This is a genomic window from Chryseobacterium sp. BIGb0232, from assembly GCF_024810195.1.
In the GTDB taxonomy this organism is placed as follows: domain Bacteria; phylum Bacteroidota; class Bacteroidia; order Flavobacteriales; family Weeksellaceae; genus Chryseobacterium; species Chryseobacterium pennae.
On record NZ_JANUEH010000001.1, the window covers coordinates 519,043 to 576,713 of the forward strand.

The following is a 57,671-nucleotide window of genomic DNA, read 5'->3' on the forward strand; positions in this document are numbered from 1 at the left end:
ACCTGTTTCTTTAAATAATATTGATAGCAAGAACATCTTTCAGGAAGATTATGAGCTTATATTGGATCAGTCTGCCAAAGACCTGTCAATCAAATACAATAGTCTCAATACTTCTGATTCGCACGTTTTTAAGATTAAAAAAATTAAAAATAATGTTGTTATTACCGGGGTAAGCAAAGTGAGTTCCGCTGTTAATCATCATAAAATAGCCAAAGATGACTATGTGGATTATCCTGCTACTTCAATATGTGAAAAAGATACCCACCATGTATTGCGGCAAAGCCAGGAAATTAATCTGAATTCTTATTTTATAAACTCAGATAAGAATTGCTTTCTGTGTCCTTCGAAATACAGTATACAGGAGTGTTTAGAAAAGAAGAAAACAAATACCAAGTTCAATTGGCAATAGCAAGAGTGAAAAATAATGGAAGCAGTGTTTCCCATACATGTTAAATTAAACCTTCAGGAAGGAAAGAAATTTTACCGCTACACCTATAATGAATATACCACTGCCCATGGGGAAACTCATAGAAGTGAACTCAACAAAGTTTTTCATGTTACGCTGAAGCGTTTAGAAACAGAAGGATTTGAATATCATATTGAAATTTTCGACAGAGTTCACCGGGATAAAGAACTCTCGTCATCAGAAAAGGATTTTTTAGACAGAATAGCAGAGATCAATAATGATGTAAAGCTCATAACAGACGAATATGGCAGATTAAAAAGCATACAGAATCTACCTATTCTCCAGAATAAAGTGGAAAAAACAGTAGAAAAGCTTTCCCGATCTTATGTTGGCAAAAAGGCAGACGATTTTTATCAGTTTTTAAAAACTTTGTACCGGAATGAAGATCTGGTGGCTAAAGATTTTTTAAAGTATAATCATTTCGGAATAATCCTCCATCAGTTTTATGGAAGATACAATGAGAAGGAAGATCAGGTAAGACATAGCATACGCTACCGTAATTTTATGGATAATACCATAATAGATATAGACGAAAGCGTACAGACTGAAGCTATTCGTTATGATAATGAATTATTACTGTTACAGTATACCGGTAATATTCCTTCGGATAAAAACTGGGAAATGTTTTATGGAGAAATGCAGCGAAAGGAAATTGTTTATCACAGTGAAACAGATTTTCCGAAACTGGACAAATATAAAGGGCAGATCTTATTAGATTTTATTACCAAAGAAGTATTGGAACATAAGCTTACTATAGAATTTTCTCTGGGTGAAAACTACCAAAAGAAAATCATCTATCATATAAAAGAAATAAGCCATGAGGAATTATAAAAAAACAGGATGGGTTGAAGAGATAGAAAGCCGGCTGGATGAAAAATCCAGCAAAGGGCTATACTATACCGGTTGTGTATTTTTATTATTTGGATGTCTGAGTCTTACCTCTTTTAAAGAACATAAAACTGCGGATAATCCCCGTGAAGAAATATCAAAAACTCCCGTATTAAAAAAAGAAATATTTTAAAATGGCGACACGTATTACAATAACAGATTCCGGGCAGACGCAGGTTTTAAATGGTCCATTGGCTCCGGATACTCCTGATAACTCGTTACAGCGTATCACTGATGTTTATTTTGCCAAGAAAGTGGTAACAGACGATGGAACAAGAGTCAGTTTTACAAAGATTGATTCTGCCCATGTACAACAAGACCAACAAAACCAAGCGATTCCTTATGATTCTATCTTAGGGAAAACGGTCTATCTGGTCATAGAGACCAGTAATATGACAGACCTGAGTATTGATGCAGTGATAAGACCTTCTGCCAATACTTTGACAAATAATACAGATACATTACAGCTCATGCGTTTCGTATCTCCTGACCGGTATGAAGCACAGAGATTGTTTACAGTACAGGTAGGCAATTTTGATGCGCTTAAAAACAATCAGGGCAGCCATACTCATTACGGTAATTTACAAAGTGATCATATCAATAAAGCCATTATTAAGCTGCAACTCAGACCGGATGGAAGAGCTATTTTTGATGAGTGGACTGAAAGGCTGGCGGAGGGCGTCATCAATCTGGAAGTGGCCGTAGAGAGAACAGACAATAATCCCTGTGCCTATAAAGATGGACAGGAAGAAATCAACGGAGCAGGTATTTTCCTGAATGATGATACCGGAAGATTCAGAGTGGTTAATAAAAATATATATACCATTCACCATGGTAGTAATACGTACAATACTTTAACAGTAATTAATCCAGACCCTGAAAAAAGGAGAAGGATCCAGAAAGTTGTGAATAACCATTCTACTGATATTATTTATTTTTATTACGATCAAAATGATAATGAACACAGAATCTGTTCAAGGCCTAAGGTAAGTGTAACCAGAAAAAGAAGAGTGAATGCTGTTCCACCGTTAGCCCAAAGAGGAGATCTTTCGCAGACCATAGATTTCACGGCAAACAGAGCTGCTGGTGAACAGATTGATGCCCATCAGTTATTGGTGTATACTAATGGAACTCTTGGTGATGGAGCCACCGATAAATGGTACGCCAATCAACCTGGAAATGTAGATTTGGTGGATATGGATATTTTAGCAAATGATGGCGTAGGTCCACAGATTTTTGAAGCATTTAATTATAATCAGAATGGAGTTATTATCCGATATGGATTCCAGCATACCAGAAGGAGGAGTATTCAGCCGGATTCATTTGCAGGTTTCTTAGGGTCATTAGCACAATTCAGACAGGAGGGACACACGCATTATATCGTATCTCAAGGGTTTTCTTACTCAGATGCATCATGTTATCCCAGTGCAGAACACGTGAACGGAGAAGCAGGAGATCTGAATTTATTAACGACTCAGGAAAATGGAGTGAATACCATCCTTAGTGCTGCCAATTTTGATTATGAAAATCAGGTGATTCTTCGAAATATTCTTTATGATTTTGGATTTGAATCAGGCCGGTCAGAGAATTTCTCCAACACCTCCAATGCCAGTACTGATGATGATGTTACTACACGGTTACCACATACCACACATACCGCTACTCCAAGACATAATAACCACTTGCATGTTCACGGTTTCACCCCAATATCAGATATCTATGCCTAAAATTAATATCACTTATTTCACTGTTTTATTTTTCCTTTTTTCCTGTTATTCTAAGGCTCAAACGGAAAATAAGACTATCAGCACAGAAGCCCGTTCAACAGATAAAGGAACTACTATCTTTAATACCAATAAAGCAGATTGTATAAGCCTGCCCTTTGGATATTCAGATCTTTCAAAACAAACAACAGCTGATGTAGTTCTGTCTGTCATACAGAATGAGAATAACATAAAGGAAATTAAGGCATTACGATTTGAAACAGCAGTCCAAAAAGATTTTGTACAGCTTCCTGAAGAATATGATGTTTTCTTGCCATTCAATAAAAATGTCAATGAAAAGCATGACCGGATTAAGATTGCTTCTGATTTTCTGTGTTATGGAAATTATTCACTGTACTTTATGGCTGTTTATAATACTGTTCGTTATGCAGAACCTTTTATTGAAAAAATATATTTAGTTTCAACGAAGAACAACAAGCCGATTGATATGAAGAGGCTCTATCTTCATCATGAAGGAGAAATGGGATTTGCCAGCCATACCTTATTTAATATTGATAAAAATTATATTATTTCTCTACAGGATTATGAATTCAGTGAAAGTCCTTTTACCTTAAAACCTGCACAAAAATACCAGATCCTGCCTTCCGGAAAATTTGCCCGATACTTTGATAAAGATGGTTTATATAAAAATGAAGATGAACAGGGCATGGTGAAAAACCATACCAAAGAAGGAAAATGGATAGAATACAAATCAAACAGCTCTATAGATATACAAAAATATCCTGAATTTACAGATCCTTACACGTATCTGGAAGCGGAATATAAAAATGGGTTACCTTTCGGAACATGGAAGTTCTATAAATTATTGCAAAAATATAATGAAGAAACAGAACAACCCATCATCAATACAAGGAAAAAAGGACGATTAATCTATACTGAAGTGTATAAAAACGGGGCATTGGAAAAACAGGAATTTCAGTAACGTTATCTGAGGTACTGAATTTTGAAATTATATTTCAAAGATCTTTGCTGTAATCAATTCAATAAGACTGTTCACAATTTATCTGTGCCAATATAGACTAAGATGTAATATCTTTAACGTCCAAACTGTTATATAGACACATAATAAAACTACTCATGAAAAACCAATTGATATGCTTACTTCTTCTTGTTTCCGGTTATTTTTTTTCACAAACCATTCCTACTGAAAAATTGGATAATTACTTTAGTTATATTGAAAATAATAATCTGGGAGTTGGAAGCCTGTCGGTTTTTAAAAACGGGAAGGAAGTCTATGCTAAAAATTTTGGACAAAAAAACATTCCTGAACTAATTTATGATCAAAACACCAGATATCAGGTAGGTTCTGTAACCAAAATGATGACCGCTGTTTTAATTTTAAAATTGATTGAAGAAAACAAACTCCATTTAAACGATAAGCTTTCAGCATTCTATCCGGAAATCCCTAATTCCAATACAATAGTCATTAAAAATCTATTGGAGCATACCAGCGGATTGGGAAGTTATGTGGTAAAAGAAGGTGAAGTATGGGTGACCGGAAAAGCAAGTGACCGGGAGATTATGGACCTGATCATTCAACAGGGGAAAAGCTTTGAACCGGGTGAAAAGGTAGCGTATTCAAATTCTGCATACTATCTTCTGACAAAAATTCTTGAAAAAAAACATCAAAAACCGTTTCACGAAATACTTTATTCTGAAATCATAAAACCTCTGAACCTAAAAAATCTGGCGTCTTTCGTGCCTGATCAAAAAAATGTATTTCTGCCCTACCGGTTTGAAAAGGATTCCTGGAAGATTATTGATAAAGAAATAGACTTTCTCAATGTAATGGGTGTAGGTGATATCTCTGCAACGCCCTATGCTCTGAATATTTTCATCAATAACTTATTCCACAACAAGATTTTAAAAAAAGAATCTCTAAAGCTTATGGAACCTGTATTAGGCAAAGAAGATTGGGGAAGAGGGATCGCTATCTGGGATTTTGATCATCATATATTTTATGGACACGGCGGTGATACCTTAGGATCACATGCTCTTCTCATCTACAATAAAGAGGCAGATCTATCTGTTGCTTATGTGACTAACGGAGAACGGATAAAAAAGGAAGACTTCATAAAAAATGTAAGCGATCTGCTTTATAACAAAGAAATTAAACTTCCGGAGATTAAAGGTAAAGAGTAATAAATCTTTTCCAATTTAAATCACCAAAGATAACCCACAACCAATACTTATGAAAATCATCAATTACACAAAAATTTTCAGAGAAGACTGTATCAAAATTTTCAAAAGTAATTTACCTAAGTTTTTTGCTATTGAAGAATTACCTTTCTTTGAAGACTTTTTAGATCAATATACTGAAGAGAACTATTTCGTAGTTAAAATGGATGGTCAGGTAGTAGCATGTGGTGGATTTTTTTTAGATACAAAGAATAATGTGGCTGGATTATCTTGGGGAATGGTTCATGCCGACTATCATGGAAAAGGAATAGGAAAAGCCCTCACTCAATATCGGATTGATTTGTTAAAAAAGACTTACCCTTCCCTGCCTTACAAAATTGAAACCTCACAGCATACCGCTGAGTTTTATAAAAAGAACGGATTCAAAACGGTAGAGATTGTTCCGGATGGATTTAGTAAAGGAATTGATAAATACATCATGATCATGGAAGCGCTTGTTCCCTAGCACACTTACTTAATCATTCTGTCATTTCCACACCATAAACTTGATTTTTTGACTACAATATTTAATTATATTTGAAGACTAATCAATAAATCACTCAGAATGGATGATCATACCCATAAAATAGAACTTAGACCCACAACAGTTGCTGATTTGGATATTCTTTTCCAGTTTCAGCTTGATCAGGAAGCCAGGCACCTCGCTGCATTTACATCACAGGATTCTACCAATAAAGAAGCATATCTTGCTAAATATACACGGTTACTGAATGATCCCACTGTGAATAACCAAACTATTATGATAGATTCTGTTATCGCCGGAAGTATTGCAAAATTCATCATGGAGGGCGATACTGAACTCACCTATTGGATTGATAAAGAGTTCTGGGGAAAGGGCATTGCCACAACAGCATTGAAAAATTTTCTCACCATTGAAACAGCCAGACCAATTTTTGGACGTGTTGCTTTTGACAACCTTGGTTCACAAAAGGTTCTGGAAAACTGCGGATTCACCAAAATTGGTACTGATAAAGGCTTTGCCAATGCCAGACAAGCAGAGATTGAAGAATTTATTTTCAGGCTTGAGCATTAATTCAAAATGGAGATTCTGCAATTCTTTCCCCAACTTCCTTCTCTTCGTTTTCTAAAATTTTCTTATACTCTATTGGACCCGATATTTCATGGGTAATCTTTTTTGCTTATTTTTACATAAAATAAATAAAAATAACATATGAAAAGAATCGTATTAGCAGGGCTAATAACTATGGGAGGGCTTCTAACAGTAAAAGCACAGTGTAAAACAGAAACCGCAATCAACGAAAATTTTGATACATGGAAAGATATTAACAAGTGCTGGACTGCCCAATCAGGACAGGCAATGCTGTATGCCAGTGATAAAAAAATAATCTTTTATTCTATGAACAACCCGGGAGAAAACATGTATTTAGTGACTCCAAAAATTAAAGCTGGAAACTATACTCTTACCCTGGATCTTTCGGATAATGGAGGAGAAACTACACTGGAAATTTTCTCAGTAGACAATGCGTCCGACACAAAATCGTATGTTTCAATCGCTAAACCTTCAAAGATAACGGGAGATAAAAAAACATACAATATTTCTATAAAAAAAGATACACATTTAGGATTGAAGGTTTTACTGAACGGTATTCATCAGGCAGTTTATATGGATAATTTTTCATTGAAACAAAAATAATCAATGACCAAAAATCAGTCTTTACCCAAGTAAGCCTATACAGACTCTTACAAGTTCAATTATGCTCCGAAATCCCATGATTTCGGAGATTTCATTAGCACCAGTTCATAAGAAAAGTAGCGTATTTCAATAAAAATGATGATGACAGTTTTATAGATCAGCATTCTATGGTTTTTCCAGGTTATGCTGTCATTAAAAACTATTATTTGATATTCATTTTTTTCAAGCACAATATCTATGGATTTTAATTTTCATTAAAGTCCATTATAAATGATCTGGGATCTTTTTTCCCTTTCATCTTAGCTTGTAAGTATAAGTTTATCCAATCGTGTTACAGCCAGCTGATTATCAATCTGTACTATTTTTGATCCTTTAACCAGGGTTATATTTTTGATGGCAGGACGTTCAAAATTACGAGTGGTATTCAATTCTGCTGTTGCATCTTACCAGCTTCTTCCATATTGTATGTGATTCTGTTATCCTCACTTATTAAAGGACCAAAAACATCCACATATTCACTAAATGCATTTTGATTATAATGAACGATGACAGGAAATAACTGGCTGGCTTGATAGAACCTTTTATTTTGTAAGGCAGCTTGCATAGCCTGCTCTACTTCTTTTAAAAGAGGTCTGCAGTTTTTCTTCAACAGAAAATCCTTTAGATTGGATTCAAAGAACTTGTCTCCATAGTTATGTAAGAATTGTTTGATATAAGGATATAATTCCTGTTCGCTTTTTCCATTGAATGTCGCAATGTACAATGCATTGGTAATTACATCGTATACGTTATCTTCATGATAGAGTCTGTGGGGTTCAAAATTTTCTTTTTCATCCCATTTTTCATTGACGAACCGATCAAGTATTTCAAATCCTTCGGGTATAGACCATGCGAGTAAAATAAGCATGGCCTGATACACAATATATTGATTGTCATTATGAAGAAGCAGCTTCAATTTTTCTATCCTGCCAACATCCTTTTTTTCAAGCAGCTGTACTTCACTCAAGTCATATCCTTCGTATCCTTCCTCATTATAGTAATAAAGGAGTTCATGGAGTTCTTTATTCATTTTTATAAATCAACTGATTACGTTTTATGAAGCATTCTTGATAAGTTTCAGGATATATACATCCTCACCATCTTTTCGTTCACCTGTAAATTCGAAGCCTACAGAAGTATAAAGGGATATTGCCCGTTTATTGTCAGGATCTAGCCCAATGTAAATCCGCTCTATATTTCCATTTCTTTTTACCTGTTCTATAAAAGCAGTAAATCCTTTTTTTCCAAATCCATTTCCCTGATATTGATGATCTATCATATATCTCAGAACCCAAAAATTACCGTTATCCCTAAAATAAGGTCCGGACATCACAAATCCAATCAACGTTTGGTCGCTGTATATAGCCTGCGGGTTCAACAGCGGATAATATTTTGATTCAGCAATAGATACCGAATTGCTGCACAAAAATTCCTCATCTAACGTGGGCACTCCACTTTTATTAGTGGTCAGCAAACATACCTCATAATAATTGTCTGCGGTAATTTCTCTTAAAGTTATTGACATTACTTTTACTTTTCATTTCCGGTTTATACGAATAAAAATCTATATAAAATATACAAATGTGCTATATTGATCAAAGTGTATTGCTCAGCTCGCGGGCAAATGTAAAAACAGCGGGCAGCCCACCTGTATGCCAGAATAAAACATTAGACTGCGCCGGCAGTTTTTTATTTTTCAAAAAATCCAGCATTCCGTAGAATGCTCTTCCAGTGTAAACGGGATCTAAAAGAATTCCTTCATTTTTGGCAAGTTCATCAATAGCATATCTTTCATTAGCTGTTAACACACCATACCCCGCACTGTCATAATCCCTGTTGAGAACGATTTCTGATGACTCAGTCTTTTTGCTGATATTAAGTTTTGATGTTAATTCCTGAACGATTCCAAAAACAACCTCTTCCAGAGAAACTCCATTGGTTTCGTCTTTATCTATACTGATTGGGATCAGTTCTGCATTCAGATCATAAAGAGCTTTTCCGGCAGTAAGCCCAGCCTGCATTCCGCCAGAACTTGAAGCAAAAAAGATATAGTCTATTGTCATAGCTTTTTCGGCAAGCTGCTGTTTCAGTTCCTCCACAGCATGTACAAATCCTAATGCACCTATGGAATTTGAGCCACCATAGGGAATGATAAAGCATTTATTTCCCTGGCGTTCCAGTTTTTCTTTTAAAAGCTTTATGTCTTCTCCTTTCCTGTTTTTACCTGTAAAATGTATGGCTGCTCCAAGCAGTGAAGACAACAGCAGATTTCCATCATAGGTATCAGGCTGGTCACCGCCCAGAAGCAGATGACATTGCAGTCCCATTTTAGCACAGGCTGCCGCTGTCTGCCTGCAATGGTTGGATTGCTGTGCTCCCGCAGTGATTACGGTATCACAGCCTTCCTCCAATGCCTGTTGTATTAAGAACTCTAATTTTCTGGTTTTATTTCCACCTGAAGCCAATCCGGTATTATCATCTCTTTTTATATAAATACTGTAATCAGGATACAACTTTGACAGGTTCTCCAGCTTTTGAAATGGTGTTGGAAAAAAGCCTAAATCTATCTTATTTTTTTCCATATTTTTATTTTTCGGTGTTTTTAATATATGATTTCTTTTATCCTTTACTTTATCTGTAAATGTAACCAATCCGATACTTCTTTCAAAACAGTTGGTGAATAAGTCTGCTCAATACGTTGGTATTCCTGAGGTGCTCCCGTATCAGATTCCTGAAACAAATGGTTGAGTCCCGGTAATTCTTTTATCGTTACATGCTTGTTTTTAGCCTTTCCTAATGCTTTTTTTATGGCCTTTAAATTCTCCTTTGGAGTGATCTGCAGATCTTTTTCACCGTTAAGGGCTAAAACCGGAATTTTCACTTTCTTCAACGTGGACACAGGATTATATTTGATAAAATACTGCATCCATGGAGTCGCATAGGTATCAATCTGTAAGTTGATGAATTCATCATCCGTCGTATCACCAGCTCTTTTAAGATCCGGATTTTCAGTTAATATTTTTTTTAAGCTGCTTCTGAGGTCTTTTTTTAACTGTCCTATATCAGAGGATTTCTTAACAAGATTAAATATTTTTCTATTGATCATCTCTGTCCCCTTTATTTCTTCTTCGTTGGTTCCGGATGCTTCTGCAATCAGTCTTTGCTGGATTAAAAGTATTTCGTCTCCCGGAATTCCTGGGCCTCCAAGCATTACAATAAACGCAACATCTCTTGATTTTACAGCCACCTGAGGAGCAAGCAGACCTCCTTCACTATGTCCTATCAACCCGATTTTTGCAGGATTGATTTCCTTTCTTGTTTTTAAATAAGCAACTGCACTTTCCACATCAGTTGCTAAATCTACAGAGGTTGCCCTTTTGAAATCCCCTTGAGACAGAGCTGTTCCCCTGTCATCATACCGAAGAACAGCAAATCCGTTTTTGGTAAGATAATCTGACAATACAAGAAAAGGTTTATGTCCTGCCAGCTCCTCATTCCTGTTCTGAGGTCCACTCCCACTTATTAAAATAACAGCGGGGAAAACTCCTTCCCTGCTGGGAAGCGTTAAAGTTCCGGCCAGATGTATGTCGGCCTGTTTATTTTTAAAAGTAATATCTTCTGAATAATAAGAATAGGGCTTCAGAGGCTCCTGGGGTCTGTTGAGTTGAATATCCTGTGCAAAAGCTGAAGTTGAAACTAGCAAAATTGCTATCAGCGATAGAATGATTTTCTTCATTTTGTTAAATTGTTTGATTAAAAAAGTACTCAATGAAATGAATAACTATTTGTAGGAAATCAAGTATAATATCTTTTATTCCCTACAAATATGACTGGATTTATGAAACTTACAGGCTGTATCCGATTTCCAATCCGAAAGACTGGCGCTTTAAGGCAGAAATACTACTCATAGATCCTATTCCGTATTGTGATATATAGGAAGCACTGATCTGAAAGTGTCCGAAATCATAGCCAAACATAGCGGCAGCACCATAATTAAGCTGTTTCAATGATGATTTACCTTCTGCATCCTTGCTGTACATATCCATATCATCCATTTTAGCGCTTATTCCATATCCCAGATAAGGTCCAATCCCGAAAAACAATTTACCTGTTCCCAGCTTATACTGAAAAATACCATAAACAGGAAGTTCCAGATCATAGGATTCTAATTTGGATGTCTCGGCAGTGAACTTATTTTCCATTTCAGAATTTCTGTAATGCAGCATCAGATCAGACTGAAGGGCAAACCAGCTGCCAAAATCGTACTTGAGAAATCCTCCCACAGAACCTCCGAGTTCTGGCGAGCTTTTTGAATACTGACTCTCTGAATCATATTTATAAAAGGTTGAATTGACTCCGCCTTTAAGTCCTAAAGACATTTTTTTCTGGGCCTTTACTGAAGCTGTACCCATAAGAAGTGTTCCCGTAGCAAAAATTGATAAAATTGCCTGCTTTTTCATTGTGAAAAAAAATTTTTGATGAATAAACTGAAATTATTGTGATGCAAAATTGCAGGTTGGAAACACTTATATGAAGACTTTTCCGATCAACTTCAGAATCAACATGATGAAATGTGTTATTCAGTGAATCAAAATTTCACAAAAGTATATGTATTGCATAAGCATTATGCCTATGAATAAAAAGCAGTAAACCCACTGTTAATCCAAAAACGTAAGTTTTACGATAAATTCCGTATCTGTTTTTATGACTTCAATGGTTTTATTGTACAGGGCATATTGTTTTTGCAGGTTTTTCAGTCCTACTCCACCACGGTCAGCAGTAGTTCTCAGCTGAAGGTTATTGGAAACTGTAATTCTGTCCTCAGTTATTTCAATGTAGATCGTCAAAGGGCTACCAGCCGTCGTAATATTATGTTTTACAGCATTTTCTACCAACAACTGCAAACTTACAGGGATTACTTTACGGTTCAGTTCAGCTTTATTGACCACTTCCACACGTAAATTGTTTCCAAACCGAATCTGTTCTAAAAATATATATGAATCCAGAAAGGCCAACTCTTCCTGAAGGGTAACCAATGGTCTTTCATTGGTCAGTAATAAATAACGGTACACCCCTGACATTTTTTTTGCAAATAGATTCGCTTTTTCTGCATCTTCGTAGGCCAAAGACGACAAAACATTCAGGCTGTTAAATAAAAAATGAGGATTGATCTGGGCTTTCAAAGTATCATACTGATATTGTATTTTTTCTTTTTCCATGATGGCAATTTTGTTTTCAGCATCCACTTGTTGCTGATTGTAAAAAAAGATTTCAATTAACAATACCACAATACTGTTCCAGAGAAGAATAAAAATCCCGGATTTAATAATGTCCGGACTGTTCTTAAATGCAGATATCCCTAAAAGTGAAAGATTGACCAGAAAAATTACAAATACAGAAAACAATGAGGAAATAAACAGGTCCAGCGCAACATGCAGATATATATTTCTTATTTTTAAATACTTATAAATAATATTAATAATAAGAAAATCCATCAATGCAATCCCTACAAAAGGAAGTAAATTGATGACAAAGAAATCCCAAAAGTTTCTTTCCTTCCCGGTCAGTATCTGAAACATATAATAGAAGCAAACCAGAAGGATTGTCACGATCAGCACAAAGGCAATACTATGCTTTTTATCTATTTTTTTCATCATTTTCAATGCTCTCCGTCTACCCATTTAAGAAAATCCGGCACCCGCTCACGACTGACTAAAACTTCATGCGGGCAATCCGGCTGGAATAGAAGTTTCAACCGGCTGTTGAAATATTTGGAGATTTTTTTAATAGACGTAATATTGGCAACACAATTTCGTGAAACCCGGAAAAATGTTTTTTTGTCTAACTGGGTTTCAAGTTGGTTTAAGGTATAATCAATAACCAGTTTCCGGTCGGAAAATGTATGTAGGAAGACTACTTTTTCCTCACTGTAAAAAAAGGCAATATCATTGCTCTCTATATGGCTATAGCTATCACCGATCTGAATAAGAAAACGGCTTTTTTTGTATTGTCCCAATAATGCCGCTTCTATTTTTTTATAATCAAAAGTCTGTTCTTTTTCAATGTTCCGGCGTTGCAGTTTTTTCAATGCGGCCAATAAATTGGCTTCTTCAACCGGCTTCAAAAGGTAATCTATGCTGTTTAATTTGAAGGCCCTGATAGCATACTCATCATAAGCGGTAGTAAAAATAATCGGTACTGAAACCTCCAGCTGTTCGAAGATTTCAAAGCAGTTTCCATCCGCCAGACGAATATCCATCAGAATAAAATCCACCTGATTATCTTTGAGAAAATGAACGGTATCTACTACGGATTCTGTCCTGGCAGTCAGCGTATAATCAGGGCACAGCCTTACCATCATACGTTGTAATTCCAGGTATGCAAAATGTTCATCTTCTACGATCAGATATTTCATATTCTACATCATTTATTGTAAAAATACGGATTGTTGGCTTCAGAAAATCAAAATACAGATTAAGTTTATAATTAAGGGGATGAAATGTAGAATAAGCACAATCAAGCACATCAAAGCAGGCAAGTAACACTGCAATATTCTCTAAAGTCTCTTAGACTTTGGAGGTTTTATCTTAAACCCATCATAACAGAACTGTATTTCAGGAGTACTATGTCTATTATACTCTTAAAGATAATAGACGTAGCAAGAATTACGTTCTAAAAGGGGCTCAGCGCATTTTTTCTGCTTTTTAATTGTATTTTTTTAAAAAGGTTTTCAGTGTATTATAATATACCTCAGGTGCTTCAAATGGTGTATTATGCGAGGCATTTTTTAGGTATACTAATTCTTTATCTTTCTTGGGTACATTTTTAAGCGCCTTATAAATCGTTCTGCCCTGCTCAACTCCAATAGCATAATCATATTCTCCCTGAATAACAAGTACTGGTTTTTTGATGACTTCCACTTCATCTACAATATTCAAATTGTTGTAAGACTCTGTATTCATAAAAACTTCGTTGACATATTCAAGCTTTTCCATAGCTTTTTGAAGGAGTTCAGGAGTATATTTTACCCTGGCAAAAAAAGCAGGATCACTTAGTAATTTTGCTTTTTTTTCTTTCAACTCCGGTTTAGCCCAATATACATCAAAGCCCAAATCTTTTGGAAATTCATATCTCACCTTATTCATATTCTGAAAAAAATCTTTGAATCCACTCGTTTCAATCTCATCCAATTTTGTCAGAATTTCTAAATATCTTTTTTTCTTTATAGAATCGGTCGTAGTTTTTAGAAGTTCATTAGCCAATTGACGTTCATGTGAAATCAAGGCAAAGTTTCTTTGTGGACTATCTACAAATCCAGAACTGCTAATAAATGAATTAATTTTTTCCTGATGTTTTAGTAAATACAAAAAACCATAGGTTCCCCCCCAGGATGTGCCCAAAAGATTTATTTTTTTGTTGGGGTATTTATCTTTTATATAATCTACTACATCATCTAAATCTTTTACAAATTGATCTGTTGTAAGCATTGATTTGTCTTTGAATTCATCAGATTTTCCTCCTCCTCTCTGATCAAAGTAAACCACTAAATAATCTTTTTCAAAGACATCTCTATAAAACTCATGGTCTACAGAAAAAGCACCAGGACCGCCATGTAATGCTATAATTATGGGCTTTTCTGAATTACCCATAACACGTGTATAAAGCTTCGATTGGTCAACCGGTATAAAAAACTCAGTATCTATTTGGGTTTCTGTTCCTTTTTTTTGTCCCTTGCAATAATTCACCGTTGTAAAAAAAATCACTGTGAAACAAAGTAAAATATTTTTCATTTTTATCTAATTTTGGATATGTTATGGAAATTTATAATTAATCAACTCCATAAACAACCAAATATAACCTATTCAGACTGAAATTAATTTATTTTTTTTAACCACCTATCTCATTTAAAGTTTAAGAGTAAAATCTAGAATAGCCATAAGCGAGCGTGAAACTGTTTTCCAGCATCACTTCATCTACTATATTGACAATATCTTTGGTAGGTATTTTTTCTATGACAAGAATGGTATCTGTTGTAAAGTGTGACATGGTTTTCGTTAATTATTATTGATTTTCTTTATAAAAAAGCTTTCGAAGGACGAAGGAGTTTGAGAAGGTCGATGGCTTCGTATTTTTATTTACCAGGTTCTGCTGTCAATGGTAAAAGAATTACTCATTATATGTTCTTTTATTTTTTCTAAACTTTCTTCCATACTGATATAATTTCTAGAAGCATGACCAACATCTCCTACAATGTATTCATAGTCTATCAATTGGGATATTTTCAATATAAGTTCTGTCTGTCTGTCAGTACCATCAAATGCCAGATCTTTATCACTAAAAGAAATCTCAAACCCGTGAAGAGATTGATCATCCCATGTCAAATAATTGATCCCTATTTGAAGTCTAAAATCAGGATGTCTATACGAAAGCAGTCCCAGAGCCTTCCAAGAACAGATCAGATCTATTACCTGCTCTTCTGTCATTGATTCATCCAGTTCTACATAATCCTTTTCTTCCTCGTGTCGGGTATCGTTAAACACTATTATTTCATCTTCATCTTTTTCCAACAAAACATCTACAGACCTTAATTTTTCATTAAAGTCCATTATAAATGATTTAGGATCTTTTTTTTCTTTTAACAGGACTAATGTTTCATCAAAATTGCTCATTTTTCACTCTCTTTTATTTCTTTTCTATCCTATCATCAAAACAGGATAGCCAATATAAATCCGGCCGATCATATTATTTCCTGATCGATAATCTTCATGATTTCCTTTGCTCTGGCTTCATCTATAAATTCTCCCGGTGTTGGATCCGGATAATAACTTAATGCACCTTTAAAAGGATACCATTCCCCATTATAATATTCTTCTCCGGGCTTTGCTTTATCTTTATACATTACCGCTCTTAGCAAAGAATATTCTTCTTCGTTATCGAAAATGTCTATATCAAGGTGATAAAATAAAACTCTTTCTATGGTATCTTTCCCGTTCATTTTTCAAATAAATTTATCTGTTTTTATACTGTCTGGTATTGACCATCATTAATTGTTTTGCTGGTTTTTCTGCAGGCATTGGTCATTCATTCAGTTTAAAAAAGAAATACACTACCGCCGCCCATTCTTTTTTAATGCCTTTAGCATAGCCAATAGTACTACGGCTACTGTTTTCTACTGTTCCATCATCTTTAATATAACCAAGTGTGGAACGACTGCTGTTTTCTACTGTCCCGTCTTTTTTAACATAGCCTATAGTGGAACGGCTGCTGTTTTCTATAGTTCCGTCACTTTTGATATAACCGATTGTTGAACGGTTTTTATTCTCAATAGTACCGTCACTTTTAATATATCCAACTGTGGAACGGCTGCTGTTTTCAATGGTACCATCACTTTTGATATAACCTGTTGTACTGCGGCTTCCTGATTCAATGGTTTGTGCACTTGCCATGGAAAGGCTAAACAGAAGAGAGCAGATGAATATTATTTTTTTCATGGTTTAAAATTTTATTTGGTTATTAATTATAGATCATTTGACCGATCAGAAGTTTATACTATTAACCTGATTCTATAAAGTAAAGGTACGAAAGATCAAAAACAAATATCAAGCAGTTTGCTATTTCTTGTTTAAAATCCCCCATTCTCCCGAGTCAGAAGCTTCGGATTAGAAAACGTAAATTTCATTACCAAAAAAATACAGTATTTGAAATTTGTTTTTTTGATTACAATATTTAATTATATTTGAAACAAATCATTCTCCATCAGAAGCCTCGTTTGGTGGAAAATGAGAAAACTAATGTATCTGATTTTTAACCTTATCCATGAATAAAAGAAAACTATTAGAGAAAAAAGAATGGGAATATTATGTTTTTGAGGAAAACAACACCATTGAATTATCTGTCCCAATCCCCAATCCAATCCCCGGATTTGATATTACCTATACCCTGAGTGAGCCTGAAAGGGAAAAATATCTACATACCGGTATCAAAGCCCTTGAAGAAAGAATACAGGATATGAAAGTCAATTTTTCAAATTATAAGATGAATTCATGGAGATAATACGGTATCATTCACAGAAAAGCCATTCTCAAAAATTATGGGACTTTGAACAATGAAGGAAATGTTCACTTTCTAAAAAAATAAACTGATGTATAAGCTCACAGACCATGTTGATATAGAAATTATTGCCGGCCAGCAATTATCTGCCATTCCCAGAATGCTAATCTATGATGTGGAAATTGTACTGACAACCGCTAACAGTATTAAGGAAATGGATCATGAAATATTAACTACTTATGGAAGCGATAAAGGCTGGCTGTTTACAGAAAACAATGATACATTCAGGTTTGATACCAGTGATCATTTGCTAACCTCTATTTACTTCGATTACAGCGAACAGGAAAAAGAACCTGATCATAAGCTGGATCTGATAATGAATGCAAAAAAGATAGTGGGCATTCCTAAACTGTTCCAACCATCATCATTCGATCTGGAACCTTTTGAGTATAGGTATTGTGTACCCTCGAGCAACATCCTGTTAGGATATGGAGATATTTTTTTAAAGAGTCAAAATCAATGTACTGAGCTACAAATAACGGAACATATTTCTTTACTGTTTAATGAGAATCATTTGTATTGTGCGTGGCTTATGAAGCATCCGGAACAATTTTTAGTGAATAAGATAGCACCTATTGAAAAATACCCGGTTACCCCTCTTTTAAAGAAAAGTTTTTGGGATGTTTTTCAATTTATAAATCAGGAAAAAATAAGTCTCATGGAAGAAGAAGACATTCCTACATTTCATGAATTATTATCTCTATACAAAAACATTCACAGTACCTCTGAAAATAATAACGGAATGAAAACCTTAGCAGAAAAACTATTTGATTTTGCAGATAATTTCTACTCTCAGGAACAAATGAAGTTCTTTCACTGACATTTCAAAAGTAATTTGAACCCAGCCAATAATATAAATGGAAGATATATACGCATACAAAGATGAATATAACAATGACTGTCAATTTCTCAGGGGAAAGTATTATAAATACGTATCTGACTTAATTACAGATTTTTTTGAAGAGCCATTACCCGATAATGATTTTCATACCCGTTTTCTGAATGTATTAAATACTCTTGAAGATTACGATGATGTCTATTATATAACAAGCGAAATGCCTTTTTACTGGGCAATCTGCATCATCGAAAACAGAAGGACCCCTAATCATTTAATAAAAAATAAAACCAATGAAGATTATAAAAAATGGCATGCTAAGTACCGTACAGTAAATGATTTTGTTACATTTATTATAGAAGGAATACATGAGGAAACCTATATTTTCAATGATAATGAAGGTGGTAAAAGTCTGTTTTTAAGAGGAAAATATTATGAATTTATTTGCAATCTGGTTACAGATTTTTTAGGAAAGCCTCTTGAGAACAATTGGATTAACAATATGCTTATCTCCCATCTAAATGCTTTACCAGCCAGTGGACAGTATAAAAATATTAATCAGTTTATAGATACTCCTCCTTATTGTTGGGCAATGTCAATCATAGAAAATGAAGAAACAACAAATGTTTTAAATCCTGAACAATTAAAAGTATATACAAAGTTTCTTGAAGAGTTTTATAAAAATAATGGAATCAGTTCTTTTGTTATTCCACAGCATTCATAAAAGACCTTTAACATAGAAATACAGCATATGATTGATTTTGAAATAGAAAATAAGCTCATTACCTCAGATGAATTACATGAATTTGAAATTAAAACCGGGATATCTTTACCTCAGGATTATAAAGAACATATGTTGAAATATAATGGTGGATCTCCACTGAGCTATGATCTTTATTTTGGAGAGCCTGATGATGGTATACTCCTGTCCGGTTTTAAATCTATTAAATATGGGACTTCTCTTGTTGAGCAAAAAGACTATTTACCTCCGAAATATCTTAGCATTGGTTATACAGAAACGGGTTATTTAGCAATGTCGCTGGATGAAAAAGAATATGGGAATATCTTTATTTATTACTCAGAAGCAGAATTAACATTATTGGCTCCTTCTTTTACAGAATTTTTAGAAGGCCTGGTTGATTATCCTGATCTATTTCCATAAGTAATACCAGATGCTTCCGGATGTAAAAATAAATGCAGGCAGGCAAAAATATTTAAAATGAAAGCAAAAAAGATAATGTATGCCCCATCGGCAGTTGATCAGTTTACATACAAATTCAATACAGAAAATAATACCAATATTGAACATACTCATGAAATACTGGATGGCTCTCCTTTCGTGACCGTAAACTTTAAAGATACTCCGTTTCAATTAATCTTTGAATACACTTTTGAACTGGGGAGAATCCAAAGTCAATTAGCAATAAAAGACGAAGATTTTTTACCATTAGACTCATACCCTTTTCCTCCTGATGATGGCAAACAGATCGCCAACTTTCATCATACCAAACAAAAATTATTTGACGGAGAGGAAGAAAAAGCTTTACAGAAAGTTTTTGATATTGATTATAAAAAAACCAGCATAAAAGATTTTTATAACAACCCATTAAGAGCATTAAAAAAAGAAATAGATGAGGAGAGTTTTGATAAGGTAATTGAAGAAAGCAAATTTACGCTCATTAACAACTATAATGAAAAGGATATATCTGAAGAAGGATTAGAAGTTTATTATCTCATAAGAAATGAATTGATCTACCTGTTTTCCTATGGGGAATATCAGCCGGGAAGATATATGCTGTTTTTAGAAGGACTTTGGCATTACGAACCATGGGATAAAGAGGAATAAAAAAATCGCTACAAAAAATTAAATTTCAAACTATAAAAACTATGTATGAAGGAGCGAAAAGTTATCCGGATTTTCATCTGTTTATGAACCTGGAAAGTGATAAAAAAATACAGATTATAAGCGGATATTTTATATTTATCATATTAGAAGAATTTATAGAAGACTACAATCCCAGTAATAAAGAAATATATTTACTTAAAAATATAGAAAACATCAGCATCAATCATGATAATGTTATATCTGAAGGTCTGTAGATGTTGGTTGCAGAGTAATCATTATAATACAGAAAATGGAAAACAGATTCAATTTGTACAGTACAATCAAAAATAAAAATGATTACCCATCTGGTAATTTACCTGATTTTAATGAGACTGAAATCAAAGATATGATCATGAATGACCTTAATCTGGATAATCTGATCTCTGTAAAGTCTAAATACAGCTTTGTTGAATTTAATAATATACTGCTTTATGCAGCCTATTTTGTTCAAACCTCATTTCAGGATTGCATCTTTCAAAAAGTTGATTTTACAAAATCTAACTTAAACGATACTTCCTTTACATCCTGTGTCTTTATATCCTGCTCTTTTGCCCGTGTAGAAATCATGGGTGCAAACATCATGAACTGTACGTTTAAGGAATGTAATTTTAATAGTATCATTTTTAGTGAAAATACCATCAGTAATACTCAGTTTGAAATCACAGACCAATCATATGCTGTAATTAATGATAATACTGAGACAGATGTAACCTGGATATTTGAATAAAATGCGGAATACTACACTCAACGAAACATTTCAAACTTTTAAATACAATAGCTATAAATAGTAAACCATGAAAAATTACCGAAAAGAATGGAGAGAATATCATTCAGAAAATGGTGAAGTATGGGAAATATTTGCCAACACTGCTGATCATGAACACCCAGAAGATTTGATATCAAATTCAGGCAGCCATGCTATCATGAGAAAATATATGGAAACATCAGATTACGTACAGGTAACTATAATCCCATGTGCCAGAATAACAGATGGCATAACCAAAAGAGAAGGAAAAGAAAAATATTTTCGTTTAAAAATTAATCTTTTAAATGGTGAACCCTGGTTTGCTATATCAGGCATTTCTTTTGATAAAGAAGAAGTACTAAAGCTGGCCAACCTGTTTACCGGATTAACCCAAAAACAGGCCGAAAGAGTATGGATTGCAAAAAAACTAGGAAATTTCAACACAAACAGATTGGATTTATAGGCAGTACGTACCTTATTTGCTCTCCGAAGTCTCCTGACTTCGGAGCCACTTGAACGAATTATTTTACATATTAGCTCAAAGTCAGGAGACTTTGCGCAGCAGCTAAATAAAGAAACAACCCTGTAAAGAAAATTAGAAAGTTGAACGGTCATCAATTTAATGATATGAAAAGTATACAACAAAGGCTGGATGAAAATTATATTCCAGGCTGCATCAAACACAAAGAGGAATATCAATTCTATCTCATGCCTATTGCATGGTGGATATTAAATTATGCAGAATACAGTCCCTCCATATTACAGGATATATTTCCCGTCAAAATTTCAGAAATGGGGCATTCAATATAACCGATGATAAAATAGATCTGTTTTTTATATCTATTTCTGAAGATCAGATTTCAATACCAGAAGTAAAAAGCATGATTGAAAATTTCACAGAAGAATATTCTGCAATTACATTTTTTATAGATTTTGATAAAAAAATATTCATCAGTGCATTTGACTACATCGAAGCAGAAACATATTTACCTGATGAAACATGGAATGGAAGATATGGAAATCCAACTGATTATATTCCCAAGAGTATCGTAGATCAAATCAGCTGATTCCAGACTCATATCAGTAAAACCTCTCTGCTTTCTGAAGTCGGGAGACTTTGCAGTGAATGATCTTGATCCATCAATGACATTTATATTCTTCTGTAAGATCAAAAATCTCCTTTTTCAGATTTCCATTATGGTTCGTCATTGTTTTTGTCTTAATAATGCACCATCCAATTAGCCTAAGCTCTATAGGTATTTTTATTCCTGATCAAAATCGGCAGGTTTTAAAACAACCTGTTTTATTTCGCGTTTATGATGGAAAAGTTAAATATAATTTTTACTTTATACAAGCTCTTTCTATAAAACTTTTATCCTTATTTCCTTTTTATATCATAAATTTATCTAACATTGCAAAGAAACCATGAAAAACTCAAAATCAATTATAACAGCAACTTTGATGCTGTTTTCTACACTGAATGTGACTGTACAAAAAAAGATACAAAAACAGCTGTTGCCAGCCTGATAAAAACAGCAAGTATACCATTGATCCTAGAACAGGAGACCCTATTCAATCAATAACTCATTAATTTGAAAATATGATTTGCGCAGTACACTATTTTAGCCATAATAAATATGAATTACCTAAATTCAAATTAAAATTATTATTCAATATTGAGGATTTAAACAATTCTATTTTTGATGAAGTTTTTAATATCCTTACTCCACAGCAGCAGGAACAGTATATCGCTTTTAAAGCCTCTGAACAAGCCATAACGTATAGAAAAGAACGGAATTTGAAACTTCCTTATGTAGACTTCAACAATTTACCGGAAGTCTTTGATGACAAATTATTAAAAAAGATTATTCTCTATCAAGAAGATGGTGAAGTAGGCGGAGCCATATATGATCTACTCTCAGAAGACCATAAAGGACAAATTGCACAATATAATGCAGATCCAAAACCCCATTTTATGGGTAATGTGGGAGAACCGGATACTGTCACAAGCTACATCATAAAATATGGGGTAAATCCCTATACCAGAAAACCGGAAACCATTGAAAGCTTTCATCAGAAGTATACCATTGATCCTAAAACAGGAGATCCTATTCCAAAAGAAAACAATCAATAATCCCACTCGTAAACTGATAAAAGATGATAAAAAAAGCTGAAATACCGCGACAAAAATTATTTGATGGTGATGAAGAAAAATGTTTAAAAGAAGTTTTTCAAATTAAAAATCAAATCATCACTTTAACTGATTTCTACAATAATCCACTAAGAGCATTACAAAAATCGATAGATGATGAAACCTTTTTTGCCGTTATTAAAGAAGGTAATTTTAACCTGATCAACAGTTTTAATGAAAAGTACCTATCTGAAGAGGGACTGGAAATTATTTTTTTTTACAACAATGGGACGATATTCCTGTTCTCCTATGGAGAATATCAGCCAGGAAGATACATCCTGTATTTAGAAGGAGTCTGGGATCATCAGACATTAGAATACAAGTGAATAAAGAAGGATTACCTAAAAAATGAGGAAATCCTGTCATCAATACTGTGAAAACTTTTGAAGAATTAAATAAAACAGAGACTTTTGAAAGAATGCTGAGCAGCCGATTTGGGACATTGTATTATCATCTTGACACACAAGGCAATATTGATACCGTAATAAGATCCCTGGATGGCGAACTCATTCCTAAACTACTCCCGGTATATGTTCAATTATATGACGCCTTATTAGAGTTTATTGATTAGTATCACAAGATCAAAAAGTATGTATTCATGCCTCCATTAACAGAAGTTGGTCTAGACTATATTATCCGTCCTTTTTACACTTATTATGTATCTACCTGATCCTGATAAACCATTGGAACCCTACAGAGAATACTATGAAATGCTTGCAGCTTTCTCAGAAGAAATGAGGAATCAGTTTTCAACAATAGATATTACTGATCCTGATAAGCAAAGCATCATCAAAAGAATTTTAAGAAAAAGCCTCATAGAGCCAAGAAGCAAAACTTTTTTTGAGGGACACCATCTTAACAAATATATCATTGTAGAACCCGCAATATCCATAGAAGATATAGAAAAATCATTTTTAATATTATTTACCTTTTACCCTTTTCTGCTATTTTTAAAACAGCCCTACTTTAGAGTGCATCCAAAAGTTTATGTGTACAACTTTCCAATAAATTAGAAATCATTATTTATCTTTTAGCAGTTGATATTTGTCCAACATTCGGATTCTTTCTCTGAAAATTCTAGGATAAATTCTTTCGCATTTTCCATGTATTTACGTTCTATTATCTGATAATGCATTTTCTAGAGCTTCACATCTTTCTCTGAAATAAGTTAAATCTACATCCGGAAATAGTTTAGGGAAACGTTTAATAATATTCTTCATCTGGTGGAGAATACCTTCTGCCGAATATGTAAATGTACCATCCTTAAATTTATCACTAAAGGGATGTGGCATATTTAAAAATAGCGCCACTTACAAATAAGTGACGCTATCTTAAAAGATTTCAAACTTAGAGAAATCTTAGCTGTTACATTAAAACTTAATGCCTATCGCTTGATAACTTTTACTGTTTTTACAAAGTCATTTACGGCATTTATCTTAACTAAATAAACTCCTGATACGAATCCGGAAGCATCAATTGTTCCTTTCGTATCATTAATTGCTTTCGTAAGTATCAACTGTCCTGCAGCATTGTAAACCGTTACAAAAAGAATCTTCTGATCATAAGAGACCGTCAGGATATCCTGTACCGGGTTAGGATAGACTTTCAGCTGATCTACTTTTGTTGGAGCTTCCTCAATAGCCAAAGTCCCTGAAGGGCAAGCAATAGGTATAAAAACTGTCGTTGGACTATTGGTTCCATCTCCTAATTGCCCCTTCTCATTGGAACCACAGCTTGATAAAAATCCATTGCTATTGATAACAAGCCTATGATACATATTTACTGCAACAATTTTTCTATCAGTTGCTGTTCCTATTTGTGTTGGAACAAGCTTGTTCACATTTGTCCCATCACCTAATTGTCCAAAACTATTACCTCCCCACGCCCAAAGGGTTCCATCTTTTTTGAGTCCTGCTGAAGATAGATAATAATCAGCATTAACACTTTCCCAATCTGTTGCCATTCCGATTTGTATTGGATTCAATTTGTCAGTTGTAGTTCCATCTCCTAGCTGGCCAGAATGATTATCTCCCCAGGCCCAAAGCGTACCATCTGTTTTGAGGGCTACACTATGCTGAAGTCCGCCCCCAATATCTTTCCAATTCGTAGCTGTCCCTATTTGTATTGGGCTCAATCTATTTATCTTTGTTCCATCTCCTAATTGTCCAGTGTAATTAGCTCCCCAACCCCAAAGGGTGCCATCTGTTTTGATAGCAAGAGCATGAATTCCACCAGACTTAGCAATTTTCCAGTTATTTGCAGTTCCGATTTGTGTAGGGACCAATCTATTTACCTGTGTTCCATCTCCTAATTGTCCCCCTGAATTAGCTCCCCACACCCAAAGGGTTCCATTTGATTTTATTGCTATTGTATAATGGTCCCCGGCAGCAATACTTACCCAGTCTGTTCCTGTTCCGATTTGTACAGGAGTAGTTCTATTAGTATTCGTTCCATCACCTAATTGTCCATTTGAATTATACCCCCAGGTCCAAAGCGTTCCATCTTTTTTAAGGGCTGCAGTATGAAAATATCCTGCAGCTATTTTCTTCCAATTATTTCCAGTTCCGGCTTGGGTTGGGCTATTTTTTGAAATTGTACTTCCATCTCCCAGTTGTCCATAATCATTATTCCCCCAAGTCCATACTGTTCCATCTGTTTTAAGTCCCACCGAATGATTAAAACCAGCACTTACACTTCCCCAACAGCCTGTTGTAATTACAGGTGGTGTAGTAAAGGATCCACCCAGCACCCAACCAGGCTGGCCAGATCCACAATGAGATGCCACCCACCAATAATAAGTAGTATCGGGTAGTAAATTTGCCAAATTAGCAGTTGTAGAAAGTGTTTTTCCCTCAGTACCTCCAATGACTGAACTGGTACCATAAAGATAGAAATAGCCTTCACTAGGAACAGGAACTGCTGCTGTCCAACTAATATCAGCCGTCGTAGAAGTAATATTAGAAGACAAGAATTGGCTCGGAGGGTTACAGCTTACCGGACAAGCAACAGGTACAAAAATTGTTTTTGAAATATTGGTACCATCTCCTAACTGACCATATGTATTTTCTCCACTCACTGACAAGAATCCAAGGGTATTGATCACAAATCTATTATACGAATTTGATGAAATGCTTTTTGTATCTATAGCAGTTCCGATTTGTGTTGGAACAAGTTTGCCAACTTTCGTAGCATCTCCAAATTGGCCAGAACCATTATTTCCCCATGCCCAAAGGGTTCCATTAGTTTTTATTCCTCCAGAAGAATAATAACCATCTGCATCAATACTTTTCCAATCTGTTGCTATCCCGATTTGTATTGGGCTCAATTTATCAATTGTAGTTCCATCTCCTAATTGTCCGTATAAGTTCTGTCCCCAGCCCCAGAGTGTTCCATCCGATTTGAGCCCTACTGAATGATGAATTCCTCCTGCAATATCTTTCCAATTTGTATCCGTTCCTACTTGTGTAGGTACATTTTTCCTTATAGTTGTGCCATCTCCTAACTGACCCGCAGAATTATCTCCCCAGGCCCATAATGTTCCATCTTCTTTTGTTGCAAGTGTATGATTATTCCCGACAGCAATACTTACCCAATCTGTTGCTGTTCCTACTTGTGTAGGCACAGTTTTATTTATGTTTGTTCCATCTCCTAATTGACCATAATAATTATTTCCCCAAGCCCAAAGGGTTCCATTCGATTTTAGAGCTAATGTATAACCAGATCCAGCAACAATACTTGCCCAATCTGTTTCTATCCCAATCCGGGTTGGAATCATTTTATTGATTGTAGTACCATCTCCTAGTTGCCCATAATAATTATTCCCCCAAGCCCAAAGGGTTCCATCTTTTTTAAGTCCTACTGAATGATAAGAATCTGCTGCTGTTTTTAGCCAATTACTTTCAGTTCCGATTTGTATTGGGCTATTTTTTGAAATCGTAGTACCATCACCTAATTGTCCATCCACATTATGTCCCCAGGCCCAAAGAGTTCCATCTTTTTTAATTCCTAAAGAATGGTCAATGCCTGCACTCACACTTTCCCAACATCCTGTCGTTGTTGCAGGAAGTGTTGTAAAGGAGCCTCCTGAGATCCAATTTCCTTGGCTGGTTCCGCAATGAGATGCCACATACCAATAGTAGGTGGTGTTAGATAACAAATTTGTCAAATTAGCTGATGTTGAAACACTAGTTCCAGGCAGACCACCCACACCCAGATGAGTACTGTAAAAATATAAATAACCTCCACTGGAAACCGATGTTGAAGCTGTCCAATTAAGAGTAGCTGTTGTTGAAGTAATATTGTTTGTTGAAAACTGCACTGGCGGGGTACAATTTGAAGGGCAAGCAACAGGAGTAAACACATTTTTCCAAGTATTTGTACCATCTCCTAACTGCCCTGAACTATTTTGTCCACAAACTTTTAAAAATCCATTTACATTTCTTACAAGAGTATGATTAAATTTTGCAGAAATCAATATATTGTCTGAGGAGCTCCCTACCTGTAGAGGGGCTGTAACATTGGTAGGCACATTTGTACCGTTCCCCAGTTGCGCTGAATTATTGTTACCCCATGACCAAAGTGTTCCATTTGTTTTGTTTGCAAAAGTAAACATATCCCCACCAGATACATTGAGCCAATTGGTTGCAGTTCCTATTTGGGTTGGGTTCAATTTATCAATTGTGGTTCCATCTCCTAACTGACTATCCTCATTACCTCCCCAAGTCCACAGCGTTCCATCTGTTTTAACTCCTAAAGAATGAGTTCTTCCTGCGCTGATACTACTCCAATTAGCAGCTGTTCCTACCTGTTTTGGTACATCGCTATTAATAAGAATTCCATAACCTAATTGACCATCGCCGTTATATCCCCAAGTCCAAAGGGTTCCATTTTTTTTAATAGCAAGACTATGCTGCGCACCTGTTACAATACTTTGCCAGTCTGTTTCTGTACCAATCTGGGTTGGAGTCGTTTTGCTGGTTCCAGTACCATCACCTAATTTGCCAAAATGATTATCTCCCCACGCCCAAAGTGTCCCATCTGTTTTGATGGCTAATGTATGAAAATCTCTAGTGCTAATACTCTCCCAATTGGTTTCCGTTCCTATTTGGGTTGGAATAAGCCTATCGGTTTTAGTTCCATCACCTAATTGGCCATCCCTATTATTTCCCCAAGCCCATAGGGTTCCATCTGTTTTGAGGGCTATAGTATATTTGCTTCCTGCTTCTATTTTTTGCCAATTATTGGCCGTTCCTATTTGGGTAGATACATTTGTTGAAATGATAGTTCCATCTCCAAGCTGTCCATTAGAATTACTGCCCCAAGTCCATAATGTTCCGTCTGATTTAATTCCTGCCGAATGACCATCTCCTGCACTAAGACTTTGCCAACATTGGGCAAAGGAATGTAAACTGATGAATACAAATAATAAAAGTATTTTCCTCATATTTTAATTTTCTTCATATTTTCCTACTCGTATAGCTTTTCGGTTCCGCTTCGTTTAAATGGTTTCTGAGCTCCATAAAATAAATCATCTGGACTTCTTTTTTCTGAATCAAATGAATATGATATGATTTATAGCTCTGGCTCTAAAGGAATTTTGAGCACTTACAATTGCTTTTAAATTGTTGGAAACAATGAGTTGTGATGAATGGATAAAGATAAATACAATGTAGTTTACTCATTTTCATAGTATCATTTAGTTTTCAGGTTTTATTTTAAACTTTTGAGATAAAACAACAGGATATCAATGATGATTTTTTGTTGTTGGGTGCAAAAGTATATTTTTATTACAGATCATCAAATAGTCAATAAAACATAATATACTCAATGGCATATTTAAAAATAGCGCCACTTACAAATAAGTGACGCTATCTTAAAAGATTTCAAACTTAGAGAAATCTTAGCTGTTACATTAAAACTTAATGCCTATCGCTTGATAACTTTTACTGTTTTTACAAAGTCATTTACGGCATTTATCTTAACTAAATAAACTCCTGATACGAATCCGGAAGCATCAATTGTTCCTTTCGTATCATTAATTGCTTTCGTAAGTATCAACTGTCCTGCAGCATTGTAAACCGTTACAAAAAGAATCTTCTGATCATAAGAGACCGTCAGAATATCCTGTACCGGGTTAGGATAGACTTTCAGCTGATCTACTTTTGTTGGAGCTTCCTGAACGGCTAAAGTACTTGTAGGACAACCAATAGGCACAAAAATTGGTTTTTGAATATTAGTACCATCTCCTAGCTGACCATGGTTATTAAGGCCACAGCCTGATAAAAATCCATTGGTATCTATTACAAGCCTATTATACATGTTGGCTGAAACATTTTTTCTATTGGTAGCTGTTCCTATCTGAGTTGGAGCCCATCTATCCTCTTTAGTTCCATCACCTAATTGGCCATTCTGGTTATTACCCCAAGCCCATAGTGTTCCGTTTGTTTTGATTCCTACTGAAGAATGGTAACGGTTAGCTTTAATACTCTTCCAATCTGTTGCAGTACCAATTTGTATTGGAGTAATTTTCGAAGCTGCAGTACCATCTCCTAATTGTCCAAAAATATTATTACCCCAGGCCCAAAAAGTACCATCTGTTTTTACAGCTACCGTATGGCTAAGACCACCCTCAACATTTTTCCAATTCGTATCTGTGCCTATTTGAATTGGTGCTTTTTTATTGATTTTAGTTCCATCTCCCAGTTCTCCTTCATTATTTTTCCCCCAGCTCCATAATGTTCCATTTGTTTTAATAGCAAGAGAATGAGATGAACCGGTAGCAACAATTTGCCAATCATTTTCTGTTCCGATTTGGATAGGTATGTCTTTCTTTATAAGGGTACCATCACCTAATTGGCCATAATAGTTATACCCCCATGCCCATAGTGTTCCATTTGATTTTATGGCAAGTACATAATCGTCTCCAGCAGCAATATTTACCCAATCCGTAGCTGTTCCTACTTGTGTTGGAATATTTTTATTAACATTCGTTCCATCACCTAATTGGCCATAGTGGTTGTCTCCCCATGTCCATAGTGTTCCGTCTGCTTTAATTGCTACTGAATAATAGTTTCCTGCCCATATTTTCGCCCAATCATTTGAAACTCCGATTTGGATTGGAGTATTTTTATTAGTGGTCGTTCCATCTCCGAGCTGTCCATAATTATTATTTCCCCATGCCCATAGCGTTCCGTCTGTTTTGATCCCTACTGAATGATAACCACCAGTAACTACATTTTCCCAACAGCCTGTTGCAGAAGTAGGAAGTGTCGTAAAAGAACCACCCTGGATCCAATTAACCTGGCTGTATCCACAACTAGATGCCACCCACCAATAGTAAGTGGTATTAGGTAGTAAATTGGTTAGATTGGCTGTCGTATTAGAAGTATTTCCCTCTATTCCCCCAACAACTTGGTTTGTACTATAAAGATATGAATAGCCACCACTAGGAATAGGACCTTCTCCCATCCAGCTAAGGGTAGCTGTTGTAGAAGTGATATTAGAAGACTGCAATTGGCCTGGAGGGTTGCAAGTTATAGGACAAGCAACAGGAATAAAAATCTTCCTGTCAATCAATGTACCATCTCCTAGCTGACCAAAGAAATTAGCTCCACAGGCCGATAAAAGTCCATCATTACTTAGAATAAGTCGATTAAGTCTCTTTGCTGAAATGATCTTTCTGTCAGTACCTGTTCCTATTTGAGTTGGGCTCCATTTATCAACTTTAGTTCCATCACCTAATTGTCCATAATAATTACCACCCCATGCCCAGAAGGTACCATTTGTTTTAATTCCCGCTGAGGATTCGGATTTGTCTGCAGTAACAGTCTTCCAATCAGTAGCCGTTCCTATTTGGATTGGAGTATTTCTACTGGTAGTAGTTCCATCTCCCAATTGGCCACTATCATTCAGTCCCCATGCCCATAGTGTTCCATTTGTTTTTAATGCAACAGTATGACGCCATCCTCCGCCAGCACTTTTCCAATCAGTTGCAGTACCTATTTGTACCGGAGTATTTCTATTGGTAGTAGTTCCATCTCCCAGCTGGCTTTTATCATTAAGTCCCCAAGTCCACAATGTTCCATCTGTTTTGATTGCAATATTATGATACTGTCCACTGACAACACTCTGCCAGTTATTGTCTGTTCCAATTTGTGTTGGGATTATTTTTTGAACAGTAGTTCCATCTCCCAGCTGACCATCACTATTATTCCCCCAGGCCCAAAGGGTACCGTTAGACTTTAAAGCTACTGTATGAACAAAACCACCTGTGACACTTACCCAGTCTGTTTCAGTTCCTATTTGCGTTGGAACAATTTTACTAATTTTAGTGCCATCACCAAATTCACCTTGTGAATTTGTTCCCCAAGCCCAAAGAGTTCCGTTTGATTTTATGGCGAATGTTGTGTTTTCTCCAGTACCAATAATTGCCCAGTCTTTGTCTGCACCAATTTGGTTTGGAGTAGCTCTATCGGTTCTGGTTCCATCTCCTAGCTGTCCAGAATTGTTACCTCCCCAAGTCCACAATGTTCCATCCGTCTTGATCCCTATTGAATGAATATCTCCTGCTACCACTGTTTTCCAGCATCCTGTAGAGGTTGCAGGAAGTGTGGTAAAGGATCCTCCGGATATCCAACTCCCTTTATTGGATCCGCAATGAGATGCCACCCACCAATAATAAGTGGTATTAGGTAATAAATTAGATAAATTAGCCGTCGAAGAAGAAGTAGTGGATCCATCTATACCTCCAACAATTGGATTCGTACTATAAAAATACAAATACCCTCCATTGGGAGCTGGCGTTGATCCTACCCAGTTAATAGTAGCCGCTGAAGAAGTAATGTTGGTTGTTGAAAATTGTGTTGGAGGAGCACAGTTTGAAGGACACTCAATAGAAGTAAAGGTACTTTTATGAGCAATTGTTCCGTCTCCTAATTCTCCCGAAGCATTTCGCCCACAAACTCTTAAAGCACCACTTGTATTTGTCTCAAGAATATGGAAAGATCCTGCAGAAATCAATTTACTTGCGGACAAAGAACCTACCTGTGCAGGTGATTTAGATCCTGAACTTTGTCCTAGTACTCCATATGCAGCTGATCCCCAACTCCAAAGAGTACCATCTGTTTTATTTGCAAAAGTAAAATTACCTCCAGCAGATATATTTTGCCAGTTGGACGCCGTTCCGATTTGTGTAGGAGTATTTTTATAAACATTGGTTCCATCACCTACCTGTCCAGAATCATTATGGCCCCATGCCCAAAGGGTACCGTCTGTTTTAAGTGCTACAGAATGCATACTCCCAACATCTATACTTTGCCAATTCGTATCTGCCCCAATTTGTGTGGGTATATATTTGCCAGTTGTTGTTCCATCACCCAGCTGGCCAGTAGTATTATATCCCCATGCCCAAAGCGTGCCATTTGTTTTAATGGCAAGAGTATGTGATAAACCTGTTTGTACGCTTTGCCAATTCGTTGCTGTTCCTATTTGTGTAGGTACAGTTTTATTTGAGATTGTTCCATCTCCCAACTGCCCGTAATAATTCTGTCCCCAGCCCCAAAGGGTACCATCTGTTTTGATCGCAATTGAGGAATAAACTCCAGCACTAACACTTTGCCAGTTTGTTCCTGTTCCTATTTGAGTTGGAGTAAATCTATTCATTTTAGTTCCATCCCCTAATTGGCCATACTCATTTTTACCCCATACCCATAAAGTTCCATCTGCTTTGATCGCTAAGGTATAAGAACCTCCAGCAGCTACTTTCAGCCAATTATTGGCAGTTCCTATTTGAACAGGAACGTTTGTTGAAATTGAAGTTCCATCTCCCAATTGTCCATACTGATTACTACCCCAAGCCCATAGTGTTCCATCGCTTTTTATTCCTACAGAATGCTCACCTCCTGCACTCAGACTTTGCCAGCAGCCTGTAGGTATTGGAGTTTCTACATTAATAACATTTTTAAAGGCAGGCCCCCAAACACCTGTATTGTCTTTAATACGGATATTAAACACATGCAGACCACTAGACGGCAAAGTAATTCCTGTTTTGATCAGTTGCTCATAAGTACTGTCAAAATTCCCATCAGCAGCTAATACTGGTGTACCGTTTCCTGCTCCAGGATCATTGTCCCAAAAATATTCAGCCTGAGAAAGAGCTATGATATTTGATGTTACAGGTTGCTGAACATTAATAACATTGGTAAAAACAGGTCCCCAAACCCCAGCATTGTCTTTGATACGGACAGAAAACTTGTGTAATCCGTTGCCTGGTGTAACGATGTCTGTCTTGATCAGTTGTTCGAAAACACTATTGAAGTTCCCATCTGCAGCTAATACCGGTGTACCGTTTCCTGCTCCAGGATCATTGTCCCAAAAATATTCAGCCTGAGAAATCGCTATGATATTTGATATTACAGGTTGCTGAACATTAATAACATTGGTAAAAACGGGTCCCCAAGTACCTGTATTGTCTTTTATACGGACAGAGAATTTATGCAAGCCGTTACTTGGCGTAACAATGTCTGTCTTGATCAGTTGTTCGAAAACACTGTTGAAGCTCCCGTCAGCAGCCAATACCTGAGTACCGTTTCCTGTTCCCGGATCGGTATCCCAAAAATATTCGGCCTGGCTTACGTATACTTGTGCCGGGCACAGTATGACCATAAGCAGAGCAATTATACTATAGATATAATTCTTCATATTGTTATATCATTAAGAATTATTTAGAAAAACCGGATCCGTTAATATTTAAAGTACCGCCGCTAATAGATCTTGGAGTTACTAAATAGTTTACCTGTGGTCTATTGCCTACATTGGCTGGCCAGTAATTTGCCCAGCTGTTAGAACCACCATAATGCCCGGCATCGTTTCGGGTTAAGTCTAAATCGGTATATTTTACATCAGGATCTCCTGCATTTTCATTCATCCCCGTCAATGTATAAGTTGTATTGTTGAAATTCATATTCACGGTACCTGAATTGTTGTTTTGGGTGACATTACCCTGGGTTACAAACGCATTGGTAAATACATTGTAAGTAGCTATTACATTCGCATTATTGCTTTGATTTTGAATACAGGCATTGGTTTGGCCTACCGCAAAAGAAGCGGCATTGTTCATAATAAGAACAGTTCCTGCATTTCCATTATTATTTGAGCTTATGTAAAATGGAGCAACATCACTAGGGGTTGGATTATAAACCGTATTATTAATAATTTCGTTGAAACTATCCGTTTTAATAGCTTGAATAGCTACATGGGCACAAAAATTATTATAGAATCTAAAATTGTAACTCGTTTGTGTGTATGACAATACATCACTAACTATATTGCCATATACCTCCACATTAGATGTAGCCATGGAAGTATCTGGCACAAGAGAATGCACACTCATATACTGAGCTTTATTAGCAGTAGCCCTTCCGTGAGAAAAAATAATAGATCCGGTAGCTATACATCCGGAAATATTGGTAGTAATATTGGCAGTATTGGTAAGAACATAACCGAGATTACAGTTCAAAAGATTAATAGTCGTTCTTCCTCCAGTGGTTGCCCCGTTTGTCTCTACACTATAGCTGCCGGAAAACCAGGTACTCAAATTACTTATAGTCACCATTCTTCCCGCTGCCGGATTGATAGTAACATTCCCCTGAACAATATATTTGCTATAATTGGTTTCGGAAACCAAGGTCAATGACTTGTTGATGATCAAGTTTTCTACATACGGATCTCCATTTACTTTAGGTTGAATAATAATACGATCTCCATCAGAAGCTGCAGTAATAGCTGCACTTATAGTAGAAAATGCTCCACCAGTTCCGCCATTTCTAACATATAAATCGGCTGCAAAAGCCATAGTGCTTGATAAGCCTGTGAAGGCAATGATTAGTAGTTTTTTTGTCATAATAGTATAAAAATTAGTTGGTTTAATATTAAATTATAGTCTTTGTTTTTTTTAACATTTCTTTAGAGCAAAGCACCAGCAATTTTCAGTTTGTCATTTGCTAAGCATAAAGATTAAGGCATAAAAGTTTTAATCAATGAATAAGCATTGATTTTGATAGTTTTTTCGTTGAGTAAATAGTAATACATCATAAATGACATAAGGTTCCTCTAATCATTGATATGACTTGTTGCTTTTTAGGAAACTCTGAGGATTCAATATTGTTTTAGATCACTGGAAAACAATTAGTTCGATGTATTGATAAAAATAAATACAGTGTAGTATAGTTCATTCATGGCATAATTAGTTTTCAGGTTTAGTTTTTAGTTTTTTTAGAAAACAACACTATCATTTACAATAATTTTATGTTGTTGACTGCAAAAGTATATTTTTATTATGGATCATGAAATAGATAATGAAAAAATTAATAATAATTCACTCTGAATATAACATAACCGCTATTTATCAAGATTTACTATGTCCTGTTTGTTTCTGTTTTTGTAGTGATCTGTTTTTGGTTGTAGCAGATGTACATAAAAAAAGAACAGACCTCTGAGATGCCTGCTCTTTTTTGTGTTTACATTGTATTGATTCAGAGTTAATTTATGTACTCCTTAATTCACCTATTTCTTTTACCAGTTTCGGGTACATCTTTTGGAGATCAACACCATTCTTCGGTTCACGGTTCATATTGCGATCCATGCTGTCATAATGATTTTCCGGATAAAGTTCGTCAACGGTGTCTCTTATTTCTGATTCATCTTCATTGTCATGGTTTTCTGAATATGCCTCATCAGACACATATAATAACCCTTCTGCCCAACAATCCCCAATATTAAAGCTATATTTCCCGCTGACAAATGCCTGTATATCTTTCTTAATATCTTGAAAAAACTCTTTTCCTTTCAGTAGTAACCAACAACGGAAATAAATGAATCCGTCATCAGAAAGATACCCATCAAAAATATAATTTCCATTTTCAGTTTTGAAATCAGATTCAAGGATGATGGAAAGTTCGGCAATTTCAGCAGTATAAAGTTCACTCAGTTTTTCCTGAAGAGTTTTTTCAAAAAGGATCAGTCTTTCTTTTCCGAATCTGGAAAGATAGACTGTTAAATTCTCCAGATGTTCATCTATATCATATTCGCTCCAGTGGGCCTTTTTGTATTTATTGGATTTTTCGATGGCTTCCCAGAAATAAATATCTGCTTTTTCAGCTTCGGAAAGTTCTGTTTTCTGCGGGATTTTATCATTTTCAAGGATTTCCGTGTATCCTTTTTTGATTTTCTGTCCGATCAGTTTTTCAGACTCTTTGGTACACTCTACTTCATCTTCAAATTCTTTAATGGTTTCTCGGCCCTGGGTTCCCGTTTTTCCAAACACTATTTTCTGTGTTTTCCCCCAATATTCGATATTCCAAAACTTATCAGAGACTCCATTTTGATTGATAAAATTCCTTTTCATAAAGTATATACAATGTGATTGATCTATTTAAAAGGTTAAACTACGAAAAAAATAAGGAATCTGGCTATTTTAGGCCGCTTTAGTTTCCTCATGATATTGTGGTCTTCCTGATTTAGGCAGAGTGATTTATTTTGTTTCTTTTTTATCTTCCAGATATCTCTTGTAATGAGTTTCATCCAAGACAACCTGTATTTCCTCAAATGCTTTATACTTATGCTTTTCTGGTAACAAATCATAGATATCTTCATAATAAACTACTTCATTTCCGAATAGGATTCCCTGTTCGGAAAAATTTTCATATCCCAGCTTTTCAAAATCGAAATCTGTGGCACCATACTCAAAGCACAGTATGATAAAATCTCTCAAAAAACTATTGAATCTCGGAGTATTTAAATACGCTGTTTCTGAATTATCTACACCGAAATTTGCGTTTCTATTTGATAATACTTCAAAAAAAGTATCTGCCTCAAATGTGATATAAAAATAATTTTTAAAGAATAATAAGGTAACCGGCTCTGCATAAGTGCTATCGTCATTGTTACATACAACATCATGATAGGTTATTAACAGATCTGCATTTACAATTTCCTCTAATTGAATGATTGAATCTCTTTGAGTGTATATATGAGAATGATATAATAGTTTTTTGTTATGCGCATAAAGCTTATTAATTCTGAAAATGGCCCAATCCTCAGTATATATAGTTTGGTCTGTCCTGATAAGATGTAATACATCTTCCCTAAGACAATCGCTCACTTTAATATTATGGGGCAATAAAATACCATATTTATTAGCCAACAGAACATATTGACATATAAAATCTGCCTCATTTTCTTCCAAATATCGTTTGGCTTTTTCGGTGTCCCAATTTATAGTATAAGCAGAAACATCAAAATCCATTTCTTTCCAATACTCGCTTGTATTATTTATTTTATGATCACTCATCGTTATTAGTTTAAAAATTTCATGGGCTGATCCTATTGCTTTTCATATATCTCACCAGCTCTCCGAAGTCTCCCGACTTCGGAATTCCATTTAAAGAATTGTTTTATTGTATATTGGCACAAAGTCAGAAGACTTTGTGCAGCGGGGTCTCTTTTTGTATTACTGAAAGATTCACTAAATATTTCTTGACTGATGATCATTTATAATGTTATCTATAGCTATAATAAAATCTTTTATGCGAATCTTTGGGATAATTAATTTTTGTATTATTCTGTTATTCGGTGAATGTTGAAGAAATATGCCCCCTTTTTCTCCTGCAAATTCCCAATCACCAAATAGTATTTGAGCTTCTTTATTTTGCAATACTTGATTCAAAAATAGATGAATACTAATTGCCTGTTCATTATTTATCCGAAGTTCAAACATTGAGTAAAATTCATTTATCCAATATTCTGATTGATCTTCTTTATATATTATTAAAAAATTTAAATCAGAAAAAACGATATCATTTAATCCATCCTGCACTTCTATATGTTTTACCAGTTTGAAAGCGGCAAACGCTAACTCATCACGTAGTTCATAGTTATCAAAACATACTCTATGCAAAAAAGCTTTATTAAAGTTTTTTAAATCAGGGAATTCATCACTGTCTATATAAGGAGTAAAAAGAGCCTGTTCTCTTCTTTCTATTGGCTTAGTACAGATTTTGCATTTTGTTTTATTTTCAAAAAAGAAATATGACATATTTTTATTTATTTCCTATAGTTTGGGTAAAAATAATATTTCCTTCTCCGTCTCTTTTTCTACTAATCTGATATAAGTCGCGATCATCAAAATAAGAGATTATTCTTTCTTTTATAAACCCAGGCACCTTCATATACTTTTCCAAATCTTCAGTACGGGTTTTACTGATCGTTTCGTATCCTCTTATTTCCTCTGAATCATTCAGTTCGTCTATATATTTTGCCTCCTGCTTATACAGTTCATATTCTTCTTCGGTAATAAAAAAAACAGTATTTTTATATCCATAATAAGTTTCTGGATCTGAAGGAGTTGGGTTTTTAAGTTCAGGCTCTAATATTCTTACCTGCCCTGCCCATTCATTGTAAGGCAAAACAATATATAACTCTGTAAGAAGTAATACTTTACATATATCTTCAGCGGATTGTATCAAACGATAATCTATATAAGGAGGCCATAATTTATCAATATTTCCAATTCCTGGTAAGAATAAAATTTCCGGAAAATGAAGCCCTAACGTTAGCTTGAAAATACCCTGCATTTTTTCTTGCCCAAATTCTTCTGCATAGAAATGCAAATCATCCTGTTCATTTGTACTATCTGAATAATACACAATATAATTAAACTCTTTTCTATAATTTTTCATATTGTAAGAAACTTAACCCCTTTATAAAAAAATTAACCTATTCTAACTAATGTATTAAAATCCATCAAAAACAATATTATCGTTTTCATCCTTTATTCTTTCTATAGAGTGGAGATCATGCTTATCAAAACAAGAAATAATCTTCTCTTTTATGAATACAGGAATTTTCATACGTTTTTCCAGATCCTCTGTTCGGGTATAACTTATAATTAAATATTCTTTTTCTTCTTCTAAAGTATTTAGTTCCTGTATTTCTTTTACCTCTTGTTTATAAATTTCATATTCCTGTTCACTAATAAAAAAAATAAAACTTTTAGATTTAGATATCATTTCTTTTTTAGGCTGAATTAAAGAATTTTTAATATCAGGTTCTAAAATTTTCACTTGTCCTGCCCACTCATTGCAAGGTATAACAATGTAAGACTCTAGAAATAGTATTCCTTTATATATATCTTCTGCCTGTTGATTAAGATCATTATTCTCTATAGGAGACCAAAAATCTTGTACATTTTCAATTTTTGGTAAAAAGAATATTTGTACTCCCCCCCATCCTAAGCTTATTCCAAAAATATCTTTTATCTTCTCATGCCCAAAGTCTTTTCCATAATTGGATAGAATAATTGAATCTTCATATGTAGAATCAAAGTAGCACATAGAGTAATTAAACTCACGTTTTATATTCAGCATGTTATTATTTTAATTGTTTAATTTCATTATAAACAGCTATTTTAAATCATCATCACTCAAAGAGTATGAAAAATAAGCATCGCCATCTTCATCAAGAATAAAAAATGTAACGATGTTATTTTGGAAATAAACCATACAAGGCATATTTGAATGTAAATAATTCTGTTCTCCCTCCGGATCTATGAATTCATTATTTTCATATTTAAAATTTACATACATAGCCGAAGAATAGTTCAACATAGAAGGTAACATTTTATTATGTTGCAGTTGATTAAAAATACCTTCAGAAATAACAGTATAATCACATCTGGTTAATTCTGTATAAGGAAATTCCTCTTCTGCAAAAAATGGAAGTTCGTCGTCTATAAGTTCTTTTATTAATGCGCTAACTGCCTCTAAAGAATGATCTCCCAACAAATATTGATCAATCAATGCCTGTGTATTATTGTAATAAAATCCTGATTTAGATTTATTTAAATCTATTTGTGTTATCCCTATGGCCATTTTAGTTTTATTCTGGTAATTTAGGAATTCCCCATGTAAAACTGGCTAAATTCGGTATCAAATCTGCCCTATTGAGCATAATCTTACAAAAATTTCTGGTTTTCTCTTTTTTGCAAACAAATTCCGTTACCTTTTTCGATTCTAACCCCGATTCTTAGTTTGGCAATCGAAGGTCTATAGTTACTGATGGACTCTATAAAGAAAAGAATGCTTTATCTTTATCTATGTTGAAAAAGAACTGACCATTATGAATTATAATATTGAATTTCCTCAACATATGTAAACGTTTTGAAAAATGATTGAGGTTACCTTTGCTTCATCAATGTAAACCTTATCAATCATGATTCATTCTAAAAACATCCTATATAAAGGAAAGCTTCTTCTGGCTTCATTTATTTTTATATTGCTATTTTCAAGCTGTTCACAAGCTAACAATGACACAACCAACAAACAAAAAAATATGACAAATATCGAGTCTAAAAACCCGGAAACTCTATTTGATCCTACCCCTTTTGCTTTTTCGCACGCCACAAGCGGTATAGGAAACGGAAAATATGTATTTATATCAGGACAAAGTGGTGGTGAAGACCTGCATCATCATCTTTCTGAAGACTTTAGACAACAAGTTCAGTTCGCGCTGAAAAATCTGGAGACGGTTCTTAAAGAATATCATTTGAAACCTGACGATGTCCTTAAAATCACAGTATTGATTGTTGACCACGATCAGGAGAAACTCAAAATATGGACAGAAGAAATGCATAAAGTATGGAAAAACAATAAGTTTCCTGCCAGCACTTTAATTCCTGTTCCAAAATTAGCGTTGGATGGCATGATGGTAGAAGTGGATGCAATAGCTTTTATGCCTTTATAACACTAACCACATAAAGCCGTTTATTCGCAAACAGTCTAAAACAAGGTAATCAATCATTGAGAAAACGGCAATCCCTGCTCTCCTTAGTTTGGAGAGCAGGGATTGATCTATAAACTTGTCTTCAGTTCCATTATACTTTAAAAGTGTAAGTCAAAGCGAAATACAGCATAAAAAAACAGATCAATGTATAAATGCCATTAGCGATCATCAATACAGCTCCCAATTTCGTTTTTCTTGATGCAATGGCTAGTATCAAAGCTAAAATGACAACTCCAACAATCAAGAACATGACAGGGTTTTCCCAATCATGAGTAAACAATACCTCATCATACTTCATGAGTATCACTAATAAAATAATATGAGTAAGGGTAGCAAACAGGCTTAATTTTGATGTAGACATATGTATATTTTGTAAGCAAAGAAAGTGACATTTCAGTTTTTCATTGTCAGAATATCAAATATAATACATTCTGTTTCATCAACTGTATTTTTCAGGAACATTACCTATATAATTCGTTATAATGGTCTATAATATCACGAATGCTTTTCCATGCAGGATCATCATAGGCATTCATTTTAGAAATATCGCCTGCACTCGTTGTGACAATAATCTTCGTGTCAATTCCGTCTACAGGCTGTACACTTTTTCCTTCTTTTACTGCCCGGAATAGTTTCTGATCAATTGTAGCAACCAGTTTCTTCCAGTCCTCAGGTTTCACGTCTCTGCTGTACGTCAGATTTTCGGCTTCATTAGCTGCTACCGTACGACGGTAATGAATGGAATCTTTATCAATTAAAGTGCTGGAAGAAAACCCCAGTCCTCCACCGGCAGAGATCATTTTTACAGATTGAATGGTTTCAGTATGTACCATAATATTGTCATCTGTTTTGCTCTTATTTTCTTTACAGGAAACAAACACCAACAATATAATAATCAATATTTTGCCTAAAATATAATGCTTCGTTTTAATCACTGACGGTATCTTCTTTTTCATATTATATTGATTTGGTAATCTCACGATTAATACATCTTAAAATAAACTAAACAATGAGACCATTCTTTAAAAGTATCATTAAAAATACAGAACGACAAGAAATAAAGGCATATACATAAAAATTGAGCACTAAAAAGTGCCCAATTAACAAATGTAGTATATATAGAGCTATTAGTTCTGTAGTTGTGCCCTGTTAAGCCTCTTTCTGAAAAGGAACAGTAATGAGCTGAAGAATATCAGATAGGCAATATTGAATATCGCTCCCCCAACCCAGCCTGAATAAGGCAGTGGCAGCATTCCCTTTATTGGAATAATAAATAAGGTCAGCACAAATGGGGTCAATAAAGCCATCCATCTTGGAAGTAATGTTTTCTTCAAAAGGATACATACCGCAAATGAAATCCATCCGATAGCTAATACTCCAATGGCTGCTCCCCAGGCTATATTAAGCATTTTCATAAACCCTCGCCCCGTTTCTAAAAGGTATGGATGAGCCACTGGATCGGTATGATAGATTGCCTTATAGATTTCCCCCACATAAAAGAATCCGGCGTGGCCTAAAGGAGACAAAACAGCCCCTGCTAATAAAATCCAGTAAACAGCCACCGAATACCAGGTTTTGGTATCTTTAAAAAACTGGAAAACCAGCCAGCTTGCAGGAAGCAGTAGAGGTCCAGTGAGCGCTCCGATCAAAGCCCCAAACATCAGTCCCGGAGTGGTACCTTCCAACATCAAAGTTGCAAATCCTACATTTACCTGATTGGCATAAGTCTTTGAAAACAATGGATAATCTTCAGGATTAGGATCAAATCCTGCGACAAAAACATCTCCGATAATCCAACATACGGATACCATTATTGCAGCAGCAAAAGACCAGTTTATTTTATTTGAATAGTTCATATTTCGTTCTTTAAATAAGTTTTAGTAATTTTTGATTCTAAGAAATCCGGGGTTATAATATATTTTCAATTTTCAAATCAGAATTGATGAATTCTACAGTCTGTAATCCTTTCCCTTGTATAAGCTCTAACCCTTCCTGATTGGTGAGCAAGCGGTTTAATAGCTGAGTATTCACACAATCGGTGCCTACCTTAATATTTTTCACTCCTACAATTCCGTTGGGATGATTAATTTCTTTGGGCCTGGGATTAGGAATATAGGCAGACATTAAAAAAGGAAAATCAATATCATCAGGCATCAGAAGTTCCCATTTAAGTTTATTTCCATCTCCATCTTTTCTTTTAGCCTTATGAAACCTGAACCCTGTATTTTCACTTTTGAAAAACTGTTTCTCTGAATTCAGGTTTTCCAATGCAGACTCCAGAGACCATTCACACCAGCCTTCTTTTATATTCTCCCATTGTTTCATCCGTTCTAAAACAGATTGATACCCAAAGATCTTCATCATCCATCGTATATAAACAGGAAGCCCGGAGTTATGGTAAATCTCAATAAATACTCCTTTCTCAAACCATATCAAAGCATTATAAGCCTTATCAGGGTATGCTCCATATTCAACAATAAAACCTGCATCCTGTAGCTTTTTTACCGCAATATGTAAATCCTGCACCCGATACAATACATGACTTAGTTGTACATTATTCTTCATTTCTATTATTTTTTATTTGATCTTAATAGATAAAACTAAGTCCATTATTAAGAATCATTCTAAATAATTATTTATCTTTGTGCAAATCTAAGATGAAAATTGGGGCACACAGGTACGCAAAAGGGAGTAAAAAGTCCGCAAAAAGGAGAATTCTAATCATAATAAAATAATAATGGCATTACGGGTCTACGATGATAAAATTGGTGGAACATTGGTGGAAAGAAAATATCCCAATGCCTATTACCAGAACGATGGCGAAATCAGAGAGTGTATTACCCATCTGAAACCTCCTTATGGAAATGGTTTTTATCATGAGATCTGCTTTGAGAATGTTCACATTGGCTTCGGGAATGTTTCACTTGAAAATAAAGTATTACTGTACTTTGAGGCCGATTTCGAAAGTGTTGAAATGCATTTTTCGTTAAAAGGAAAAAGCGCTGCTCTTTCAGAGAATTTCAACAATAAAGTTTGTTTTGAAAGTTATCAGCATAATATAATTTATGCCCATCAGATGAGTGGCCAGATGGAATTCGACGGTCATGAAATGCAGATCCTGGAAGTTAATTTAGCCCCGGATTTTTTTAAGAAATTCCTTCCTGAAGACTCTGAACTATTCAATACATTCAGAAATGCTATTGAGAAACAGCATTCATGTCTTATCAATCCGGACCATTGCCGGATCAGCCTGGAAATGTACCAGGTTCTGAACGACATCATTCACTGCGACAGAAAAGGTATTTTTAAAAGAATCTACCTTGAAGCCAAGGTGGCTGAACTTCTTCTTTTACAACTGGAACAGCTTTTTAATACTACTTCTTCACCCTCATCACTTCTGAAAAAAGATGAAGATAAGATCTATGCGGTGAGAGATTTTATTGTCAATAATCTCAATGAAAACTGTTCATTAATAGACCTTGCCCATCAGGTAGGAACCAATGAATTTACTTTAAAAAAAGGATTTAAGGAACTATTTGGAACCACAGTATTCAGTTTCTGGAATGATATAAAAATGGAACAGGCAAAAAAAATGCTTATTGAAGGTGATTTAAGCATTAATGAAATTTCTGAGGTGATTGGATATAAAAATTCCAGACATTTTTCAGCAGCATTTAAGAGAAAATATAACATCATTCCAAGCCAGTTTAAATACGGAAACGGAATCAGCCGTTAATTTTTTTTTCCTACATTTTAAATGCAGTATTTTAGAAATTAACTCCTATTTTGAGGCTTTGAACTTATTCAGTATTTTCCTTCTGTTTTTAAATATGAAAAGTTACTACAAAAACACACCTTTTATTTAAATCAATTTAAAATTCTATCTTATTTGTTAACAATTTGGTAATGAAAAAACCGGACAAATTCCAGATATTATTTTAAAAACATCAAAAGACACATTTCGTAATCAAAACGCTATCAGCAAATTACATTCAATTAATTATTGTTTGCATAAAATATTTTGTCGTTTTCATAAAATGTCTATATTTACCATCAAGGAGTTCTTAACACCTTCTTTATCAACCGAAATTGGTAACACTTAGCTGTGTATTAAAAGGGAATCGTGTGCAAATCACGAACTGTCGCGCAACTGTAAGTAACAACAAAAAGGTTTTTATCAAATTCATATCCACTGTATGCTCCGGCATATGGGAAGGATGATAAAAACTGTTACAAGTCAGGAGACCTGCCTATTTCGAATTGACGATGCTTTCGCGGTTTGAAGCTTATAGTCAGGTATGATACGGTATGGATAATGATATGATAAAATAGTTTATCAACTCGTATTATTTTTTGAGATGGACAATAGCAGAACAACAGGTTCTTCTATGAATCTACCGCTCATCCGTGTCCCCTTTCCGTAATTTTTCTTTCTCACAAAGCATTGTGAAGTCTGCAGGAACTTTTTATAGCGTTTAATGCATGTAAAAAGTAAAAAATGTACCTAACCCATTTCGATAATTCCTACACACCCAAAAGATCTGTCAAGATCCTGAAATGCTGTTTCCTAAAAAACACACAGATTTTCTGTCTGTTGGCAGCAAATCGAAGCGATACTCATTATTCTCTTTTTACTTCCCTGCAATTAAATCATGATCGTTATTCTTCTCTATCTGTAAACAAATTTCACCTAAACCATAAATATTACAATGACTAAAAATGAAAACTGGAAGTCTCCCGGTACTCAATTCCGGAAGGCTATGCAAAAAGAAAGTCCTCTTCAGATTGTCGGGGCCATCAATGCCAACCATGCATTATTGGCCAAACAAGCCGGCTTCAATGCCATTTATCTTTCAGGCGGCGGCGTTGCTGCCGGATCTTTAGGAATTCCTGATTTGGGAATTACCACGCTGGAAGATGTATTAATTGATATTCAAAGAATTACCAATGTCTGTGATTTACCTTTACTGGTAGATGTGGATACAGGATTTGGCCCATCAGCATTCAACGTCGCCAGAACTGTAAAATCATTGATTAAAGCAGGTGCAGCAGCTTTACATATCGAAGATCAGGTAGGAGCAAAACGTTGTGGACATCGTCCGGGAAAAGAACTCGTAACCAAAGAAGAGATGTCAGACAGGCTGAAGGCTGCTGCAGATGCCCGTACAGATGAAAGTTTTGTAATCGGAGCCAGAACGGATGCTTTTGCCAATGAAGGGCTGGAAAAAACTCTTGAAAGAGCCATTGCCTATAAGGAAGCCGGTGCTGATTTTATTTTTGCCGAAGCAGTTCCTGATCTAAGCTTTTATCAAAAATTCGTTGATGCAGCGGGAATCCCTGTATTGGCCAACATCACAGAGTTTGGAATGATTGATATGTATACGGTTGATGAATTAAAAGATGCAGGCGTAGGATTGATCCTTTACCCTCTTTCAGCCTTCCGTGCAGCCAATAAAGCAGCCCTGAATGTCTATGAACACATCCGCAAAGACGGAACCCAGGCCCATGTATTAGACACTATGCAGACCAGAGAAGAACTCTATCAAAGCATTGGATACCATGATTATGAACAAAAATTAGATAACCTTTTTAAACAAAATAGTAATGTCAACGAATAGCGAACCAACATTCAAGCCTAAGAAAAGCGTTGCCCTTTCTGGAGTAGCAGCAGGCAATACAGCGCTTTGCAGCGTAGGAAAAAGTGGAAATGATCTCCACTACAGAGGATATGACATCCTGGATCTGGCTGAAAAAGCGGAGTTTGAAGAAGTAGCTTACCTTTTGATCTATGGTCAGCTGCCTACCGGAGCTCAATTGAAAAATTACAAAGCTAAATTAAAGTCTTTAAGAGGGTTACCCCATTCTGTAAGAAATATTTTAAAGAGTATTCCGGCAGCGGCACATCCGATGGATGTAATGAGATCCATGGTATCCGCCATTGGCAGTATTCAACCGGAAAAAGACGATCATAATATGGCCGGAGCGAGGGATATTGCAGATAAATTACTGGCATCATTCAGTTCGGGTTTATTATACTGGTATCACTATACCCATAATGGAAAAGAGATTGATGTAGAAACAGATGACGATACGATTGGAGGCCATTTTCTTCATTTATTACATGGAAAAAAACCTTCTGATTCATGGGTAAGAGCCATGCAGATCTCGTTAAATCTTTACGCCGAACATGAATTTAACGCTTCTACATTCACTAGCCGTGTGATCGCAGGAACAGGTTCAGATATTTATTCAGCTATTACAGGAGCCATTGGTGCTTTAAGAGGTCCTAAACATGGTGGTGCCAATGAAGTGGCATTTGAAATCCAAAGCCGATACAATTCGCCAGATGAAGCAGAAGCAGATATCCGTCAGCGCATTGTCAACAAAGAAGTGATCATCGGATTCGGACATCCTGTTTACACAATTTCGGACCCAAGAAATGTGGTGATTAAAAAAGTAGCTAAAGAACTTTCTGAGGAAGCCGGAGATATGCTGTTGTATAATATCGCTGAAAGACTGGAAACCATCATGTGGGAAGAAAAGAAAATGTTTCCGAATCTGGATTGGTTCTCTGCGGTATCCTATCATCTAATGGGAGTACCTACCCTTATGTTTACTCCACTCTTCGTTATCTCCAGAGTTACAGGATGGAGCGCTCATATTATTGAACAGAGACAGGATGGAAAAATTATCCGCCCAAGTGCTAACTACACAGGTCCTGAAAATAAGGAATTCATCTCTCTACAAGACAGAAAATAAACATATCACAATTAATAACTAAATTATAAAATAAAGATGTCATCACACATTTCAAATGAAAGACCCCAACCGGATAAAGTATTAACAGATATTGCAGATTATGTATTGAACTATGAAATCAAAAATGATCTGGCCTGGAAAACAGCCCATTACTGTCTTCTGGACACCATCGGATGTGGACTGGAAGCATTAACTTACCCTGCATGTACAAAAATTTTAGGTCCTGTAGTAAAAGGAACTGTGGTTCCAAACGGGGCAAAAGTTCCGGGGACACAGTTTCAGCTGGATCCTGTTCAGGCAGCGTTCAATATTGGAGCCATTATCCGTTGGTTGGATTTCAATGATACATGGCTGGCTGCAGAATGGGGACATCCATCAGATAACCTCGGTGGAATTTTAGCCACAGCAGACTGGTTATCAAGAACCCATATTGCGGAAGGAAAAGCGCCTTTAAAAATGAAGCAGGTTTTGGAAGCCATGATTATGGCCCATGAAATTCAGGGAGTAATGGCATTGGAAAATTCTTTTAATAAAGTAGGTTTAGATCACGTATTATTAGTAAAACTTGCTTCTACCGCTGTTGTCGGAAAGCTTATCGGTTTAACCCGTGATGAGATCATCAATGCTGTATCATTGGCTTTTGTAGATGGGCAATCTTTAAGAACATACCGTCATGCACCTAATACAGGTTCCCGTAAATCCTGGGCTGCAGGAGATGCAACATCCAGAGCAGTACGTTTAGCACTGATTGCTAAAACAGGAGAAATGGGCTATCCATCGGTATTAACTGCAAAAACTTGGGGATTTTATGATGTTTCTTTCAAAGGAAATGAATTCAAATTCCAGAGAGACTACGGTTCTTATGTCATGGAAAATGTACTGTTTAAAATCTCATTTCCGGCAGAATTCCATTCTCAAACAGCTGTAGAAGCGGCAATGACTCTGCATACCACTCTGAAAGACCTTGGAAAAACTACAGATGATATCAAAAAAGTTACCATACGTACGCATGAAGCAGCCATCCGTATCATTGATAAGAAAGGACCTTTAAATAATCCGGCAGATCGCGATCACTGTATTCAGTACATGGTGGCTGTACCATTCATTTACGGCAGATTAACTGCGGCAGATTATGAAGATAATATAGCTTCAGATCCAAGAATTGATGTTCTTCGTGATAAAATCGAATGCATTGAAGACATACAGTTTACTGCAGATTACCATGATCCGGAAAAACGTTCTATCGCGAATGCCATGACTGTAGAACTGAATGACGGAACTATTCTTGACGAAGTTGTAGTAGAATACCCTATCGGACACCAACGAAGAAGAGACGAAGGAATTCCGGAACTGATTAAGAAATACAAAATTAATTTAGCCCGTATCTTCCCTGAAAAACAACAAAAAACAGTGTTGGAAAATTCATTGGATTATGAAACGCTGATCAACCTTAATGTCAATGAATTTGTTGATTTACTGATTATATAACCTTATACAGGCTGAAAGTAATTCATAAAATTGCTTTCAGCTTTTCCTCTCAACTTTCAACCCCAAAACTATGTCACAAAAAGTAAAAATATTAATCAATGGAGCGTTTATTGAAAGTAAAGCACATGAACATCTTCCTGTAGAAAATCCTGCTTCCCAGGAAATTCTCGCCGAAGTCCCTTTAACTCTATTGTCTGAAATAGATCAGGCTATTGAAGCAGCCACAGAAGCATTCAAAACATGGAAAGAGGTAGCCACTCCGGAAAGAGCAAGATTATTTCTGAAATACCAGCACCTCTTAAAAGAACATCAAAAAGAAATCGCCGAAATCCTATCCAAAGAAAACGGAAAAACCTTTGCTGATGCTATGGGCGATGTATGGCGTGGTATTGAAGTGGTAGAACATGCCTGCAATATTCCAACCCTGATGATGGGAGAAACTGTAGAAAATGTAGCCCGTGGAGTAGATACCTACAGCTATATTCAGCCTCTTGGAGTCTGTGCGGGAATTACACCCTTCAACTTTCCTGCGATGATTCCTTTATGGATGTTTCCAATGGCGATTGCCTGTGGGAATACCTTTATCTTAAAACCATCTGAGCAGACCCCGATGACCTCTGTGAAAATGGCCGAACTATTCTTAGAAGCAGGCTTTCCAAAAGGAGTTCTGAATATTATTCATGGTTCCAAAGATCAGGTGAATCATATCCTGAATCATCCTGAGATCAAAGCTATTTCATTTGTAGGTTCTGTACCGGTTGCTGAACATGTTTACCGTACAGGAACAGATAACCTGAAAAGAGTTCAGGCATTCGGAGGAGCCAAGAACCACATGGTTGTTATGCCGGATGCCAACAAGGGACAAGTGATCAATAATTTGGTAGGGGCTTCTTGTGGAGCAGCCGGCCAGCGTTGTATGGCTATCAGTGTTGCCGTTTTAGTGGGCGAAGCTCAAAACTGGGTGGAAGATATCAAAACTGCTTTAAGTACCATCAAACCTGGAGTATGGTCTGATGAATCTGCCGCATTTGGCCCTTTAATCAATAAACAGTCTAAAGAGAAAGTTTTAAGATTAATCAAAAGTGCCTATGATCAGGGAGCTGAAGTGCTGCTAGACGGAAGTAATTGTAAAGTAGACGGATATGAAAACGGATATTTTGTAGGCCCTACTCTATTCAATAATGTATCTGTAGAGATGGATATTTACAAGGAAGAAATCTTTGGCCCCGCTTTACTTTTATTAAAAGCAGAAACACTGGATGAGGCAATTCAGATTATCAATAACAATCCTTACGGAAACGGAACTTCTATTTTCACCAACTCGGGTGCTGCAGCCAGAAAATTCCAGCATGAAATTGAAGTAGGACAAATTGGGGTCAATCTTCCTATTCCGGTTCCATTACCATTCTTCTCTTTTACAGGATGGAGAAAATCTTTCTTTGGCGATCTGCATTCTTACGGAAAACAAGGCGTAAAGTTCTATACCGAAACAAAAACAATTACAGCCCGTTGGTTTGAAGAAGATGTTCCCGGAGGAAATGTAAATATGACTATCAGTTTAAAATAATTGAATGAAAGGCTGAAAAAAGTGAATATATTCATATTTACAGGGATCAGGCTTTCCATTCTTAATGCTCAACTTTCAATTTAAAAACTATGGAATTTAACCTAAGTGAAGAACAATTGGCATTTCAGGATGCTGCAAGAAAGTTTGCTGAAAAAGAACTCGCTCCCTACGCTTCAGAATGGGATGCTCAAAAAATATTCCCACGAGAAGCCATAGCTAAAGCCGGTGAATTGGGATTTTGTGGCGTATATACAAGTGAAGCTGCCGGAGGGTTAGGCTTATCCAGATTGGATGCTGCCATCATATTTGAAGAACTGGCAGCAGCCTGCCCTTCCACTACTGCTTATATTACCATACACAATATGGTTTCCTGGATGATTGATGAATTTGGAAACGATGAAATCAGAAAAGAACTATGTCCTCAGTTAGCATCAGGAATGTTATTAGGATCCTATTGCCTTACTGAGCCAGGTTCCGGGTCAGATGCTGCAGGGCTGAAGACCACTGCTATCATGAAGGAAAATAAGTATATCATTAATGGCACAAAAGCTTTTATTTCAGGAGCTGGTGAAAGTGATATTCTTATTGTAATGGCGCGTACAGAAAACTCCGGAGCCAAAGGAATCAGTGCTTTTGTAGTGCCGGCTCAAACTCCGGGAATCAGCTTTGGGGAGAAGGAAAAAAAACTGGGCTGGAATACCCAGCCTACCCGCTTTGTCTTTCTGGATCACGTAGAAGTAGATAAAAAATGCCTTTTAGGAACCTTAGGAGAAGGATTTAAAATTGCTCTGAAAGGTTTGGATGGCGGCCGTATCAATATTGCAACCTGCTCAGTAGGAGCGGCACAGGGATCTATCAATCAAGCTCAGCGTTATATGCACGAAAGACAGCAGTTTGGAAAATCACTGGCACAGTTTCAGTCTCTTCAGTTTAAAATTGCAGATATGGCAACAGAATTGGTAGCAGCCCGTCAAATGGTACATCTGGCCGCTTTCAAACTGGACTCCAAGGATCAGAATGCTACCACTTACTGTGCAATGGCCAAACGACTGGCAACCGATTTGTGTTTCAATATCTGTAATGAAGCGTTACAGATACTGGGGGGCTATGGCTGCACTCAGGACTTTCCTGTAGAACGTTTAATGCGTGACGCAAGAGTACATCAGGTAGTAGAAGGAACCAATGAAATTATGAAACTTGTAATTTCAAGAAAAATTCTCGAAGAAGGTGCTACCTTACAGATCCGTTAATTCAAAACAATCAACATCATGAGTTTAATACTTACAGAAATAAAAAACAAAACCGGAATTATTACTCTGAATTCAGAGAAAACACTGAATGCTCTGTCATTACCTATGATCAGAGAATTAGCAGCCGTTTTGGAAGAATGGAAAACATCCGGAGATGTAGCCTGCATATTTCTTCAGGGAGCAGGTGAAAAAGCCTTATGTGCCGGAGGCGATGTGAGGCAACTATATAATGCCATCATCGCACAAAGAGCAATAGATCCGACTCAAATCCCACAGGACTGTTTTAATTTTTTTTCTTTGGAATATCAGGTAGATTATACCATCCATACCTATCCTAAGCCCATTATCGTTTGGGGACATGGTATTGTGATGGGTGGTGGCATCGGTATTATGACCGGAGCTTCACACCGTATTGTTACGGAAAAAAGCAAGCTGGCAATGCCTGAAATTACCATAGGTTTATATCCTGATGTAGGAGCAACCTGGTTTCTGAATAAAATGCCTTCTGCATATGGCATTTATCTGGGTCTAACCGGAGCAAGATTAGATGGAGCAGACTGCAAATTTCTGGGATTAGCAGATTATTACATAAAATCTTCCTCAAAAGATATGATACTAGATGCATTGGAGCAGGCCAACTGGAAAGAAAATCCTCATAAAACTGTTACTCATATTTTAGAAAACATATCTAGGCAAGTGAGTATCCCGGAATCTCATGCGGCGGCCCATCAAACGTTTATACAACAATTTGAAAAAGCAGAAACTCTGGAAAAGTTCAGAGAAATATTAAGCAGTTATCCTGAAAAAGATGAATGGATCAATACAGGGATTAAAAGCTTTGATGCAGGTTCACCAAGTTCTGCTCATATTATTTTCAGGCAGCTGCAGCAGGGTGAAAATTTGAATCTGGAAGAAGTTTTTCAGTCTGAACTTAATCTATCCTGCCAATGCTGTGTTCATCCTGATTTTGCTGAAGGAGTAAGGGCTTTATTGGTAGATAAGGACCACTCTCCAAAGTGGCATCCGGCAACCCTTGATGATATTACCGGAGAATGGATAGACTCTTATTTTAAATGGATCATTGGAGAATGGAAAGTAAATTTTTAACCTCCAGTTACAATTAATCAATTTTTATAACCTTTTAAAAAACAATCATGTCAAATATAGCATTTATAGGATTAGGAAATATGGGCGGGCCTATGGCGGCCAATTTAATAAAAAAAGGCCATAACGTTACTGGATTTGACCTTTCAGATACAGCTTTGGGAGCTTTGGTTTCTGCAGGTGGGCAGACTTCCGTTTCCGCTTCAGAAGCTTCTAAAAATACAGATGTAGTCATCTCAATGCTGCCTTCAGGTAAGCATGTTGCTGAATTATATTCTGAAGAGTTTATCAGTAATTTAAAACCCAATACATTACTGATTGACAGCAGTACCATTGATGCAGTTACCGCCCGTGCCGTGGCTCAGCTAGCGGCTTCAAAAGGCTGTAAAATGATAGATGCACCTGTTTCCGGAGGAACAAGCGGGGCCCAGGCCGGAACTTTAACCTTTATCGTAGGCGGCAAAACCGAAGATTATGAAAAGGCAAGACCAATATTAAAATGTATGGGTCAAAACATATTCCATGCAGGGGATTCCGGAGCCGGTCAGGTGGCCAAAATCTGTAATAATATGTTACTGGCCATTCATATGATCGGAACATCAGAAGCCATTAATCTGGGAACCCGCCATGGACTAGATCCTAAAACACTAAGTGAAATCATGCAGAAAAGCTCCGGTAGAAACTGGTCACTGGAAGTATATAATCCTTATCCGGGAGTCCTGGAAAATGCGCCCGCATCAAGAGAATATACCGGAGGGTTCGCCGTAGATCTCATGACCAAAGATCTGGGACTGGCAGCAGAAGCAGGGCTGGAAACCAGAACATCTACTCCTCTGGGAAACGCCGCTTTAAACTTATATAGAATATGGAGTGAAGCTGGTAACGGGACAGTAGATTTTTCCAGCATTATCCAATTATTAAACGGAAAGTAAAAGTGGAAAACTGAAACTGAATTTTCAACAGAACCACTTAATAAAACTTTCTATTCTCAACTTTTAACTCAAGAAAAATGAATTTCGAAACATTATTATTCCAGCAACATGGACATATAGGAACACTGACAGTTAACCGTCCGCAAGCATTAAATTCACTGAACACGACAGTCTTACAGGAACTGAAATCATTTGCAGATCAAATCAGATTGAATAAAGACATCCGGGTCTTAATCATCACAGGTTCCGGTGAAAAAGCTTTTGTAGCCGGTGCAGATATTAAAGCAATGCAGGGAATGACCCCAAGAGAAGCAGAAGAATTTTCAGGAATGGCACAATCTGCATTTAACGCTATTGAGACATTACCGTTTGCTGTGATAGCAGCTGTGAATGGTTTTGCATTAGGTGGTGGCTGTGAGTTAGCATTATCCTGCGACATCATCCTTGCCAGTGAAAAAGCAAAATTCGGATTACCGGAGGTTACATTGGGGCTATTGCCTTGTTTTGGAGGAACACAAAGACTTCCAAGAGCCATCGGATTATACAAAGCCAGAGAAATGGTATTCTCAGGAGAATTTTATTCTGCAGAAGCCTGTAAGGAATTTGGATTTGTTAATCGCGTTTTTGCCCCGGAAGAATTACTGAATGAGACTCAAAAATTAGCCGAAACCATTGCCTTAAGAGGTCCTGTAGCAGTAGCCAAAGCAAAACAATCATTGAATACAGGTTTTGAGCTGCATATCACAGATGGTCTGAAGCAGGAAGCTGTTTTATTTGGTGAATTATTTGACACTCAGGATCATCATGAAGGAATCGGAGCATTTATAGAAAAAAGAAATCCTGCTTTTACAGGTAAATAATATTGAAAACAAACTAAACAGCCTCTATACAAAGCCCTGTATTTCAGGACACGAAGATCTTTAATTATCAATTTCTTTTATTAAATTTGATAGGGAATAACATGTTTTGCCAATAGAGCAAATAATAAAATAAGAAAGATGATATATCCAGTTCCAAATAACGAAATAAAGAGAAGTCTTTCCCCAGATGTCAAAACACTTTTTCTGGTCCTTTCCGGAATTATACTGACAATTGTAGGTTTGACCATTTTTCAGGATTTTCTGGAATCAAAGAGAGGTGGATATCATTTTTATATCAGCGAGTCTTTCCTTTTTAAAACAGTCTGGTTTTTATACCTTCCTACTGTAATGGTCTTGTATCAAAAGCTTAAATATGAAACCTTTACCAGCCTGTCAAAAACTATTGTTTTGATCCTCGCCCCGATTGCAGCCCATCTTTTTATATTGCCTTGTCTGGCAACCTTTTTCTCTATACTTTTCTATGAAGGGCTATATGACTGGTTCAAGTTTTTCTCCTATAATTTGACCCATGATTTATATCTATTGATGGCAGTCTATACTGGGGTTGTTTTGGGCTACAGATATTTTGGAATGTCTAAAAACGAGATTTCTGTTCCCTCTGAAAAACTTAAATCCAACTCTCTTGTTATTACAAACGGAAAACATAATATCATTGTGAATGTGGAGGATATTCTGCAGATTACTTCTGCTACACCATATGTTTCAATTCATGTTAATGATAAGAAGTATCTGCATTCAGAAACATTGAAATCCATCCACAGTAAGCTGGATGCTTACCAGTTTATCAGAGTACATAAATCTGTATTGGTTAATCTGTCCAAAGTCAGATCATTCAGATCCCGTCTGAACGGAGATTATGATCTGGAGATGTCAAACGGTTCTGTAGTAAGATTAAGCCGGACTTATGCAGCTGATTTTAAAAACCTTTTCCATAAAGGGTCATCGGGTTAGACTATCTATTCCTCAGGATAAAGCATTTCATTTTTATATCTGTTTTTCTGTCTATAATTTTATCGGGAAATCATTTTTAACACGATATATTATGGATTTTAAAAGTAAAATTATGACATGGCTTTTCCTGATAGGATCAGGCTTAGCGTCATGTCAGAATCAGAACAGTAAAAACGTTGGCGGCCCTTGTGAAGGATGTGAAGCTCTCTTTGAATACGGAAATAAAAAACTGACTTCCATTGATATTCTTCCCGGATTTCAATACAATGAACCGAAATTAAAAATAACAGGAACAGTTTTCAAAAATGATGGAAAAATGCCTGCTGAAAATGTCATTATTTACATTTACCATACCAATAGAAAGGGAATTTACCCTACTAAAGGCAACGAAACCGGCTGGTCCAAACGACACGGCTTTATAAGAGGATGGATTAAAACAGGAAAGAATGGCCGGTACACCTTTTATACGTTCAGACCTGCAGCTTATCCTGATGGCAGCGAATCGGAACATATTCATATTACTATTAAAGAATCTGACAGAAATGAATATTATCTGGATGAATACCTGTTTGATGATGATCCTTCACTCACACAGACAAAAAGAAATAAACTCCCCAATAGAGGTGGATCAGGAATCGTAAAACCTTATACAGAAAACAAAATCTTGACGGTTAAAAGAAATATTATTCTGGGAAAAAACATACCGAACTATAAATAAGCTAAATGTATTCTACTGCATATCAACTTCCTGATCTAAGACAATGGCTCACAACAACATGAGAAGTCATAGGTATGTTAAGAAGCTTTGAATATATATGATTCGGGCAGGCATCAGAGATGCCTGCCCGAATCATATCTTAAAATTGAAAAACTAACGATTAAGTATTGCTGAACCAAATGGATTATCTACAATCCATAGCCAATCGCCGGTTTCATTCTTTTTCATGATGCAGGAAGTATGACCGATCATTTTTATCGGCTGTCCGTCAGGAGCCGTCCCGGTCATTTCCCAGCGGTCAAGCCACATTGCTAAATTATCAATCACTGTAACATGTGGAGTTTCCCCCTGTATATTTAATTGTAACCTGCATATACTATCCATAGCTGGCTGTATCTGCTCAAGGCCTCTTAGCTCTCTCCCATCCCGATCAATATAAACAGCTTCAGGATGAAAGCAGCTCAATGCTCCTTCAACATCTCCATTTTTTATACAGTAACGAAAATAAGCAACTGCTCCGGCTTGGGTTTTCCTGTTAAAATCTTCCATTTTCAATAGATTATACATTTTCGTCAAAAGTATATTTAATATTTGAAAAAGACATAGTTATTTATTAAACATTCTCTGTTTAACAGAAAAAAAAGAACCTCTGAAAGCAAAACCCAGTAGAGTTTTTATGATGTAAAATTTTTGTTAAAATCAAATAACTATCATATCTAAAAACAGCATCATTCTAAAATGATGCTATTTAATATTCATAAAACTGATAATCAAAAAAACGATCAGCTATTTTTCATTAAGTATTAATTAAGCCCCTGATTAGTTTTTTGAACAAAATCATTCCATTTTGTGTTCAGGGATTCTACAGCTAATTTTTTCTCATTTTTATTCAAAGAAGAATAATTAATTGAATTGAAAACCAATTTCTTCAATGCTTTCACATCCAATTCCCAATATACATAGGCCACCCAAAAATCATAGCTTAATCCTTCATAACCATATACAGCCGGATCATCGCTATTAATAGAACATTGTACACCATTGCTCAGTAAAACTCTTGCCGGGTGATTTCTCATATCACTCACATATCCAAGGACCTGGTTACTGATCGGGCTTACTTCTACCAGTTTATTCTGTTTTTTAATCAGATCCATTGATTTTGGAAAATAAATCAGGTTCAGACCATGACCAATTCTTTGGTTATTCAGCAAGGTGATATCCAGTACATTTTTATTGAAAACAGAATTGCTTTCCCCCGCATGAAGAAACAATGGCATTTCCACTCCTGACTTTTTAGTGATCTCATTTATTTTTGTCCAGTTTTTCTGGAAAGAATTGATGCTATTTCCAGCAGCTTCATCGGCCACAAGATCAAAACCGGAAATCATAT

62 protein-coding genes and 1 riboswitch (2 of these 63 only partly in view) are annotated in these 57,671 nt (G+C 35.9%); of the genes, 34 read left to right on the plus strand and 28 right to left on the minus strand.

What is annotated here, in order from left to right; all coding sequences use genetic code 11:
• From M2372_RS02185 to M2372_RS02225, 9 genes are all read left to right on the plus strand, one after another.
• Positions 1–409, plus strand: partial view of a hypothetical protein gene (locus tag M2372_RS02185; protein WP_123318541.1) — the 3' portion only. It extends 206 nt beyond the left edge of the window; only the last 409 of its 615 coding nucleotides appear in the window; its start codon lies beyond the left edge, outside the window; it ends in the stop codon at positions 407–409.
• Positions 410–424: 15 nt separating this feature from the next.
• Complete coding sequence (locus M2372_RS02190) at positions 425–1,297, plus strand: hypothetical protein (protein WP_123318540.1); 873 nt, start codon at positions 425–427, stop codon at positions 1,295–1,297.
• Entirely contained in the window at positions 1,284–1,487 is a 204-nt protein-coding gene (locus M2372_RS02195; RefSeq protein ID WP_123318539.1) for a hypothetical protein, read from the plus strand. Before M2372_RS02190 ends, M2372_RS02195 begins: the two co-directional genes overlap by 14 nt.
• 1 nt (position 1,488) lies before the next feature.
• Positions 1,489–3,081 carry a hypothetical protein gene (locus M2372_RS02200; protein ID WP_123318538.1) on the plus strand — a complete coding sequence of 531 codons (1,593 nt, stop codon included), beginning with the start codon at positions 1,489–1,491 and terminating at the stop codon, positions 3,079–3,081.
• Positions 3,074–4,060 (plus strand): hypothetical protein, encoded by a 987-nt coding sequence (locus M2372_RS02205; protein WP_123318537.1) that lies wholly within the window; start codon positions 3,074–3,076, stop codon positions 4,058–4,060. The genes M2372_RS02200 and M2372_RS02205 overlap by 8 nt, the downstream gene beginning before the upstream one ends.
• Before the next feature lie 155 nt (positions 4,061–4,215).
• Positions 4,216–5,280: a serine hydrolase gene (locus tag M2372_RS02210; RefSeq protein ID WP_123318536.1), complete on the plus strand. Its 1,065-nt coding sequence runs from the start codon at positions 4,216–4,218 to the stop codon at positions 5,278–5,280.
• 49 nt (positions 5,281–5,329) lie between these two features.
• Entirely contained in the window at positions 5,330–5,782 is a 453-nt protein-coding gene (locus M2372_RS02215) for a GNAT family N-acetyltransferase (protein ID WP_123318535.1), read from the plus strand.
• A 99-nt stretch (positions 5,783–5,881) separates the two neighbouring features.
• Positions 5,882–6,370 (plus strand): GNAT family N-acetyltransferase, encoded by a 489-nt coding sequence (locus M2372_RS02220; protein ID WP_123318534.1) that lies wholly within the window; start codon positions 5,882–5,884, stop codon positions 6,368–6,370.
• Between the two features lie 138 nt (positions 6,371–6,508).
• Complete coding sequence (locus M2372_RS02225) at positions 6,509–6,991, plus strand: hypothetical protein (protein ID WP_123318533.1); 483 nt, start codon at positions 6,509–6,511, stop codon at positions 6,989–6,991.
• A 424-nt stretch (positions 6,992–7,415) separates the two neighbouring features.
• On the opposite strand, the gene M2372_RS02230 is transcribed toward M2372_RS02225, so the two are convergent.
• The 12 genes from M2372_RS02230 to M2372_RS02285 form a co-directional block, all read right to left on the minus strand.
• A complete protein-coding gene (locus tag M2372_RS02230) occupies positions 7,416–8,060 on the minus strand; it encodes a hypothetical protein (RefSeq protein ID WP_123318532.1) in 645 nt (214 codons plus the stop codon).
• A gap of 24 nt (positions 8,061–8,084) precedes the next feature.
• Entirely contained in the window at positions 8,085–8,555 is a 471-nt protein-coding gene (locus tag M2372_RS02235) for a GNAT family N-acetyltransferase (RefSeq protein WP_123318531.1), read from the minus strand.
• Positions 8,556–8,625: 70 nt separating this feature from the next.
• Positions 8,626–9,612: a D-cysteine desulfhydrase family protein gene (locus M2372_RS02240; RefSeq protein ID WP_123319091.1), complete on the minus strand. Its 987-nt coding sequence runs from the start codon at positions 9,610–9,612 to the stop codon at positions 8,626–8,628.
• Between the two features lie 44 nt (positions 9,613–9,656).
• Positions 9,657–10,766, minus strand: coding sequence for a S9 family peptidase (locus M2372_RS02245; RefSeq protein ID WP_123318530.1), 1,110 nt, complete (start codon positions 10,764–10,766; stop codon positions 9,657–9,659).
• Positions 10,767–10,875: 109 nt separating this feature from the next.
• Positions 10,876–11,490 carry a porin family protein gene (locus tag M2372_RS02250; protein ID WP_123318529.1) on the minus strand — a complete coding sequence of 205 codons (615 nt, stop codon included), beginning with the start codon at positions 11,488–11,490 and terminating at the stop codon, positions 10,876–10,878.
• 198 nt (positions 11,491–11,688) lie between these two features.
• On the minus strand, positions 11,689–12,687 hold the full coding sequence (locus tag M2372_RS02255) for a sensor histidine kinase (protein ID WP_228455645.1): 999 nt from the start codon (positions 12,685–12,687) through the stop codon (positions 11,689–11,691).
• 2 nt (positions 12,688–12,689) lie between these two features.
• Positions 12,690–13,445 carry a LytTR family DNA-binding domain-containing protein gene (locus M2372_RS02260; RefSeq protein ID WP_123318528.1) on the minus strand — a complete coding sequence of 252 codons (756 nt, stop codon included), beginning with the start codon at positions 13,443–13,445 and terminating at the stop codon, positions 12,690–12,692.
• Positions 13,446–13,734: 289 nt separating this feature from the next.
• The gene (locus M2372_RS02265) at positions 13,735–14,820 is read right to left on the minus strand and encodes an alpha/beta fold hydrolase (RefSeq protein WP_123318527.1); all 1,086 of its coding nucleotides are present in this window, start codon (positions 14,818–14,820) and stop codon (positions 13,735–13,737) included.
• 121 nt (positions 14,821–14,941) lie between these two features.
• Positions 14,942–15,076, minus strand: a complete 135-nt coding sequence (locus M2372_RS02270) for a hypothetical protein (RefSeq protein ID WP_259080562.1) — start codon at positions 15,074–15,076, stop codon at positions 14,942–14,944.
• Between the two features lie 89 nt (positions 15,077–15,165).
• Positions 15,166–15,699, minus strand: a complete 534-nt coding sequence (locus M2372_RS02275; protein WP_123318526.1) for a hypothetical protein — start codon at positions 15,697–15,699, stop codon at positions 15,166–15,168.
• Between the two features lie 68 nt (positions 15,700–15,767).
• Positions 15,768–16,025 (minus strand): hypothetical protein, encoded by a 258-nt coding sequence (locus tag M2372_RS02280; RefSeq protein WP_123318525.1) that lies wholly within the window; start codon positions 16,023–16,025, stop codon positions 15,768–15,770.
• 82 nt (positions 16,026–16,107) lie between these two features.
• Positions 16,108–16,521: a 5-fold beta-flower protein gene (locus M2372_RS02285; RefSeq protein WP_123318524.1), complete on the minus strand. Its 414-nt coding sequence runs from the start codon at positions 16,519–16,521 to the stop codon at positions 16,108–16,110.
• Between the two features lie 325 nt (positions 16,522–16,846).
• Between M2372_RS02285 and M2372_RS02290 the strand changes: the two genes are divergently transcribed.
• The 13 genes from M2372_RS02290 to M2372_RS02350 all read left to right on the plus strand — a co-directional run bounded on the left by M2372_RS02290 (position 16,847) and on the right by M2372_RS02350 (position 23,809).
• The gene (locus M2372_RS02290) at positions 16,847–17,083 is read left to right on the plus strand and encodes a hypothetical protein (RefSeq protein WP_115970695.1); all 237 of its coding nucleotides are present in this window, start codon (positions 16,847–16,849) and stop codon (positions 17,081–17,083) included.
• Between the two features lie 88 nt (positions 17,084–17,171).
• The gene (locus M2372_RS02295; protein ID WP_123318523.1) at positions 17,172–17,960 is read left to right on the plus strand and encodes a hypothetical protein; all 789 of its coding nucleotides are present in this window, start codon (positions 17,172–17,174) and stop codon (positions 17,958–17,960) included.
• A 37-nt stretch (positions 17,961–17,997) separates the two neighbouring features.
• Positions 17,998–18,699: a hypothetical protein gene (locus M2372_RS02300; protein WP_123318522.1), complete on the plus strand. Its 702-nt coding sequence runs from the start codon at positions 17,998–18,000 to the stop codon at positions 18,697–18,699.
• A 27-nt stretch (positions 18,700–18,726) separates the two neighbouring features.
• Positions 18,727–19,137 carry an SMI1/KNR4 family protein gene (locus M2372_RS02305; RefSeq protein WP_123318521.1) on the plus strand — a complete coding sequence of 137 codons (411 nt, stop codon included), beginning with the start codon at positions 18,727–18,729 and terminating at the stop codon, positions 19,135–19,137.
• A gap of 57 nt (positions 19,138–19,194) precedes the next feature.
• The gene (locus tag M2372_RS02310; RefSeq protein WP_123318520.1) at positions 19,195–19,821 is read left to right on the plus strand and encodes a hypothetical protein; all 627 of its coding nucleotides are present in this window, start codon (positions 19,195–19,197) and stop codon (positions 19,819–19,821) included.
• 41 nt (positions 19,822–19,862) lie between these two features.
• Positions 19,863–20,075: a hypothetical protein gene (locus tag M2372_RS02315; RefSeq protein ID WP_123318519.1), complete on the plus strand. Its 213-nt coding sequence runs from the start codon at positions 19,863–19,865 to the stop codon at positions 20,073–20,075.
• A gap of 35 nt (positions 20,076–20,110) precedes the next feature.
• The gene (locus M2372_RS02320; protein ID WP_123318518.1) at positions 20,111–20,587 is read left to right on the plus strand and encodes a pentapeptide repeat-containing protein; all 477 of its coding nucleotides are present in this window, start codon (positions 20,111–20,113) and stop codon (positions 20,585–20,587) included.
• Positions 20,588–20,654: 67 nt separating this feature from the next.
• Complete coding sequence (locus M2372_RS02325; RefSeq protein WP_123318517.1) at positions 20,655–21,068, plus strand: hypothetical protein; 414 nt, start codon at positions 20,655–20,657, stop codon at positions 21,066–21,068.
• 256 nt (positions 21,069–21,324) lie between these two features.
• Positions 21,325–21,672, plus strand: a complete 348-nt coding sequence (locus M2372_RS02330; RefSeq protein WP_123318516.1) for a hypothetical protein — start codon at positions 21,325–21,327, stop codon at positions 21,670–21,672.
• 533 nt (positions 21,673–22,205) lie between these two features.
• A complete protein-coding gene (locus M2372_RS02335; protein ID WP_123318515.1) occupies positions 22,206–22,739 on the plus strand; it encodes a hypothetical protein in 534 nt (177 codons plus the stop codon).
• A gap of 23 nt (positions 22,740–22,762) precedes the next feature.
• Positions 22,763–23,122 carry a hypothetical protein gene (locus tag M2372_RS02340; RefSeq protein ID WP_123318514.1) on the plus strand — a complete coding sequence of 120 codons (360 nt, stop codon included), beginning with the start codon at positions 22,763–22,765 and terminating at the stop codon, positions 23,120–23,122.
• Between the two features lie 47 nt (positions 23,123–23,169).
• Positions 23,170–23,367: a hypothetical protein gene (locus tag M2372_RS02345; protein WP_148060724.1), complete on the plus strand. Its 198-nt coding sequence runs from the start codon at positions 23,170–23,172 to the stop codon at positions 23,365–23,367.
• 85 nt (positions 23,368–23,452) lie between these two features.
• Positions 23,453–23,809, plus strand: a complete 357-nt coding sequence (locus M2372_RS02350) for a hypothetical protein (protein ID WP_123318513.1) — start codon at positions 23,453–23,455, stop codon at positions 23,807–23,809.
• Between the two features lie 96 nt (positions 23,810–23,905).
• Here the strand turns inward: M2372_RS02350 and M2372_RS02355 are convergent, their stop codons facing one another.
• The 10 genes from M2372_RS02355 to M2372_RS02400 all read right to left on the minus strand — a co-directional run bounded on the left by M2372_RS02355 (position 23,906) and on the right by M2372_RS02400 (position 39,721).
• Complete coding sequence (locus M2372_RS02355; protein WP_123318512.1) at positions 23,906–24,088, minus strand: hypothetical protein; 183 nt, start codon at positions 24,086–24,088, stop codon at positions 23,906–23,908.
• A 92-nt stretch (positions 24,089–24,180) separates the two neighbouring features.
• Entirely contained in the window at positions 24,181–28,239 is a 4,059-nt protein-coding gene (locus tag M2372_RS02360) for a T9SS type A sorting domain-containing protein (RefSeq protein ID WP_123318511.1), read from the minus strand.
• A gap of 482 nt (positions 28,240–28,721) precedes the next feature.
• On the minus strand, positions 28,722–33,494 hold the full coding sequence (locus tag M2372_RS02365) for a T9SS type A sorting domain-containing protein (protein ID WP_123318510.1): 4,773 nt from the start codon (positions 33,492–33,494) through the stop codon (positions 28,722–28,724).
• A gap of 19 nt (positions 33,495–33,513) precedes the next feature.
• Entirely contained in the window at positions 33,514–34,695 is a 1,182-nt protein-coding gene (locus M2372_RS02370; RefSeq protein WP_148060723.1) for a hypothetical protein, read from the minus strand.
• 642 nt (positions 34,696–35,337) lie between these two features.
• Positions 35,338–36,198 carry a DUF4240 domain-containing protein gene (locus tag M2372_RS02375; RefSeq protein ID WP_123318508.1) on the minus strand — a complete coding sequence of 287 codons (861 nt, stop codon included), beginning with the start codon at positions 36,196–36,198 and terminating at the stop codon, positions 35,338–35,340.
• A gap of 126 nt (positions 36,199–36,324) precedes the next feature.
• The gene (locus tag M2372_RS02380) at positions 36,325–37,143 is read right to left on the minus strand and encodes a hypothetical protein (RefSeq protein WP_123318507.1); all 819 of its coding nucleotides are present in this window, start codon (positions 37,141–37,143) and stop codon (positions 36,325–36,327) included.
• 174 nt (positions 37,144–37,317) lie between these two features.
• Positions 37,318–37,887 carry a hypothetical protein gene (locus M2372_RS02385; protein ID WP_123318506.1) on the minus strand — a complete coding sequence of 190 codons (570 nt, stop codon included), beginning with the start codon at positions 37,885–37,887 and terminating at the stop codon, positions 37,318–37,320.
• A 4-nt stretch (positions 37,888–37,891) separates the two neighbouring features.
• Positions 37,892–38,530: a hypothetical protein gene (locus M2372_RS02390; RefSeq protein ID WP_123318505.1), complete on the minus strand. Its 639-nt coding sequence runs from the start codon at positions 38,528–38,530 to the stop codon at positions 37,892–37,894.
• Between the two features lie 54 nt (positions 38,531–38,584).
• On the minus strand, positions 38,585–39,217 hold the full coding sequence (locus M2372_RS02395; protein ID WP_123318504.1) for a hypothetical protein: 633 nt from the start codon (positions 39,215–39,217) through the stop codon (positions 38,585–38,587).
• Positions 39,218–39,253: 36 nt separating this feature from the next.
• Entirely contained in the window at positions 39,254–39,721 is a 468-nt protein-coding gene (locus M2372_RS02400; protein WP_123318503.1) for a hypothetical protein, read from the minus strand.
• Between the two features lie 460 nt (positions 39,722–40,181).
• Here M2372_RS02400 and M2372_RS02405 point away from each other — a divergent pair, with 460 nt between their 5' ends.
• Positions 40,182–40,592 carry a RidA family protein gene (locus tag M2372_RS02405; RefSeq protein WP_123319089.1) on the plus strand — a complete coding sequence of 137 codons (411 nt, stop codon included), beginning with the start codon at positions 40,182–40,184 and terminating at the stop codon, positions 40,590–40,592.
• 130 nt (positions 40,593–40,722) lie between these two features.
• On the opposite strand, the gene M2372_RS02410 is transcribed toward M2372_RS02405, so the two are convergent.
• The 4 genes from M2372_RS02410 to M2372_RS02425 all read right to left on the minus strand — a co-directional run bounded on the left by M2372_RS02410 (position 40,723) and on the right by M2372_RS02425 (position 43,196).
• Positions 40,723–40,992, minus strand: a complete 270-nt coding sequence (locus M2372_RS02410; RefSeq protein ID WP_123318502.1) for a hypothetical protein — start codon at positions 40,990–40,992, stop codon at positions 40,723–40,725.
• A gap of 100 nt (positions 40,993–41,092) precedes the next feature.
• On the minus strand, positions 41,093–41,587 hold the full coding sequence (locus tag M2372_RS02415; RefSeq protein ID WP_148060722.1) for a hypothetical protein: 495 nt from the start codon (positions 41,585–41,587) through the stop codon (positions 41,093–41,095).
• A 171-nt stretch (positions 41,588–41,758) separates the two neighbouring features.
• Entirely contained in the window at positions 41,759–42,487 is a 729-nt protein-coding gene (locus tag M2372_RS02420; protein ID WP_123318500.1) for a DUF6796 family protein, read from the minus strand.
• Positions 42,488–42,539: 52 nt separating this feature from the next.
• Complete coding sequence (locus M2372_RS02425) at positions 42,540–43,196, minus strand: VOC family protein (protein ID WP_123318499.1); 657 nt, start codon at positions 43,194–43,196, stop codon at positions 42,540–42,542.
• Positions 43,197–43,368: 172 nt separating this feature from the next.
• On the opposite strand from M2372_RS02425, the gene M2372_RS02430 reads away from it, so the two are divergent.
• The 11 genes from M2372_RS02430 to M2372_RS02480 all read left to right on the plus strand — a co-directional run bounded on the left by M2372_RS02430 (position 43,369) and on the right by M2372_RS02480 (position 56,281).
• Entirely contained in the window at positions 43,369–44,367 is a 999-nt protein-coding gene (locus M2372_RS02430) for a helix-turn-helix transcriptional regulator (protein WP_123318498.1), read from the plus strand.
• Between the two features lie 337 nt (positions 44,368–44,704).
• Positions 44,705–44,900, plus strand: a riboswitch (cobalamin riboswitch).
• Between the two features lie 440 nt (positions 44,901–45,340).
• A complete protein-coding gene (gene prpB / locus M2372_RS02435) occupies positions 45,341–46,249 on the plus strand; it encodes a methylisocitrate lyase (RefSeq protein WP_123318497.1) in 909 nt (302 codons plus the stop codon).
• Positions 46,236–47,390: a 2-methylcitrate synthase gene (gene prpC / locus M2372_RS02440; protein ID WP_123318496.1), complete on the plus strand. Its 1,155-nt coding sequence runs from the start codon at positions 46,236–46,238 to the stop codon at positions 47,388–47,390. Before prpB ends, prpC begins: the two co-directional genes overlap by 14 nt.
• A 36-nt stretch (positions 47,391–47,426) precedes the next feature.
• Positions 47,427–48,878 carry a bifunctional 2-methylcitrate dehydratase/aconitate hydratase gene (locus M2372_RS02445; RefSeq protein ID WP_123318495.1) on the plus strand — a complete coding sequence of 484 codons (1,452 nt, stop codon included), beginning with the start codon at positions 47,427–47,429 and terminating at the stop codon, positions 48,876–48,878.
• Positions 48,879–48,948: 70 nt separating this feature from the next.
• Positions 48,949–50,445 carry a CoA-acylating methylmalonate-semialdehyde dehydrogenase gene (locus tag M2372_RS02450; RefSeq protein WP_115970661.1) on the plus strand — a complete coding sequence of 499 codons (1,497 nt, stop codon included), beginning with the start codon at positions 48,949–48,951 and terminating at the stop codon, positions 50,443–50,445.
• 89 nt (positions 50,446–50,534) lie between these two features.
• Complete coding sequence (locus tag M2372_RS02455) at positions 50,535–51,695, plus strand: acyl-CoA dehydrogenase family protein (RefSeq protein ID WP_123318494.1); 1,161 nt, start codon at positions 50,535–50,537, stop codon at positions 51,693–51,695.
• An 18-nt stretch (positions 51,696–51,713) separates the two neighbouring features.
• On the plus strand, positions 51,714–52,802 hold the full coding sequence (locus tag M2372_RS02460) for an enoyl-CoA hydratase/isomerase family protein (protein ID WP_123318493.1): 1,089 nt from the start codon (positions 51,714–51,716) through the stop codon (positions 52,800–52,802).
• Positions 52,803–52,849: 47 nt separating this feature from the next.
• Positions 52,850–53,731 carry a 3-hydroxyisobutyrate dehydrogenase gene (mmsB, locus tag M2372_RS02465; RefSeq protein ID WP_123318492.1) on the plus strand — a complete coding sequence of 294 codons (882 nt, stop codon included), beginning with the start codon at positions 52,850–52,852 and terminating at the stop codon, positions 53,729–53,731.
• Between the two features lie 77 nt (positions 53,732–53,808).
• Complete coding sequence (locus M2372_RS02470; protein WP_123318491.1) at positions 53,809–54,591, plus strand: enoyl-CoA hydratase/isomerase family protein; 783 nt, start codon at positions 53,809–53,811, stop codon at positions 54,589–54,591.
• Positions 54,592–54,729: 138 nt separating this feature from the next.
• Complete coding sequence (locus tag M2372_RS02475) at positions 54,730–55,563, plus strand: LytTR family DNA-binding domain-containing protein (RefSeq protein WP_123318490.1); 834 nt, start codon at positions 54,730–54,732, stop codon at positions 55,561–55,563.
• Between the two features lie 91 nt (positions 55,564–55,654).
• Complete coding sequence (locus M2372_RS02480) at positions 55,655–56,281, plus strand: intradiol ring-cleavage dioxygenase (RefSeq protein ID WP_123318489.1); 627 nt, start codon at positions 55,655–55,657, stop codon at positions 56,279–56,281.
• A gap of 153 nt (positions 56,282–56,434) precedes the next feature.
• Here the strand turns inward: M2372_RS02480 and M2372_RS02485 are convergent, their stop codons facing one another.
• The gene (locus tag M2372_RS02485; RefSeq protein ID WP_185018703.1) at positions 56,435–56,830 is read right to left on the minus strand and encodes a nuclear transport factor 2 family protein; all 396 of its coding nucleotides are present in this window, start codon (positions 56,828–56,830) and stop codon (positions 56,435–56,437) included.
• A 254-nt stretch (positions 56,831–57,084) separates the two neighbouring features.
• A protein-coding gene (locus M2372_RS02490) for an adenosine kinase (RefSeq protein ID WP_228455644.1) crosses the window boundary here: on the minus strand, positions 57,085–57,671 show its 3' end. The gene runs 919 nt beyond the window's last position; the window shows 587 of its 1,506 coding nt (coding positions 920–1,506); the start codon falls outside the window, past its right edge — the gene reads right to left on this strand; its stop codon occupies positions 57,085–57,087.

What these genes read in the sequence shown, in the direction of transcription:
- M2372_RS02190 (WP_123318540.1), top strand. Translation starts at nt 425, where the DNA reads ATGGAAGCAGTGTTTCCCATACATGTTAAATTAAACCTTCAGGAAGGA.
- M2372_RS02195 (WP_123318539.1), top strand. Translation starts at nt 1,284, where the DNA reads ATGAGGAATTATAAAAAAACAGGATGGGTTGAAGAGATAGAAAGCCGG.
- M2372_RS02200 (WP_123318538.1), top strand. Translation starts at nt 1,489, where the DNA reads ATGGCGACACGTATTACAATAACAGATTCCGGGCAGACGCAGGTTTTA.
- M2372_RS02205 (WP_123318537.1), top strand. Translation starts at nt 3,074, where the DNA reads ATGCCTAAAATTAATATCACTTATTTCACTGTTTTATTTTTCCTTTTT.
- M2372_RS02210 (WP_123318536.1), top strand. Translation starts at nt 4,216, where the DNA reads ATGAAAAACCAATTGATATGCTTACTTCTTCTTGTTTCCGGTTATTTT.
- M2372_RS02215 (WP_123318535.1), top strand. Translation starts at nt 5,330, where the DNA reads ATGAAAATCATCAATTACACAAAAATTTTCAGAGAAGACTGTATCAAA.
- M2372_RS02220 (WP_123318534.1), top strand. Translation starts at nt 5,882, where the DNA reads ATGGATGATCATACCCATAAAATAGAACTTAGACCCACAACAGTTGCT.
- M2372_RS02225 (WP_123318533.1), top strand. Translation starts at nt 6,509, where the DNA reads ATGAAAAGAATCGTATTAGCAGGGCTAATAACTATGGGAGGGCTTCTA.
- M2372_RS02230 (WP_123318532.1), bottom strand. Translation starts at nt 8,060, where the DNA reads ATGAATAAAGAACTCCATGAACTCCTTTATTACTATAATGAGGAAGGA.
- M2372_RS02235 (WP_123318531.1), bottom strand. Translation starts at nt 8,555, where the DNA reads ATGTCAATAACTTTAAGAGAAATTACCGCAGACAATTATTATGAGGTA.
- M2372_RS02240 (WP_123319091.1), bottom strand. Translation starts at nt 9,612, where the DNA reads ATGGAAAAAAATAAGATAGATTTAGGCTTTTTTCCAACACCATTTCAA.
- M2372_RS02245 (WP_123318530.1), bottom strand. Translation starts at nt 10,766, where the DNA reads ATGAAGAAAATCATTCTATCGCTGATAGCAATTTTGCTAGTTTCAACT.
- M2372_RS02250 (WP_123318529.1), bottom strand. Translation starts at nt 11,490, where the DNA reads ATGAAAAAGCAGGCAATTTTATCAATTTTTGCTACGGGAACACTTCTT.
- M2372_RS02255 (WP_228455645.1), bottom strand. Translation starts at nt 12,687, where the DNA reads ATGATGAAAAAAATAGATAAAAAGCATAGTATTGCCTTTGTGCTGATC.
- M2372_RS02260 (WP_123318528.1), bottom strand. Translation starts at nt 13,445, where the DNA reads ATGAAATATCTGATCGTAGAAGATGAACATTTTGCATACCTGGAATTA.
- M2372_RS02265 (WP_123318527.1), bottom strand. Translation starts at nt 14,820, where the DNA reads ATGAAAAATATTTTACTTTGTTTCACAGTGATTTTTTTTACAACGGTG.
- M2372_RS02270 (WP_259080562.1), bottom strand. Translation starts at nt 15,076, where the DNA reads ATGTCACACTTTACAACAGATACCATTCTTGTCATAGAAAAAATACCT.
- M2372_RS02275 (WP_123318526.1), bottom strand. Translation starts at nt 15,699, where the DNA reads ATGAGCAATTTTGATGAAACATTAGTCCTGTTAAAAGAAAAAAAAGAT.
- M2372_RS02280 (WP_123318525.1), bottom strand. Translation starts at nt 16,025, where the DNA reads ATGAACGGGAAAGATACCATAGAAAGAGTTTTATTTTATCACCTTGAT.
- M2372_RS02285 (WP_123318524.1), bottom strand. Translation starts at nt 16,521, where the DNA reads ATGAAAAAAATAATATTCATCTGCTCTCTTCTGTTTAGCCTTTCCATG.
- M2372_RS02290 (WP_115970695.1), top strand. Translation starts at nt 16,847, where the DNA reads ATGAATAAAAGAAAACTATTAGAGAAAAAAGAATGGGAATATTATGTT.
- M2372_RS02295 (WP_123318523.1), top strand. Translation starts at nt 17,172, where the DNA reads ATGTATAAGCTCACAGACCATGTTGATATAGAAATTATTGCCGGCCAG.
- M2372_RS02300 (WP_123318522.1), top strand. Translation starts at nt 17,998, where the DNA reads ATGGAAGATATATACGCATACAAAGATGAATATAACAATGACTGTCAA.
- M2372_RS02305 (WP_123318521.1), top strand. Translation starts at nt 18,727, where the DNA reads ATGATTGATTTTGAAATAGAAAATAAGCTCATTACCTCAGATGAATTA.
- M2372_RS02310 (WP_123318520.1), top strand. Translation starts at nt 19,195, where the DNA reads ATGAAAGCAAAAAAGATAATGTATGCCCCATCGGCAGTTGATCAGTTT.
- M2372_RS02315 (WP_123318519.1), top strand. Translation starts at nt 19,863, where the DNA reads ATGTATGAAGGAGCGAAAAGTTATCCGGATTTTCATCTGTTTATGAAC.
- M2372_RS02320 (WP_123318518.1), top strand. Translation starts at nt 20,111, where the DNA reads ATGGAAAACAGATTCAATTTGTACAGTACAATCAAAAATAAAAATGAT.
- M2372_RS02325 (WP_123318517.1), top strand. Translation starts at nt 20,655, where the DNA reads ATGAAAAATTACCGAAAAGAATGGAGAGAATATCATTCAGAAAATGGT.
- M2372_RS02330 (WP_123318516.1), top strand. Translation starts at nt 21,325, where the DNA reads ATGGTGGATATTAAATTATGCAGAATACAGTCCCTCCATATTACAGGA.
- M2372_RS02335 (WP_123318515.1), top strand. Translation starts at nt 22,206, where the DNA reads ATGATTTGCGCAGTACACTATTTTAGCCATAATAAATATGAATTACCT.
- M2372_RS02340 (WP_123318514.1), top strand. Translation starts at nt 22,763, where the DNA reads ATGATAAAAAAAGCTGAAATACCGCGACAAAAATTATTTGATGGTGAT.
- M2372_RS02350 (WP_123318513.1), top strand. Translation starts at nt 23,453, where the DNA reads ATGTATCTACCTGATCCTGATAAACCATTGGAACCCTACAGAGAATAC.
- M2372_RS02355 (WP_123318512.1), bottom strand. Translation starts at nt 24,088, where the DNA reads ATGCCACATCCCTTTAGTGATAAATTTAAGGATGGTACATTTACATAT.
- M2372_RS02360 (WP_123318511.1), bottom strand. Translation starts at nt 28,239, where the DNA reads ATGAGGAAAATACTTTTATTATTTGTATTCATCAGTTTACATTCCTTT.
- M2372_RS02365 (WP_123318510.1), bottom strand. Translation starts at nt 33,494, where the DNA reads ATGAAGAATTATATCTATAGTATAATTGCTCTGCTTATGGTCATACTG.
- M2372_RS02370 (WP_148060723.1), bottom strand. Translation starts at nt 34,695, where the DNA reads ATGACAAAAAAACTACTAATCATTGCCTTCACAGGCTTATCAAGCACT.
- M2372_RS02375 (WP_123318508.1), bottom strand. Translation starts at nt 36,198, where the DNA reads ATGAAAAGGAATTTTATCAATCAAAATGGAGTCTCTGATAAGTTTTGG.
- M2372_RS02380 (WP_123318507.1), bottom strand. Translation starts at nt 37,143, where the DNA reads ATGAGTGATCATAAAATAAATAATACAAGCGAGTATTGGAAAGAAATG.
- M2372_RS02385 (WP_123318506.1), bottom strand. Translation starts at nt 37,887, where the DNA reads ATGTCATATTTCTTTTTTGAAAATAAAACAAAATGCAAAATCTGTACT.
- M2372_RS02390 (WP_123318505.1), bottom strand. Translation starts at nt 38,530, where the DNA reads ATGAAAAATTATAGAAAAGAGTTTAATTATATTGTGTATTATTCAGAT.
- M2372_RS02395 (WP_123318504.1), bottom strand. Translation starts at nt 39,217, where the DNA reads ATGCTGAATATAAAACGTGAGTTTAATTACTCTATGTGCTACTTTGAT.
- M2372_RS02400 (WP_123318503.1), bottom strand. Translation starts at nt 39,721, where the DNA reads ATGGCCATAGGGATAACACAAATAGATTTAAATAAATCTAAATCAGGA.
- M2372_RS02405 (WP_123319089.1), top strand. Translation starts at nt 40,182, where the DNA reads ATGACAAATATCGAGTCTAAAAACCCGGAAACTCTATTTGATCCTACC.
- M2372_RS02410 (WP_123318502.1), bottom strand. Translation starts at nt 40,992, where the DNA reads ATGTCTACATCAAAATTAAGCCTGTTTGCTACCCTTACTCATATTATT.
- M2372_RS02415 (WP_148060722.1), bottom strand. Translation starts at nt 41,587, where the DNA reads ATGAAAAAGAAGATACCGTCAGTGATTAAAACGAAGCATTATATTTTA.
- M2372_RS02420 (WP_123318500.1), bottom strand. Translation starts at nt 42,487, where the DNA reads ATGAACTATTCAAATAAAATAAACTGGTCTTTTGCTGCTGCAATAATG.
- M2372_RS02425 (WP_123318499.1), bottom strand. Translation starts at nt 43,196, where the DNA reads ATGAAGAATAATGTACAACTAAGTCATGTATTGTATCGGGTGCAGGAT.
- M2372_RS02430 (WP_123318498.1), top strand. Translation starts at nt 43,369, where the DNA reads ATGGCATTACGGGTCTACGATGATAAAATTGGTGGAACATTGGTGGAA.
- prpB (WP_123318497.1), top strand. Translation starts at nt 45,341, where the DNA reads ATGACTAAAAATGAAAACTGGAAGTCTCCCGGTACTCAATTCCGGAAG.
- prpC (WP_123318496.1), top strand. Translation starts at nt 46,236, where the DNA reads ATGTCAACGAATAGCGAACCAACATTCAAGCCTAAGAAAAGCGTTGCC.
- M2372_RS02445 (WP_123318495.1), top strand. Translation starts at nt 47,427, where the DNA reads ATGTCATCACACATTTCAAATGAAAGACCCCAACCGGATAAAGTATTA.
- M2372_RS02450 (WP_115970661.1), top strand. Translation starts at nt 48,949, where the DNA reads ATGTCACAAAAAGTAAAAATATTAATCAATGGAGCGTTTATTGAAAGT.
- M2372_RS02455 (WP_123318494.1), top strand. Translation starts at nt 50,535, where the DNA reads ATGGAATTTAACCTAAGTGAAGAACAATTGGCATTTCAGGATGCTGCA.
- M2372_RS02460 (WP_123318493.1), top strand. Translation starts at nt 51,714, where the DNA reads ATGAGTTTAATACTTACAGAAATAAAAAACAAAACCGGAATTATTACT.
- mmsB (WP_123318492.1), top strand. Translation starts at nt 52,850, where the DNA reads ATGTCAAATATAGCATTTATAGGATTAGGAAATATGGGCGGGCCTATG.
- M2372_RS02470 (WP_123318491.1), top strand. Translation starts at nt 53,809, where the DNA reads ATGAATTTCGAAACATTATTATTCCAGCAACATGGACATATAGGAACA.
- M2372_RS02475 (WP_123318490.1), top strand. Translation starts at nt 54,730, where the DNA reads ATGATATATCCAGTTCCAAATAACGAAATAAAGAGAAGTCTTTCCCCA.
- M2372_RS02480 (WP_123318489.1), top strand. Translation starts at nt 55,655, where the DNA reads ATGGATTTTAAAAGTAAAATTATGACATGGCTTTTCCTGATAGGATCA.
- M2372_RS02485 (WP_185018703.1), bottom strand. Translation starts at nt 56,830, where the DNA reads ATGGAAGATTTTAACAGGAAAACCCAAGCCGGAGCAGTTGCTTATTTT.